Here is a 57,671-nt window from a genome sequence, read left to right on the forward strand (position 1 = left end):
CTAACTCGATTTGTCCTTTTCCGTTTGACATCTTTTCAGTATGAAGACGTCTAAAATTAAAAACTTCTCGCTAATACCGACTTCTTGGTATTACCTCCCTAAGATTCCCATAACTGCTGTTTTTTATTTTCATCCATAGTGTTCCTTAATTTGGCTTTATATCCCTCTCTGTTTACTTTCCTGGCAAATGCTTTACTGATAGGTCTTTCAAGTTCTCTAGGTTCTTCGGTTACTGTATTCTTGATAGATTTAGATAGATCTAAATTTTCCGCACTAGGTTTTTTGAGGAGAGTATTCGCAGCCCTTGGTTTCCTTGCCTTTTACCTTACTAAGTACATTCCATTCTCTGCTTTTTACCTTTCTTTCTTTCTCGTTGCGATTGTTCCTATAGTTCTGTCACAGTTTATTGAAATGAAGCCGGTTGCTGTAAAATACACCCTATCAATTGAATTTGTTAGGAGAAGTTTGAGGGAGTTTTCTTGGTACTTAACCTATATTATAGGCATTTCACTCTTCACCAACATGATACCGATAGTAATTCACTACTACACCGGTTTATCAGTATATGATGAGGTGTTTTATTTCGTCATTGTATTTGTTATCTCTTCGATAGGTGCTTATTTTTCCAAGTTTATCAAAGGCAGATTACTTATCATGAGCTTTATGCTTTCATTGCTGATTTTGGCTCTCATGGGAACTGAATATTATGGCGGTGTCATGTACATCGCTTATTCTTTTCTCTATGCAATCGTATCCCCTAACGTGTCTTACCTTTACGCCAGGACTGTAAATAAGGATATTGATAAAGTGGCTGTAATATCATTAGTCGGCACTATAATTACCGCTCTGGACAACTTTATGGAAGGACTAGTTATAAACCTTGGCTTAACGTCTTTAATCTTTCCCTTAGCATCACTTTTCATGTTCCTCGGAGTGTTCAGTAAACTTAAAGGGTTAAGCTCAGAAAAATAAACCATAACTTTAGTATTCTATGTATCTTTTTCCCCTTTTAACATTGCAAATTACATTTGGGAGATTCAGGAATCCTTTGTGAATTGTAATATCTCAGTTGATTTAGCTTATTCAATGAAGAAATTATTGAATATATTTGATCGTTTGATGAGGAAATAAAGATAGCCAGTTTTTCAATCATTTGGTCTTTTCTAATATCACAAGTACAACCACTAATGATAGCAAGAATAAACTAATGACAACTATCGCCGTTGTTAAGTTTATACTCACATCCGTTACTGACGTGGTAGGTGGTGTTATACTCTGAATTAACGTGAAGTTACTATTAACATCGGTCGAAGTAACGTTAATTTGAGAAATATCTGCAGAATAGTCTATCTTCTCGACATACGGGGTCGACTCCTCTCCTGCGTTAGCGGCAATTACTTTTATCACCAGATATCCGTCGCTTAATGGTATTAATACCGATGTTTTTGTGGTATTTGTCACAAGGGTATTGTTAACATATATCAAGTAGTATTGAGCATACGGTGAGGGTGGCCAACTCACGTTTATGTAATTATTCTCAATCGTCACTGTAACGTCTGGTACTGCGGGTTTTATGTAATACGATACTAATGCACTTGTCGTAGTAATGCCAGCTTGGTTTATAGCCTCCAAAGTTACATTATAGACTCCGAAGGGTATCTTAAGTAGCACTGAGTAATTAGTTAACGTGAGGTTTTCAATGACTTTACCTCCTGAGGTCACAGTAAGGATGAACTTTGAGGGTTGGGTTGAATTCCATGATACTAATAAACCTTCTGCTAATTTACTAACTACGAAAAGTACCGATGCTTTCTCGACAGCAACAAAATCTACCTCGGCTTCGCTGCTGTTCCCTATCTGATTATAGGCTATAACCCCGACAGTGTAAGTCTTACCCGGAGTTAAATTAGTGAAAGTATAAGACGTTATATTCCCTAAGTTTTTAGCAAACGTAATATTTCCTCCCTTCATGAACAGATAATATCCAAGGATGGGAAACCCACCGTTAAAAGTTGTTTTCCATGATACTGTAGCATTTTTATCTCCTAACTTTACGTGAAGTATTGGAGGGTTTGGAACGGAAAATGGAGTCAAGACTATTATCTGTGAGGGTGTACCGTTACCTTGTTGGTTGAAAGGGATTATTTGGAAATAGTATTTTACCCCGTCAGTTAGATTAGTGAATGTATAAGAAGTAGAGTAGGTCATAACAGACCCCTTCTGACCGTCGCTGCTCCAATAATTTATGTAGTAACCAGTAGAAGCGTTATCAGACCATACGATCGTCGCAGTTTCGTTTCCTGCTGAGTAATACACTATTTTAGGGGCTGGAGGTGGTAATATTATTTTCACAGACTGAAACGCGTCTGTAGGTACTTGTGATGGTAATAAAGCTCCTCCTACTATATACAACGTATTGCCTAATTGTACGTAACCGCTGGACTCAGTAGGAACATTTTCAGTATACGTTGTGTAATGCCATGTATTGTTGTACAAATATGCAATAACGCCGAGTTGTATAACGCCGTAACTAAAATAATAACCTCCTACAAAAAATAACGTATCTTCGTAATAACCTACAGCTTCTCCCTCAATACCTGAAGCCAATGAAGGTAATGATACCCATGAATTATTGGAGGGGAAATACTCGTAAACTGATGCAGTAGTTGAGGCATACCCAATATATCCTCCTATTACGAACAATACTGACCCGTTGAAGTAATAACCAAAGTTAGAGAGGGGCTGGGGTGTCTTTCCTATTATTTTCCAACTTCCGTCTGAAAACGAGTAGACTTGTATTAGGTTTGAGGGAGGAGCTAAGTCAAGCCCGGTGAAATTAGCTCCTCCTATTACATAGAGCTGATTATCATAAATAAAGACTCCCTCGTCATAAACCGGTCGTGGCATAGAGTTAGAGACTATTACCCACTGATCTCCCTGAAGTTTCAATATGCCCCCGAATATCCCAGATATGTTAAGCCCTCCTACTACATAAATACTTCCGTTATATACTACAGCCCTAGCACCTATTAAAGGGAAAGGTAGACTAGGTCCTTGAGTCCACCTCCCATGCGAGTAAATAAATACCGCTGAAGAATATGAGGGACCTTGTGCCATTCCTCCTATAACATATATTGAATTGTTGAAGTAAACCACGGCCGGATCTTGAACTGCAATAGGCAAGCTAGGGAGGTCTTGGCACCTAAAGCTCACGTCAGAATGGGTTATAATAACCATATATATTGTTGGTATCAACAGTGAGAGAATTAAAAGAAAGGTTACTTGTCGTTTCCGCATTACTCGTTATATATTACCATGCTAATAATAAAATCACCCGTAAATTACTGAGTTAAAACATGTAATAAAGAGAATTTAGGTCTTACTTAAGCTTAAAAGATTTTAGAAATGATATAGTAAGTTAAGTTCTGCATTACCATTGCTAATTTTAGGAAATATGGATCCATCATCAATTTAGAAGAGACATATATTTCCCTCTTTCCAGTTCTAATAGCTTTAACAACGGCATTTGCTACTTTTTCCGGTTCAACAGCATATTTATCGAATATTGTCTCCTTAACATTCTTAAACGAAGGGTGAGAAGTGAAATTCGTTTTCACGGGCCCAGGGTACACACCACTCACCTTAACGTTATACTTCCTCATGTCAGCCCATAAGGCATTCGTGAAATGGGCTAGAGCCGCTTTAGATGCGGAATAAACTATGAGTTTAGGAGAGGCAACGTAAGCCGCCTCCGACACTATATTTACGATTGCTCCTCCTCTCCTCTTAACCATATCCGGTAGAACTGCCTTTGTAAAATAAAGAGGGGCAAGAAATAAGGTTTTGACCATATATTCCTCTTCCTCTAAAGAGGTCTCTAAGAAAGAACCATAAACCCCAAAACCAGCATTGTTTACTAGAACGTCTATTTTCCCGAACTTCTCTTTTACTTCTTTGACGACCCTAAAGTCTTCATCCTTATTGCTCACATCTATTTGGTATTTCACATCACCTACATCTGGTTGACTTCTAGATACGGAGATAACAGTATATCCTAGTTGTTTTAGTTTAATTGCAGTAGCCTTACCTATTCCCTTACTTGCCCCCGTAACGATCGCTATTTTCCGTTCTTCCACACTGATAATTTGAAGGTTAAGATGAAAAACTTTTACCTAAATTTTCAAGTTGAACGCATTCCTAAAGTTATTCTCTATAATTTTTGATAACTCCTCTACATCTATATCCTTAAGCTGTGCCACGAACGGGATAGTGTTAATTATATCAGTAGGCTCTAGGAGCTTTCCCCTATATTCATAACCGCCATCGCTTTCCGTTAGTAAGATCTCCACTGGAGCTTTTTCTATAAGCCTTCTGTGCTTCTGTTGAAACGTCACCGACGGGTTAACGGTTATGTAAAAACCAGCACCTTCAATGTCTTTTAGTAAGTCCTCGGGTCCTGAATACCAGTGGAAGATTGCCCTCTTGACGCCTCCATCAATTAGTACGTTGAATGCGTCCCTCCATGCGTCTAAAGCATGAACATTAATCAACTTATCATTCTCAGCTGCCTTTCTCACAAAGAAAGTAAAATAGGAGAGCTGTAACTCCTTGTTCGCTTTCGCAAATCTGTAGTCCAACCCTACCTCTCCTATAAAATCTGCTTTACCTATTAATTCTTCTATTTTCTCTAACTTCTCTTCATGGACTTTCCAAGGATGAATACCCACTCCAGTGAGTACGTTTTCTGACTTTAACGACAACGTTTCAACGGAAGACGCATAGTCCATAGATACACCTGCAATCACAAAGCCTTCATAATTTTTCTTTAGGTAGGAGTAGTGGCAATGAGCATCATAAAAACGTACTGCCTTCATAATTTAGATTGCGAAGATAAGGGATAAATACCTAACTTGTGCCAGAAAAAGAATACATTGTAACGTTTAGGTCTAGCTCTGAGGAGATGTTGAATATCTCAATCTTTAACGGTGATGAGATGTTGTATGCTCTAAAGTCCGAAAGCTTTACCCCCATCTTGTTGTAAATTACCTCTCCGTCACTTATGTTTATTATCTCAATAGAGAAAGGCTCCTGAGAGTATGAGCGGATCTCTACGTTATACACTCCTGATAATGGGTTTACTTTGTATACGTATGTGAAATTGGAAGAGTTCGAGTACAACAAGAGGGTCGAACTCTTCTCGAGGAAGTGTGAATACTTGACTTCCGTTAAATTGTTAACAATTGTCATATACGTAGACACCTTTGAAGGTAGTGATATGACTAGTTTATCTCCAATTACTTTTATGAAATGAAAGTATATACCAAAAGCCGTTAGCGAGGTTAAAATAACTAAAGTTATTCCAATTACTTTTCCTATCATGAAAAAATTGGTTAGACATGAACAGTTTATAAGTTAGACTTCACCTTATTACCAGCTTGATGTCATGTAATTAAAGTAAGGAAAACGATTAATAAAGATGCATATCCCATTATCATTCCCCACTGGGACGTAGACCTTATTCCGTATAAAGTGACCAAGTATCCCATAGTAATACTACCTATTCCACCTATTATGCTACCCAGATTGTATGCGAGGCCTGTCATTGCACCTCTGGCTTCGATCGGAACCGACTCAACAATTAGTAACGGTGCCAAAGGCCAAAACCCGGTAGATATCGTGTAAATCATTAAACCTAACGCTACATAGCCGTGAATTATATCTAACATTAAAGGTAAACCTATCATTTCGCCTATAACTCCGACAATAATCAACGACCTTTTACTGATAACGTCCGAAGCCCTACCGAATACTATAAACGAAATACCTAAGGCTATGTTAGAGACAGTCATCAAAACCCCTACTAATTTGTCTGAGATACCAATTGATGAGAGGAACTCGGGATATACGGCGAATATTGAGTAATAAGAGAAGAACATTCCTGCTATAACTATCGTGGACCTTATTATGACACTCAGATAGGGCTTTACGGTAATCTTTCTCTTTTTCGTGAATGTAGTCACGTCGCTTACCTTCGTTATTATATACGGTATAAGTATTAAGGGAAGGGCACCCGTAAGTAGGAATAATCTCCAGTCTTCATGCAAATATAAATAGGCTAATCCAGTTAATGCGTAACCTAATCCGTAACCGGCTTGTACTATCCCGTTAATCAACCCCCTCATCGAAGGTGGGGCGTTTTCATAAGCTATCACAGTACCCGCTGTCCATTGTGCACCCATAAAAAGTCCTTGTAAAGCTCTGGCTAAAAGCAATACATAAACATTGGGAGCAAATGCTAACATTGCCTGAAACGAGGCATATCCCGCAGTTCCTACGTTTAACACTATTTTCCTCCCCCTCATATCGGCTATCCTACCGAAAACGTAACCGCCAATTACCCTGAATATCAGACCTAAGGCAAATAATAAAGTCCCCGTCACAGTATTAACTCCGAGGCATGTGGATAAGTCCGTGTAAACGTAAGTGATTATCAGGAGATCGTATATATTACCAGCCCATGCGAATACCGATGCTATTGTTGAGTGAATCCATTTTTGCATGAGTATGCCTTATATTTATTGAAGTATTTTATTTGTAGAACTATAAAAATTGTAAACCGTGTTTAAATATACAATTACACTTAATCTTTCTATTACCGATTAAAGATATATCTGACGAACATAAAATTCGATTCGTGGAAATTGTAAAAAAAGAACCAGCGATAGCCAATATTGCACAATTACTCTTATTCATCGCGATGGAATTTGACGGAAGTAACGCATACCTTGAGTATTATTACACGATTCCAGCACTTATGCTACTATTCCTAAGCGGTGTACTCCTTATTAGTGATCTTAAAATTGATAATAAGGTAGCATATTACCTAGCCATTTCTGAATTATTTGTAGTTCCAGTACTCTATTTTGTAATAACCAGAAATGTAGTGTTCCTCATTCTTTACATACCGTTGCTCATAGGTTTTTATTACAAGTTATTGAAAAAAGTAACTCTCATTCTGTTCTTCGGAATCCCCCTCTTATTTTTACCTGATAGAACTTTCTTCGGTACTGACGAGATTTTGATAGGTTATTATTCAGCTTATTTGTTTATTCATCATCTAAACCCTTATAATTATTCTCTGACTTCTAACGTATATTCATTCTATAATTTAACGTATACTAAATATTTAATTGGAACCCCTTATACTACAGGAGGTTTCGTCACCAATTTAAATTACCCTTCACTTTTTTTCCTTGTAGAGATTCCGACAGTTATACTAAATATATCACCTAATTATGAAATTCTCATTTTTTACTTGTTAACAGGAGTTTTAATGTATTTAAACACTGATGAACTAACTTTTTTACTTTTTATATCTATATATTTACTAAATTATAACTATCTTTTTTATCCTCTAGGTGGAGTAGATGATATTATCTGGGTATTTTTTGTGTTATTATCTATGACTGTGAAAAACGCGAGGTTGAAAGGAGTTCTTTACGGGTTAGCGATTTCATATAAACAAGATCCATTAATCATACTTCCATTTTACTTGTTACACCTAGGTAAAGAGAGGATTAAATTCCTATGGTTTACAGGACTTACTTTTCTACTAATTAACGCATATTTCATTTACCTATCTCCATTTCTATTCTTAAACGACTTGTTGACCCCCCTAAAGGGAGGATTGATACAAATCGGTTACGGGATAGACGTAATCTCTATAACTGGGTTATATTACCTCTATCCGGCTTTTTTCACAATTGCCTCAATTCTGATACTAATTGTTGGATTATTGACTAATAAAAGATGGTACGGTGTAGTATATTTGTCATTCTCGTTCTTTTATAGGGTTTTATGGAATTACTTAATGTATTGGCCATTATTTTCTTATGTAGACTCTTTCCAAAATAACAAACTCCTTCTCGTAAATCCGAAAAAAGTCAGAAGATTGATCTTTGCTTTGATAATTTTAATTCTTCTCATATCAGGTATCTATTTCCATTTTAATTTTCTCAGTTACCAAAATTCAATTCACATGAAAGTCATCAAAGTTTTTGAGAAAGACGATTACGTATTTGCGTTCCTTATAAACGTATCATTCTACGGTGAGGGATCAGCCCTACCCCACTTCAGGATACTCCAAGACTCTCCTACAATAACTGCCAACGGACTTTTATGGTGTTCTAATTCAACTATTTTGAAGACGGGAGGGTCAGAGATTGTATATGTATATGCCCCATATCATTTTCTCTACATAAACATAAATAATACAAAAATCATTGAAATAAATGCATATTATTCAAATTATCAGGGATACGAACTATTAAACTTTAAAACTTGCTTATAAGTGAAAATTAATTATTGTTATTAATCTACATTTTTATCTTAATTTTTTGCTTAAAATTTCACATTTTATAGCCAGAGAGTGTTGAAAAATCATATATAGTATTATACTATCAACGTTTCATGAGCCGAATTGAACAATAAGACTATGACAACTTTTATGATATTTCTCTCCCTAGGAATGATGGCGCTGAGTGTATTCTTTTACTACAACGTAGGAACATATGCTTACGTAGGAAATTACAATGGTTGGCCGTTATATTGGTACTTCCCGTTCCTGCCTTCAATAGTGTTCTCGATATTAGCATTCTTTATTAGCGTAGCCTTAATTTTCTTGTCTTTAAGGCCTAAAGAAAGCGTGTTTAAACTTTCCATACTCATTACTTTCTTATTTATTCTCTTAAGCTTGATAGTAGCCAGATTCACTTTAGGCTTTACGCCGGAGAAAATTGTGCTAGAACTACCCTCCCCTACAGACGCGCAGTTGATTCAGTTACTTGCAGCTAGGTCATTACTCGAGGGTCATAATCCATATACGCAAGATTATGAACCACAGATGCTTTCCTCCTTAGCCCCTCAACAGTACACGTGGATCTTTAAACAAGGGACTAGTAATTACACACCCTCTACTATAGTCGGTTTTGTCCACAACTTTGACTACCTCCCTTCAGCCGCTCTATATTACCTGCCTGCTGTAGCCTTCGGCATTCCAGCAAACGTGTATAATGCAGGTATCCTAGCCCTTGGTTCCGCTCTAATTTTCCATAAACTGAAAGGAAAAAACAAGATTCTCTTCTCGTTACTAGCCTCATCGTTTATGTTCATGTATTTCGCTCCTCTTCTATTATATAGGAATACTCCAGGCTGGATAGTACCATTTGTGGTAGCAATTCTCTTTCCGGAAAACCCCTTACTCTCTGGGATCATGCTAGCTTGGGCATCAACTTATAGACTTTACGTGTTGATTTTCACCCTATTTTACCTAATCTTGATCTGGAAGGAGGGATATGACGTAAAAAGCGTGGTGAAATATGGTTTAATCACCGCCGTAGTCTTAGATCTTCCTTTTATCCTACTTAATCCTAAGGCATTCTGGAGGGATAACTTACTCCCATTCGTAGCTAATTTTAGGCCTTATGACGGAGGTCCTGGACTAATTTCTTTAACTTATTTAGGAATAGAAGTTACAAAGACATGGTCGTTCGTCGGCTTAATTATGATTATAGTTATTGGCTTAATCTTATCCTTGAGGTATTATGATACGCTGAGATACGGCATTCTGGCCTTTCCTTTGATATCATTTTTCTTTTATTATAGACCTTTACCGTCTTATTATATGTACTTTTTACCGTTGATATTTTTGGTTTACGTATTCATTGTGGAGAGAGGAGAGCTATCTCTGGACATATCAGAATCGGTTCTGACAAGAATCTCTGCATATTCTGTCGTATTAGGGTTATTATCTATAGTATACATGTACGGAGTCTATACCTTCGGGGTGATCTCTAACATACAAACTGCTTTTGCCCTTTTTGCCTTATTCATTGTCACTCCCTTCATGATATATTTCCGAAACCTAGTTTTCAAGATCTCTCCATATTTATTGTTCCTAATCATCCTCTCCTTATCGACCTTAGTCTTATTATTCATACCTTCTGAACTTCACGGTACGAATTTCATAGTAATGGGGCACGGCTACATCGGGGATGCAATGTTACTCCCTGATCTGGCTTCTCAAAGTATAATAAACGGTGTAAATCCGTACATTTGTAATTACTCACAAGTAATGAATTCCTTACCGTATTTCGGTTCACTTTACGAAATATTTCACTACTCTAACGATGTTATTAACATTTCACAATTACATGCATCTAAGGTTTTTACACCCTATTATACACCTAATGGTACTTACTATTATCATGGGCTACCGACAGAAAACATAACTTTTTATGATTACCCTCCGATGAATGCGATATTCTTAGTTCCAGCCCACGTATTTAACATACCTGTAAGGTTGTGGGAACTCTTAGTTTACATAATTATTATTATTTCCTTAATTTTCTTAAAGTTCATGAGGAGAGGAGATTGGGAGAAAGCATTAGCCTTAACTTTAATCCTAATGTCAGGATATTTCGTAACATCTTACGGATTCGTATTTCTACTGGACTCTACTTCGTGGATAGTTTTAATAATTCTGGGCTTGACATTTTACGAGTCCCCTCTAATTTTCGGATTGTTGACGGGGATGGCTGTAGACTCAATGCCCCAAGCTATAATACTCTTTCCTTACCTGCTCATCTACTTAAACACTAAATTCGGGGGGAATTACGTTAAGCGCTTTCTAATTACTTCAATCGTTATCTCAATATTACTACTCTTACCTTTCGTTATAACCTATCCTAAGTCACTCTATCTTATGTTGTTTCCAGTCCTTGCTAAATTACCAATGGTTGGTATAGGTATAGTTACGATAATAGGTATTTTCGTCTTTCATACGATCTGGCCCTTAACTCTATTCAAGCCTATACCTTACATTACGTTAGCTTTAACGTTAATAATCACCTACCTTTTTAGGAAGAGGTTAGAGGAGGTCAGCTTAATGATTCCAATATACGTGATACTAACTTTTACTAGGAGTTACCCAGAATATTTAATATATTATCCCTATATTGCATTCCTTGTTTGGCTAACAACTGAGGAAATAACGAGCAAATACAAAATAGAAGTTGGATAAGAACTTCAGGTAACTAAGGGCTTTACTTTTTCCCTTCTCTCTACACTGAACTTGTAGTTTTTAGCGAACATAGAACCCAACAATGTAAGTAACATCATCATGAAACCAAATAAGGCAATGTAATTAAATGCGGTGGATGACGGTGCGTATCCCATTACTAGTATCTGATTATTAACCATGACGATTATAGGGACTTGATATGCTTGCATTAAAGCAGTACCGACGACAGGACCTGCTGCCCCTCCTATTGTCCTCAGTAGAGTGTTCATGCCCATTCCGGTAGTTCTATACTGGTCGGGTAGTGATAAAGCTACCATATTTACTAATGGAAGTATTACCGCTACAAGTCCTAAAGAGGATAAGAAACCGTCAAGTAAAACCTCTTGTGACGTAGCCCTATAAGTCATTAACAAGATGTAAGCTATCATTGTAAGCAAACTACCTGTGACCAATAGAGGTTTGGGACCTATTTTAGGCATCATCCTGCCAAAAATAGGCCCAAATATGACCATACCTAACGCTACCGGAGACATCAATAGACCTGACTGTATTATTGAAAGACCTAGACCGTAGGGTTGGGGAAGTTGTGCATAATAAACAAGGAATATAAACACAGTGAACATGCCTACACCAGATATCAGGCCCACAATGTTAGCTACAGCGAAATTCCTTATCATAAATAAGTCCAGTCTGAGTAGTGGTTCTTTAGTTCTCCTCTCGTAAAGAATAAAAACTACATAGAGCATGAATGATAATAGAAGAAGTATCAAGTTTTCAGGATTGTCCCATCCCAGTGTAGGTCCCTCAGTTATGTATACGAGTAACATTACCGTTCCAAGTCCTATCAGAGATGCTCCTACATAATCAACTGCTTCTTTAACTCTATGCCCAGTGTGAGGCAAGTACTTTAATGATATTACAAAGATTATTAGTGACAAAATAGCTGCTGTGTGGAACGCATAAGTCCAACCCAGATCCTCTACTACATAAGACCCTATTAGGAGACCTAGGGCAGGTCCTATACCAATAGTTGCACTTAGAATAGCTTGAGCGAATGCTACCTTTTCTTTAGGGAATAAATCAGTCACTATTGCTATAGCAATAGGGAACATAGAAAACCCGACACCTTGTACAGCTCTAGCCCCTATAAGAACCCAAATATTAGGCGAAAACCCTGCAATCAAAACAGCAACTATGTAGAAAACTATTGCTACTACGTACATTTTCTTCTTCCCGTAAGTATCAGCTAATTTGCCCATTAAGGGAGAAGTGGCTGCGGCAACGATCATATAAGCAGACGTTATCCAGCCTGCCAGAGTAGTGGAGATAGAGAAATCATTTTCAATAGTGGGCAATGCGGGTATTACCATCGTCTCGACGTAATTAACAACTAACAGCATACTCGATAGAATAAGAAGTGTCTTAGATCTGATGTCCATAAAAGGAAGTCCGAGTGTCAAGATAAAAAAGTTTCGATATATCTTTTTACCTTAACTCCAAAGGTAGTCTACCCCTACTTTATCAAGTGATTTTAACCAATTGATAAACTTCTTCACATTTTCACCTTCAAAAATAGAACCGTGTTGTGGTGCTATGACTTCTATATCAAGTTTCTCCATAATTTCAATAAGGTGATCTAACGCCTTCTTATTTGCTAAATACCTCCTATGAAATCCCTCCATATATTTCACATGTTCTTCGAAATTCTGGACTATAAGGTACCACTTACCTTCGGGGAATACAGCGGCACCGAGGTCTCCTGAAAAGTAAACTTTAGATTTCACGTCATAATAATGGAAATTTCCGGGGGAGTGAAGAAAGTGAGCTGGAATAGCTCTAATTTCCGAATTGCCTAGCTTAATAGTAGTTCCCTCGTCTGGTATATCAACTATCCTGCCCTTTACATCGACCCCCAGATGAGGTATGAATCTCTCCCACAAAGCCGATACGTATATAGTAGCGTTAGGAGTCATATCCATCCAGAGGTTGAGAGAACCTATTACGTCTGGGTCTTGATGCGAGAATAGTATATACTTTATACTCTCTGGTTTCACAAACTCACTAGCATTTTGGAAGACCCTTTCGAACACGAAGTAGCCTCCAGGGTCTAATAGTGCTCCCTGATTCCCGTCTACAATTAAGTATTGGTTAGTTAGAATACCTTTCTCGTAATCCGATTCATCCAGACCTAGCCAAACAAACTTGTGATCTTTTTCCTCGTAGATGACATAAGGCTTGTGTACCCTTAAATTTTTACTCATTATGAATTAAAGCGTCTAACTTACTATTTAATCTATATGAAACAAACTGTGAATAAATCGCTATGAGTAGTTTCTTTTTAACGTTTAAATTGTATAAACGCGATCATTTTTTGTGTTAAGCACCGTTTATGCTTGCTTATAATTCATAACTTAAATATGTCAAATATTACTAAGCTTAAGATAGAGGCATAACCTTAACTGAACCAAACTCAAAGAGAATCAGAAATTCTTATATAGATTGTGAGAACATTGTTTAATTAATACCAGTCATGATCTCCATAGTAATTCCAGCATACAACGAGGAGAAGAGGATAGATAACGCGCTAAAAGAACTTACGTCGAGATTCCCTAACTCCCAGATCATAGTGGTATTTGAAGGTAACGATGGAACACCGGAGATTGTTAAGAGATATAGAAACGCTATCATAGAAATAAATAGAATGAGGCTAGGTAAAGGAGGGTCCTTAAAGAAAGGAATACAACTCTCGAACACCGAAAAAGTTTTGCTTATAGATGCTGACATACCAATTCCTTTGTCTAAAATAGATGATATGACTAAGATCAACGCAGACCTCGTGATAATAAACAGAGTGTTTAAAAACCAAACTAAACTAAGGAGGTTCCTTCACAATGGTTTCAAATTCCTGGTAAAATTATTCTTCCCCTCTCTTCGAGAAATTAAGGACTTCCAAGCCGGAGTGAAATTAGTAAGAAGAGATACTACGTTGAAAGTTTTGGACGAACTAATTATTAACGACTTCTTATTCGATATTAACTTAATTTATGCCTTTAAGAGAAGGGGATTTAAGATAGTTCAAATAACAGCCGAGTACATTCATGACGAAAATAACAGTAAGATCTCTAAGTCGTTATTAAAAGTCATCATATTTATGTTTCTGTCCCTTATTAAGCTGAGGGTTTATTACTCGCCTTTCCGAAAGGTGATTTACACTGAACCGTTCCTACACATACAATCTAAAATTATCGAGTTACTAAGACCGTAAAGAGTAAGAGTGGTAATAATTTTATTACGTAGTTGAAGTCAAGACTTATGTGTGGATATTAATAAAGTCCGGAAGTTTAAAATTGACACTTATTACTTAATCCTCTTCTTCTGGGATCTATTGTTATCATATATCCTTTTTAGAGGACATGTAATTTACGCTGGGGATCAAGGTTTTATTATCTACCCGCATATCACGTTTAACTACCTAGAATGGGGTGATGTAGTACCCTACACTAACTACCCTTACGGCTTCGTCCCAATAGTCGCTCCAAACTCATGGGTCTATTGGCTCACAGTACCTTTTGAGGTCTTTGGTTCATACGGCGAAGAGATATTTACCCTAGTGCTCATGTATATCGGGACATTGTTTACTTTCAAACTAGCCCAGATCTACTTCTCCAAAAGAGCGTCATTACTGGGTTCTATGATCTTACCGTCCTCGTGGTACCTCTTTTCCTCAGGTTCCATTTCCTCTTCTATTTTTTTCAATGATCTCTTTACTTATTTTTCATTACCAGTTCTCACTTATTTTGTGGTAGCTTATTCCAAGGGTAAGATTCCATTTTACAAATATTTCTTTGTATTCTCACTAATAGCATTCATAAGCCTTACTGCATCTGCTGACGTGATCCCGTTCGAATTCGTATATCTGATAATAATCCTTGTGTACTTTATAAGGAAGTTTAACGCTATAATAGCCTCTATCTTGTCAATGATCCTTGGTCAACTTTACTGGCTTCACTTAGCTGTAGCACCTACAGTATCATATTTTAGTGGAATAGCAAACACTTCCTTGTCTATATATACCGACCTTCAGACGTACACCCCTCTTAGCCTTACGATAAGAAGTCTGGGAGCTGTAAGCATTACTTATATCCCAAGTTACGTTTTACTGTTGTCATTAATTATTCCTCCCGTTTTAACACTACCCCTTCTGAAAAAGAGGAGAGATCTCGCGTTTTTCTACTTTATTTGGATACTAGGGGTTGGACTATTGTCCTCATATACTACCCCATTTAGACCTTTAATAGAATACGGTATACTACACAGCGGTTTGTTTGCCCCTTTTAGAGACTCACCGCTCTTTCTATCACCAATAATTTCACTACCTTATGCACTGTTATTTTCGGCTTTCCTTGAAGAGTTACTTAAGTTCAAAGCCGGGTTAATTGCCTCCCTTATGTTGTTCCTAGTTCTGAGTATAGTAATCCCTTACCCAGTCATAATATCTTATAACACTGGTAGGATTAGCATACCACAACAGTTCATAAAGACAATTACTTACCTTAATGAGCAAGATGGGGACTTCACTGTCCTACTTTTGCCGTTTCCAGTTTGCGGTTGGTACGGGACGAGTTGGTATTACGGTAATAACATATTCTTGTACTTTCTCAAAAACCCCTTACTCGCAGGCGGTACCTATTCGGGAGGAGAGTTTCGTGGACTTTCAACGAAATTAAACTATCTAATATACATTATTCAAGAGGAGAATAACGTTAGCCTTTCCTTACAGTCTATTAAAAATCTCCTCATGTTATTCAACGTGAAATATATTGTAGTTGAGGAAGATGCGCAGAACATCGGAATCGTGAATTTAGTTTATCTCCCACCTCAAAACTACACAGCGTCGCTAGGGATTCTACAAAAATTTGGTATAGTAAATTTAGTAGAAAATTATTCACCTTTCTTAATATACAAAGTTAACTTAAATACATCCTACGTCTACGAGACTAACAGCAGTAACATAACTCTTAACGAGAATTTGAGCTCTATTCTAAAACCAGTTGAATTTACCTTTAACGGTTATCAAATTACTTTCAACGTGAGTAACTCCAGACATATACTTCTGACATTTGCTTATTCTCCTGATTGGAAGATTCAGGGAAAAATGGGTTATAACATATGTGGGTTCATTATGTATAACGTAAGCGGTAACGGAAAAGTAACAATATATAACTCACTTACACCAAAGCTCTATTTGTCTTATGGTATAGCCATAGTATACCTAATAGTACTGTTCTTATACACCTACATCTTACGTAAGTACGGTTCGTCTCGGGTACTTTTCATCAGAGTTTTAAAGGTTTTCAGAGCTTTTCTTATTAAAAAATAAACTTAAAAAAGTTAAAACTTAAATTTCCTCATGGCAAAATTCCTCATAGTAGTCAAGTCCCAAGACCAGCTTAACGTAAATACTGCAGTAAATGTAGCTCAAGGGTTAAAAATGATGGGAGCACAAGACGTAAAAATAGTGTTTCTAGGTCCCGGAATTACAGCCTTATCAAAGAAGAACAACGTATCAGAAATAGTTTCAAAGGCTACCGAAAACTTAAAGAAAATGAACATAACCGTTTACGCATGCGAAATGGCTATGAAGAATTATAACGTGAGTAAAGAAGACTTAGTATACGTTAATGAAATATCGAGAGGAGCTGATGTAATAGTTAAATTTGCTGACAATGGGTATACTGTGTTAACTTTCTGACCTTTTTAATCTCATCTTCTTTTTGTTTATAACTTACGGATTTAACTTCCTCACGGGAAAATCTATTATGGGCTTACCGCTTGACGAAATATTGAAATATTACCCAGATGAGGATACAGTTAACCTTATAATCAATACATCATGCGATAAGGTCGATGACTATGTTAAAGACCCCAAGTTTTTCCATAAGTATTCTAAAGTCTTAAACAAGTTATTACCTTGTATTAGAGACGTAAGTGCCCTTTTAGAAAACTTAGATAAGGAACTGTATTTAGGAGATAAACTATCATCTTGGAGAGTAATTATATCGGCATTCAAAAAGGGCTTAGTCGATAAAGATTTCATAGATTCACGTAAGAATACATTGAGTCAAGTGCTTACGCAAGCTGAGGGGTGGGAAATAATTCTCGAAATCATAGACCTAGTTAGGGATAAAATAGAGGAGAATAAGAAAAAATTATACGAATTACTGCCTTCACATGAAGAGTTATGGGAAGTCGTATACAAAGGAGGAATTGCAATCCCTTCTCTCGTGCTTGAGGATCCTCATGTTAAGTCTGGCTCAATAAAGTCCAAATACTTCTGGAAATTCTTGCTCACAAGAAGAAAAGACGGAACGGTTAAGCAAATAGTTATTAACGGGCTTAAAAGGGGAAATTTAACAGCGTGGTATTACTCTCCAGAGTTCGTACGATCAGGTGTTATCTCAGAAAACGAAATTTACTCTAACTCCGCAGTCCTCCTAAACAAGATAAGGTCTAAGTCTACGTGGATGGTAATCACGAGGATTTCCCCTTTTCTAGAAAAGGATCTCATCTCTCAATACATAAGCATATTTTTCGAGAGACTCTTTGACGGAAAAATTTTCGTAAAACTATTGAAGAGCGGAATACTGACATCCGAGTACAGGGAGTATTACTTAGAGCTCCTTATGTTTGATCACAGAGCGTGGGTTTACGTGGATAAAGCTGTTAAGTATAACCTTGTGAGCAAAGAAGAACTCGAAATATTTAGGGAATATTTCGAATACTTCGTGAAAGTATTTCCAGACCTTAAGAGACATGAGAAAAAGATCAGGCAAGTATTAGGTTGGGCTTGAACGTCATCATCTGACTTCCTCCCCGCCAGCGAGGATTCCCTCCTCATCGTTCTCACCATCGATTCGGGATTACATCTGGTGAGCAGTCGAGTGGCTCAGAGAACTACTCCATTTGAAAGGGGGACTTTCATTGTCGAGCTCTAATCCCTTGAGAGAGATACTGATTGTTCCTCCCAAAGTCCCATTAAACTAGGGAGGAGCTTCATTAGTGTCACTAAGAGAAATTTTGGCAAAGAAGTATTTAAACACGGGGCTATCAATTCCTTAGCGAGGCTTTTCGCCCCAAACCCTCTTTCTTTGTGAAGGTTTCAATATCGCATTTTAATCACATCATTTTTTATAATCGAACCAAGAACCGTCGAGATAGTTCTTTAACCCAACTCGAGCCTCTTGATAGTGCTAGGTACGTAACCGGTGTGGGAAATAAACCCTGAAACGTCTACATCCTTTAATTTCATGACAACGACCTTACCTAACAGTCCTCCTAAGTCCACGTAGGAACCTGGAGGGGAATCTACCGGAATAATCCTCGCCCCGAGAATTTTGTTCAGGGTAATTCCCAAGGCTAGCACGTCTGATATAAGACCTATGACCTTGTCCATCCCTTGGGACTTACTCACTCCTACCATATCGATCCCGCTATTACAAACCGCTGATAAGGCGATGAGAGTATAAAAGTCTATATACCCTTCTAATGCTCTCTCGATCATAACGGAGTCCTCGCTTACCGGTATAAAGGTGCTACTGAGTCCCCCTACTGCCGAGGTAGCCATTGCACCTCCCTTCTTTACCGCATCCATCAATATCGCTAATGCAGCTAGAGATCCGTGACCTCCCATCTTCTCTATGCCCATTGCCTCTATAATCCCAGCAACACTGTCCCCAACTGTCGGAGAGGGAGCTAAGGACAAGTCCACGGTTGTGAAATTTATCCCCATCTTCTCGGCCACGCTCTTTCCTATCAATTCGCCCAGCCTTGTGACCTTAAACGCAGCTCTCTTGATCACGTCATGAAGTTCTTGTAGTGCTTTGGGATTACTCCTCCGTATTGCGCTTTCTATTACACCCGGTCCGCTAACTGCTATGTTAATAGTAGCTTCAGGCATCCCGAGACCGTGATGAGCGGAAGGTACGAATGGGGAATCGGGAGGTACGTTAGCCATTATCGTTGCCCTAGAAGATGAGGTAGGTGGCATGTTAAAGATTTCATTAACATACAGTTTTATTGCCTCCATATTCATCCCAGCAATAGTAGACGCAGCGTTTATCATGCCTGTCAGTCTGTGAGTATTGTTTAACGCTTTTGCAAAGGTCTTTAGGGTCTTTAGGGCCCCTTTAGTAAAACCTCTGTCAGCAAAGGCTGAATATCCACTTATATAGTCTATTTTGTAAATCTCAGCGAGTTTATCTAAAAATTTAGCTATTTCTATTCCTTCTTCTTCTGCTAAACTTTCTAGGAAGAATTGGATAGGAGACACTGCTACCCTCTTGGTCACTACCCTTATACCGTATTTCCCTGATACTTCATCCACGGCATAAGTGAACTTTTCTAAGGTTTGGTTTAGAGTCTCCAATCTCTTTATGGTTGACTCCAAGTTTCCTGTAAGTGCGAATAGTGTGTTCACACTCAATGTGACAGACCTTATGTCTAATTCTTCTTCTCTCAGCATTCTATAGACTTCGACAATTTCCTCAGCACTGTACCGCATTCTTCACACCCTTTCTATATATCTGAAGACCTCTTCATGGTAGGCTTGCACTTCTACTCCTAGTTCCTTACCCTTCTCTTGCAATTGCTTTCTTAACTCCGCTAGGGACACTTTACACTTCGATATGTCTACTACCATTATCATTGCAAATATTCCTCTGACTACGGTCTGTGAAATGTCTATTATGTTGGCGTTATTTTCCGCGAGCTTAGATGCGATCCCTGCTACTATTCCCGGTTTATCAGCACCGACCACAATGATTACAGCGTTCTCCATCTGGATTATGTATGAGTAGAGTAATTTAACTCTTGGGATTTTTTCCGTATATTAGTTCTAGAACTTATTTATAATTGTAGATAAATTGTGATATGTGCAATATATTATTAATTACATTTTAAAATTTGATTAAGGGTTCCTACCACCAACTCTGAGCAAAATATTTATACTATCCTGCTATATATATATAGTAGGAAAACTAAGATGAGGGAGACTATAGAGGTGACCGGAATTGCGATTCCTAAAGTATATAGCTATCAGTTGGACTTTATGGGGAGTATCTCTATATTTGTTTTCTCCATACTTAACTATTCTCCTTGAGAGTTCTATATCTTCTCCTTTTCTTATAGACTTAACATATATAATAAGTTCTATTGCTGGAATACTCTTTATAAATCTACTAAAAGTATTTAGAGACGAAAGCATCACTAAGATGTCAATAGTGGTTTCCGGACTAGGTCTCATCATACTCGGGCTGTCAAACAACGCTGTAAGCGCAATATTAGGGTTATTAACGTACAACACTTACTGGATCGCCGTACCGTTCTTCTATTACAATTTATCCAGAGCAGAGAAAGAGCAGTTCTCAAAGACTTGGGCAATTTCTATGATACCGGCACTGATATTACCTATTGTTGGAGGCTTAATATCCCTCCATATTGGAGTCAGAGCTATCTTCATAATTTCAGGGGTACTGATGATTTTGTCAGCAGTTCCGTTAACGTGGGTAAAGTTTAATATTGAGGGGGAGGGGCGTTCCGAAAATAGGGAGAGTTTAATTCCGCTTATCTTCTCCGTTCTTCCCTTATCTCTAGCCCTCCCCTTCTTATATGAGCTGAGATCCTTTGAGTTATCAACCGTCTGGCTGACGTACGAGATAGGGGAAGTAGTAGGTATATTGTTAACATGGATATCGTGGAGGAATAATAACTCCTTAGCTGTAGCGCTACTAATCTTTTCGACAGTGATCGTAAACTCCTTTGTAGCATTAGGAGGTTTTTACTATGGGCTATCGGAGGCTGTCCTGAGCTCCGGAGTAGGTAGCGTAAACCCCAGAAGCTTCAAGACTGCCATCAGAGTAGCTACTATGGAGGCTTCGCTATGGACAATAGGATACATCATGTCGTCTTTAGCCTACATAGTTAGCTACTCGCTGCCCTTTGTTTATGCAGGTCTTATAGCACTTCTATTTGCTTTACTGATAATGGCTAGAATTGAAAATAGGAGGGTTAGAATGCCTAGCCTAAGGGAAATCTATCTAAGTGTTTCTCGAAGAGTCAAACACGTGAATTATGAAGGAATAGATCCCTATTTTAAGTTTGCATAGTTTTTAAAGTGAAGGACTGTTTGTAAAGATAGATAATTTTTTCTCCTTCTAAATTCTATTCTTTCCTGATTTAAATCCTAGAACCTATTGAGCCTTTAAGTATAAGAAAAAGTCTAAAGCTCTTAATTTCTTAGTTTTATAAATAACGCTTATAAGTGTTGAATGAGATGCTCATTGAGTATGAAACTTCAATATGAGATACCGATAGCTATAGGTCTTTGGTGGATACCCGTCATAGGTCCTGCAATATTTGGAGCTGTTGACGCGTTTATAGAGAGAGACTTCAAAAAGGGCATAATATCTACAGCAGTATCTTCAATTTTGGCTTCATCATTTTACATTTACTTAGCATTTTCCGTAATAAGAGCACCTATATTAGGCAATTTACTACCGGTTATTACGGTTGTTATGTCTGCTGTAGGTGTTATAATATCATTAGCCACTGTATATCTACTATTGTCAAGACTGAGTATTACTTCTGTAAGCGGAAATGGAATTTATACGGAATTTTACTCTTCCAGTGTGGAAGAGGCGAAGAGTAAGGTCGAGAACCTTATATCTAGTTTAGGGATAAATCCCTCAGACTGTCCTAGTCCCTCCCTTGAACTATCGGAAGATAGAATTAGGACTACAATGGCATGCCACGGTTTAAAAATACAGTACGAAGTTACTCAGGAGCTAAGGGGGAAGTATAAAGTAAAGGTGTGGGTAAATAATAGTAATGAAGTGTAACAATTAAATCCGTTTGTCGAAAAATCAATTTATCATGATACTCCCTCATCAAGATATAAGGGAGTTATTAGGAAAAGTGATTATAAACTATTCAGAGCAAAACGTTAGGGAAAATGGTTACGATCTGAGAATCTGCGGAGATAATTACTACGAAGTACTAGGTAATGCAGAGTTACCAGAAAAGAAAAGCGAGATAAGGTCATTTCAATTTGATGAAGTTGCTAGATTGAAACCATTAAAAACGTATCTTTTTGAGACGTGTGAGGAGTTCAGAATGCCGGATAACTTAGCTGCCTTGCTTACGCTAAGGAGCACCATGGCTAGAAACGGTTTTCAAGCCCCACCTACAGTAATAGACGCGGGTTACCAAGGAAAAATCACAGTAGCAATAACCAGCGTGTACGAATCCTCTCTAAGAAAGGGTATGGCCACACATCACGTGATTTTCATGGAGCTAAAAAAACCTACAGAGAAAACTTATCGTGGACAATATCAGTTTGGAAAAATAATTTGATATAGACTAACCGAACCTCTCTAGCCATTTCCTATGATCTTCGTCCTTCTTCATTCTGGCGTGCCTCTTCCAATTACCGAACGTCTTACCCTTAATCTCCGCCTTGCATATCGGGCATACGTCTATTCCGGTCTTCTCAAGATGTATCTTTAAACTCCTCGTGTCCTTGAACTGGTTCCAATCTGGAAAGAATTGACTTGACATTTAGGTCTTTAAGGAAAGCAGAGAGAACCAATAACATCATATTATATTACGAGGAAGGACATTAATAAGTATTTCCTTCTCTTAAAAATTAGGAAAAGACAGATTTTTTATATTAGCTAATTGCGTTAATTGTGGAAAATTAATCTTTAACTAGCTAGAATTAAACTCATCAGATATTAAAATAAGAGATGGTATTATGGACTTTAAAGAAACCTAATATTGAAGTGAATATAGTCATCAGTTAACTTATCATCCCCGGCGAATCACAGAAGTCCTTATAATGAGCTGTAGAAGACGTTTTAAATAGGACTATCCCGGGCAAGATGCTTTTGAGTGGAAAGTAAGATAAAAAAGAGTTGTTACTTTCGATTTAGGTAAAGTCGTGACCTTTTGCGATTTCCTCTAATATTAGCTTCTCGATGATGACATTGAAAGCGTCGTCCAGTGATAACCCTTCGCTTAAAGCGTAAAGCTCAACTTGCCTTAAGATTTCTTCGTCCAAGGTAAGTGTAACTTCTGTCCTCATCAAAATTTCTATCGAATTTCATATATAAGGCGTTATCTATCCCTTACTCCTAAAAAAATAGGAATAGTTTTTCATGGGATAAAACTAAGACAAGCCAAAATCTTCTCATTTAAGTTACCTCTGATCTCTTCCTAAAATCACATATCCGCGGATGATTTTTAAATAATTACTTTGATACATGTATACGTATTACGTCATGTAGTGGTTTGAAATTCGGAAGTATTAGTTTAATTTTCGAACCGTATTCATTACTCTTTTTTACTTGTTTTTCAGATTAAAGAACCACGTAGGTAAACAATTAAAGTGATTTATTTTCATTGTTAATTCTAGATCTTGATAACAACATGGACTCCCTCGGAAACTTGTACGCGATTAAAGGAATTACTAACCTAACTTCCCTTATGAGATTTACACATGTACCGTAAAGACACTTTGTATGACGACTGGATTTATTTTTGAATAAAAAGTTAAGCGTTAAAAAGTAAAATCTTTTCAATAGTTTACCTGCTAACGTTTAATAATTCTACAATAGCTAATCATATTATGACCCTGGCAGCAGTTGATATCGGAGGAACATTTACCGACATAATCATTCTTGAAGATGACGGTAGTCTGAGGTTTTACAAGGGGTTGACAACACCTAAAGAGCCAGAAATAGGTGTCAGAAAAGGTCTAAAAGACCTCGGAGTCAAAAAATTGTCTAAACTCTTCCACGCAACTACTATCGCGACTAACGCACTTTTAGGGCAACTTAACTTAGAGTTACCACGTACTGCCCTTGTTGTAACCAAGGGCTTCAGGGACGTCATAGAAATCGGTAGACAAAACAGACCCGAACTCTACAATCTCTATTTTACCAAACCTAAACCACTAGTATCAAGGGATTCGAGATATGAGGTGGACGAAAGGACAACTCCGGATGGTAAAGTCATGAAGGAACCTAACTTGAGAGATTTGGACGTACTGGTCAAGAAAAATTACGACTCAGTAGCTATTTCTTTTCTCCATTCTTATAGGAATCCTGAAAATGAAAAGAAGGTTAAAGAGTACTTGTCTAAGTTCTTTAAATACGTTATAGCCTCCCATGAAGTGTCACCCGAACAAAGGGAGTACGAGAGGACTTCTACGACATTAATCAACGCGATGCTTATGCCTATAGTGTCGAGATACGTTGAAGGACTCCGAAGTCTTGCCGAAGAGGTTTACATAATGTCCAGTTCTGGAGGACTGATAACCTTAGAGGAAACGGTGAGGAGACCAGTACAAATTATCGAGAGCGGGCCCTCAGCAGGGCTAATAGGGGCTAAAGTGTTCGCGGAGAAATTGGGGTATAAAGACGTAATAAGTTTCGACATGGGCGGTACTACGGCTAAAGCGGGAGCAATAGTTAACGGTGAAGTCGAGATTACCTCTGAGTACGAGGTCGGAGGGAGGACACACTACGGGAGGATTGTAAAAGGCTCTGGCTATCCAGTGAGGTTTCCATTCGTAGATCTTGCCGAAGTCTCAGCGGGTGGAGGCACGATAATATGGGCTGACGAAGGAGGTGCACTTAGAGTTGGTCCCATAAGTGCGGGAGCCGACCCCGGTCCGGTTTGTTATGGTAGGGGAGGCGTATACCCGACACTGACCGACGCTATGGCTATCGAGGGTAAAATAGGAGACTTACTTTCAGGTGAAATGAGGTTAGACGTTAAATCCGCTGAGACTTCACTGTCAAAGCTAGGTGACCCAATGGACGTTGCGGAGGAAGCCATAAAACTCGCAAGTGTGGAAATGGCTAGAGCGATCAGACTTGTTACTGTAGAGAGGGGATTAGACCCGGAAAACTTTACGTTATTTGCCTTCGGAGGAGCGGGTCCCCAATTCGCTCTTGAACTTGCGGATGAAATGGGAATTAGGGAAGTAATTATCCCACCCTATCCCGGATTATTCAGCGCACTATCTCTATTAACGGCAGACCTGCGTTTCGAGGGTAGAAAAGCATTTCCTAATAACGTTGATAAAGCATTCGAAGAACTTGAGAGTAATATCCACGACGTTGATTACTTCGTAAGGTATATTGACGCTAGGTATAGCGGACAAGGTTGGGAACTAACTGTAAGGGTAGAAAAAGGACAAGACTATCGTAAAGCTTTCGAGGAGAAATACCTCTCGACTTACGGTTATACTTTACCCTATCCGATAGAAGTCGTCTTAGTAAGGGTTTTCGGTGTTAAAAGACTTGTCGACCTCAAGCTCACAGAGCAAACTAGTGGTGAAGTAAAAGTAAGTAAAAGGAAAGTGTATTTAGGAGACTGGACTGAGGTTGAAGTATATAAGAGGGAAACCTTACCCAAGGGGTTTAAGGCAAAGGGACCGGCGATAATAGAGGAGTATAGTTCTACTACAGTGGTAAAGGATGGGTGGGAATTCGAAGTTAGTAAGTTGGGGTCTATTATACTCAGGAGGGTCTGACCATGAAGTGGGAAGTAATTGAAAAGGCTACTACTTTCATAACGGAAGAGATGGGCGTCCTCCTCAAAAGAGCTGCCCTCTCTCCGAACATCAGAGAGAGAATGGATCATAGTTGTGCAATAGTGGATAAGGAGGGTAGAATAGTAGCCCAAGCCGAACATATTCCAGTTCATTTGGGCTCATTTAAAGTTGCTGTGAAAAACGTACTCCCTTATGTTAACTCGGAGACTGTTATATTTAACGATCCTTATATTTCAGGCACACATTTAAACGACGTAGGAATAATAACACCAGTGTTTTATAGAGGCGATTTAGTCGCATACGTAGTTAATAAGGCTCACCATGTTGATGTAGGAGGCCCCTCTCCGGGGAGTATTAATCCTAATGCATCTACCTTATATGAAGAAGGAGTAGTTATCCCTCCCCTACCGCTTAATGACGAGGTCTTGAAGATAATAAAAGAGAACTTTAAGACTCCAGAGATATCCTTGGGAGATATAAAGGCTCAAGTTTCTGCAAACAACATGGGAGTAAAAAGACTGAAGGAGCTCTTTGATAAGTATGGTTTAGAGAACGTCCTTAATGCTTGGGACAAGAGTATAGAACACACTAAATCGTTGTTACCGAGATGGAGGGAAGAAATATATGAAGCTGAAGATTACATAGAGTGGAAGGACTCCTTACTCAAAATTAAGCTCTCATTAATCGTAAAGGAGGATAAGGTGATTGCAGACTTCTCAGGGACACACCCACAAATAAGCGGACCGCTTAACGCAGTAATTGGAGTAACTTATTCATCCGTGTCATTTGCAATAAGGTCTGCAATAAATAAGGAAATACCTACTAATGAAGGTTTTTACTCGTTTATAGAAGTGAGGGCTGAGGAGGGTTCTTTAGTAAACCCAAGAAAACCCGCTGCTGTGGGTGGCGGTAACGTGGAAACAGCACAGAGGATAGCAGACGTTACATTCTTAGCCTTGTCAAAATTTTTACCAATTCCAGCCGCGGGATCAGGGACTATGATGAACGTGATGATGGGAGGCATTCACGATAGTAAATATTGGGCCTATTATGAAACAATAGGTGGTGGTAGTGGGGCGAGACCTAATTCTGACGGTGTCTCGGCTGTTCATGTCAATATGACGAACACTATGAATACCCCTATTGAGGTTGCAGAGTCTTCCTATCCGATCCTCTTTACTTCATATAAGATTAGAGAAGGTAGTGGAGGAAAGGGAAAGTATAAGGGAGGGGACGGGATTATGAGGAGTTTTATCGCTCTCGATAGAATTAAGTTGTCAATACTGGCTGATAGATTTAAGATAGGCCCTTGGGGATTATACGGAGGAGAGAACGGAAAGCCAGGTGCAGTGACTATAAGGAGAAAGAACGGAAAAGTAGAGGTTATGCCAAGTAAATTTTATACGGAACTCGAAGCAGGGGATGAGGTTATAATAGAGACTCCGGGTGGAGGGGGGTACGGGAAACCTGAAGGGTGAACGGAGTATTTGTCTCTAAATGCTTTTTAAAGTCAATATCTATTTCTTACACACTAAAAATGATATTTGATGATTATTATTCCTATCGTCGTAAATCTTTCTTGAGATTGTCGATATTAGCGGGTTTTATACCGGTCTTAATACTAGAAATTATAGTCTTTGGTATGTCGTCCTATCTGGTTGATGTTATCCTTATTTTCGTAACTCTCGTAACTTTGTTCGTTCCTTCCAAGTTATTTTATGCTTACAAGATAGAAAAAGGATCCCTTTATGCTCTAGGTGGAAAGATATTAGACTTAACGGATATAAGAAGTGTGATAATAGAGAATAGACGAATAGAAGGAAGAATATATATGGGTGATTTAATAATTTACACGAAGGATGGGAAAAGAATAACTTTACCTAAGATCCTAAATCCTGACCTTCTCTATTCTACTTTGACCGGAGAGAAAATACTCGATGATAATGAAAAGTAAGCTTTCTTAACTGAAAAAGTTTATAAATATTCTTGATGAGAATACACTATGCAACAAGTAATACAACAGGAAAAACAAGAAAGCAATACAATTAGCAAGATAATGAGTAGTAGGAAGAGGAGAGAAGCTGAAATTATAGAAACTCCTAAAGTTGTAGTAGACTAAATTAAATAGAAAAAATAAAAGTTAATTTTTATGTAAGTTTTTTGTTCATTTCTTCTTGGTACTTATGCAATTAGGAATTGCAGTCCACAGTTCAATACCTTCTAAAGAAGCCGAAGAGAAAGCGAAAAGGTTTATCGAATCGCTAACTTGTAAACCCAGAATATTGCTGGGCGGTTATTGGGGACTTATGAAGGTAATTGCTGATGAGGCAATTTCAAGAGGTTTACAAGTTGTAATGTTCCTACCTGTGGAAAGGGAAGACGTAAAAATCCCATCAGAAGTGATTAGAGTAAATACTGGATGTGAATACAGATGCAGGTCGGTTATGCTCGTCCGTTCATCAGATGTCCTAGTATCGTTAGGCGGAGGAGTAGGTACGCTAATAGAAATCGCGATGGCTTATGCCATGGGAAAGCCCACATTCGTTCTGGTCGACACAAGGATGCCTACGGACGAACTACGGAAGGCTTATCCACGTCACTTCGACGATAGGGCAGTAGTCGATATAAAGTACTTTTCAGAGCCTGACAAGCTAGCTAAAGTTGTTTGTTCTGAAGAGTTTACAACTGTGAAGACTGACTTTGGTTAAACAGGGTATTTAGAACAAACAACTTTATGCTTTGTGTGAGAGTTTATACTATGCCTGACGCTTTTTCCATTATATTAGATGAAATAGCTGAAGACGTCTACAGGCGCTTAGGTAAAAGGTCTAATGCTTCCGTCAAGCTGATTCCCTTTAACCCCACAATACTAGGTTACGTTAAAGCTAATGATTATACTATATATTTAAATTCAATACCATTCGGCTTAGTTAAAAATGACCCCATTAGATCGAGAGAGTATTTATACGTAGTTTTACTCCATGAATACTTGCACTTAGTAGGAATTGCCGACGAAAGAGAGGTGAGAAAAATCACTACTGAAATAATAGCCCAAAAGTTCGGCAAGACAAGTTATGCATACTCATTGGCTGAAAAACTGACAGACCCGATAGATTTACACTTAATGAACAAGGGGATCAGGCCGTCAATGTACATGTAGCAAAAAAATTAATTGTTTCCACGTCAGAATAATAATCTTGAATGATGACATCGCCAGTATAAGATTCGGTGACTTCACCTGGCCTTCCTGAGTCATGGTTTCCTTTTCACTTCTTCCCATTTTCCGTTCATAAGTACGTACTTACCCTCCTTGGCTATAATCTCTCCTTCCCTTATTACGTATCTCGGAGGTTCCATGAACCTTAAGAGGTCAATTTCGTCTTCAGCATTAGTGACTAATAAGTTCGCCTTTTTGCCTTCTTCTATACCATATTCCGTTCTCCAGGCTCTAGCTGCGTTATAAGTTATAAAATTTATCGAATTCCTCAACTCGTCAAAACTTGTAAGTTGATCTAGATGAATTGCCATAAACAGTACTTGTAACATATTACCGCTTCCTAAAGGATACCAAGGATCCATAATACAGTCATGCCCCAAAGCTACGTTCACTCCGTGATCAAGCAGTTCCCTAATAGGCGCCATTCCTCTTCTCTTAGGATATTCATCTAGCCTCCCTTGAAGTACAGCATTTATAAGGGGGTTCGGTATTACTGTAACTCTAGCCTTTGAAACAATGGGTAAAATCCTATACCTATATGCCTTATCCCAGCTATGCATTGCCGTAACGTGTCCTGCAGTGACCCTGTTAAACCAATTGCTCTCTATTGTCTTTTTAGCCACAACCTCTAAATACCTTGAGTTGGGGTCGTCAGTTTCGTCAATGTGACCGTCCACATCTTTGTTAAACTCTTTAGCTATGTTAAAGGCTAGATCTATTGACTTTACTCCGTCTTCTCGTGTTATTTCATTGTGAGGGATCAAACCTACGTTGTCCGCACCTAGTTCTACAGCTTTGTAAAGCAGTTCATCGTTACCCTTGTCAGTATATATCCCGTCTTGGGGAAAAGCCGTTATTTGAATGTCCGCTATTTTCTTTAGTTCTTCTCTTACTTTCAATAGAGCTCTTAATATTTTAAACTCCTTTTCCGTTATGTCTGCATGACTCCTGATCCATAAAGTCCCGTAAGCTACCATGAGTTTCACAGCTGTCGTCGCCCTCTTTATCACGTCGTCTTCAGTTAGTTTTCCTTTAATGTCTTTCCATATCCTTATACCCTCCCAAAGAGTCCCGCTAATGTTTTGTACCGGAAGGAAAACACTATCAAGGTGGAAGTGCATGTTAAAGTAAGGAGGTATAACTAGCTTACCTCCAGCGTCAACGAGTTCTTCTCCTTTACATTCCCCTACACATGTGATTATCCCGTTCTCAATTCCTATGCTGACTTTTCTACCGTTAAGAAGTTTAGCATTTTTAACGATATGCATCATGAGACATGAGAAAAACGTATATTATAAACGTTATATCTTATCGAACGGTCAGTTTCTCTTTACACTGATTATCCAAATTCCATCTTCTTTAGCCTTCTCAACTTCATACCCCCTGAACAAGTAGGATATATCTACATCACTCATTAGAATAAGAGTTTCATTTCTCTTCAATTTTTTAAGCAACTCTTTAGACTTATTTTTAACTTCCTCTAAGTCTTTTTGACTCATATCTACTACTATTATAGTCTGCATAGTCATGAATATGATAAGGGGATTATAAACGTTTTTCAGAGAGTCTTTGATCACTATTTAATTAACAGTGTTAATCAGCTTAACAAAATTTAAATTACAATATAAATTATAAAAATTACCTTAATTAAATATAAATTGAAAAAATATCAGAACTTTAAAAAGGGAATTAACTTTTAGCAATTTTTGTATAAAAGCTTAAGTCTATCGCAGTCGATAACGAGGATGGTATAGTACAAGCTATAAGCCTGCATTTATCTCCCTCGCACTCGTATAGTCCATACCCAGTACTGCACCAGTCACTTTTCCTTATCGTGTAGTATTTTGAGATATTTGATTTCATAAAATAAATAATCTTAATAAAGTATATAAGACTTAATCTAATTATTTGGATTAAGAGTATTAAAATGCGGACAGTTGTTTAAGCATTTCGAAACTAAAATAAATAATTAGAGTAAAGTAATTTAACTTATTAAAAAATTCAACGACTACTCTAGTTAAAACCTCCTTATGAAAAGTTAAAAATGTTATATTTCAACCTCTACCTTGAATTTAGACTACTTTATGTCTGTTTCACGTCTCCTTTGTCAATCTTTATAATCAAGTTCGATTGAATAGTTGTTTTTGTTTAAACTAAACTTTTTTAACTAAAAAAAATAATAACTCACTTATGCTTGAGCTCACCTTATTCCAATACGTGCTCTCGGTAATCTCAGGATTTCTAGTGGGCTTCAGTTTAGGGCTAATAGGAGGAGGAGGTTCTATACTAGCAATACCCCTACTCCTCTACTTTGTAGGTCTAGCGTATTTACCCGGGGTTAACTCTAACTATATAGACCACGTAGTGATTGGGACTACAGCACTCGCTGTAGGATTAAACGCATATATAAATGCTTTTATCCACTGGAGAAAGGGAAACGTAAGGATTGTAGAGGGAATAGCGTTTACAATACCGGGAATATTAGGAACTTACACCGGTGCTAAAGTTGGGCTGTTAGTTCACGGAGGGCTCTTGCTTTTCTTATTCGGAATTTTAATGATTGTAATAGCAATAATGGTTTACAAAGGAAAGGATAGATCTAAGAGTGCTAAAGTAATAGAACCTAACGCTAATTCGCAAGGCTTAATTGAATCTTTAAGAAGAGTTAACTTTGCTAGAATTATTCCGGTCGGATTTGCGGTAGGTTTTGCTTCAGGTTTCTTCGGAATAGGCGGAGGATTCTTAATAGTCCCCGGATTACTCTTCAGTACTGGCTTATGCATGATTAAAGCTGTAGGAACTTCACTGATATCTGTAGGAACTTTCGGTGTTACTGGAGCTTTAACTTATGCATTAGCTGGTGAAATAGACCCTGTGATCAGCATACTATATTTGGCTGGAGGTATAGCAGGAGGATTCGTAGGTGCGAAAGTAGCCAGTAGCCTACCAAGGGGGATGTTAAGAAAAGTCTTCGCTGTGATAATAATTATCGTAGCAATTTACTTAATGTACCAAAATGCTTATGCGTTAAAGGCATTTTGAGTTTTTTTATTTAAAACCTTTTGATAATACAAGACCATTCCAGAAAGTATTGCAAGTTCATACAAATAAGGCGTGAAGAACGTAAGGAGTGTTCCTGCGACTAGAATAAGGTAAACTATCCTTAGACCCATCTCTTTAGAGTGGAAAAGTCCTATCAAGCACAGACCTAAGGTTATTGCAATCGTAGAGTATATCCAGTACGGAACAGCAAGCAGGATGGGAGGGAATGTAGTAATTCCTATTAGGGGGAAGAGATCTTTTCTGACGTTCCCGTTTCGTATATAATTTATTATATAAAGGGATAACATTTCAGCCATCATAGGATAGAAGAACCAATAAGAGTTAACAGAATAGTTAAACACGTCCAAGGTATTTTCGAAGTACGACCTTCCTAAGTAGGCTAAATTAAAAGTATAACCCATCAGGAATTCATTGATTACTGCTAAAACGGATATGTATATCTCATGCCCACCTGTGTATTCCTTTGAAGCAAGCTTCTTAGCTACTAAAAAGAACGGGACTAGTAACGATACCATATAAATACTATTGGTGATAAAGGCTAAGGCAAGTGACAAAGACGAGGGATAATATAAATAGTAGATGGCACTAAGAAACATTATTGCCATCATGCCGAGAAGGAAATATACAAGATATAGCCCAGCGTAATTTTTCACCCTCTCTGAGATATATAAAATCGCTACTATAACCACTACCATTACCGATGCTATTCCAGAGTATAGTAGCAGACCCACTACCTATTTTCCCTTCCTATCGTTTAAAAGGTTTCCCACATCTAACGTTAGACTCATTTAAGTATTTAACGTAATATATACTTTTATAAAAATTTATTAAATTAACAGAGTTACTAACTATCATGACAGATAAAGCAAACTATTTGGGAGCCTATTTTTCATGGGTAATGGACTCATATGACCTCGGTGCTGTAGTAATAACGGCCTCTATTTTAGAAAAATTATTTTATCCGACACTGGGGCTTTTGGGAGCTGTTTTACCGATAGTCTTCACCGTAGTATCAAGACCTTTAGGTGGGTTCTTGTTCGGTCTCTTTTCAGACCTTAAGGGGAGGAAGGTAATGCTCATCTTTACAGTGTTGGGGTATTCAGCTACAGTCGGTATAACTGGGATTCTTCCTACATATTATCAAATGGGAATTCTAGCCCCAGTTCTACTTTCTCTATTAAGAATCTTTCAAGGGATATTCATAGGTGGTGATGTATCGAGTAGTTTTACATTAGCAATGGAGAGCGTCAGTATAAGGAGAGGATTATTCTCGGGAATAATGCAATCTGGTACTTTAGTGGGTTTTGTGTTAGTCGATTTACTTTTTACTTTACTCGCGCCTAAGCCCTTCTTCATATCTTATGGATGGAGGATAATTTTCTTGACTGCCATAATCCCAGCTGCTCTAGCTGTGATAATAAGATCTAAAATATCAGAGTCCGAGATTTACATGAAAGTAGAAAAGCCAAAAACTGCAGACGTTATATACGGGTTAAAGCCGTTAATTCAGACAATACCTGTTATGATAGGATTTTGGATCATGATATATGCAGGTCCCCAATTCGTTCCGATATTGCTGGGTACTATAATGAAACTGCCTCCTTCAGTTTACGGTCCTCTAGCACTATACATGAACCTGATTGGGATTCCATCAATGATACTTTCTGGGTTCGCTGCAGATAAAATAGGGAGAAAGTCCATGGGTATATTGGGGACTATCGTTTCTTCAGCCATAGCGTCTATACTGTACTTAGGAGTAAATCATGGTTTTCCGCTATTATATGCAATATTACTCTTCGGGTTCGGAGTCAACCTTCCCTCAGCTATTACTCCAGTGTATCTCTCAGAGAGGTTCAGAACTATAAGTAGAGCTACCGGGGTCGGATTCTCCTATAACGGTGCGTTCCTCGTAGCCGGGTTCTCCTCAATTTACATATCTCTTTTGAGTAGAACTTTATCACCATATATATCTGCACTTATAGTGTTCGGTATAGGAAGCGTAATTTCGATAATAGGTCTCCTGATGGGCCCGGAAACGTTAAGACAGTCGGAACTAACTACAGAATAAGAACTTATGAATTTTTCTTACTAATTCTTTCTCGTCCATATTAGCAGACAACGTCAGAGATCTTGTCCTACCAGAAGTAAGGACTTCAGGTAAGTTAAGACATTCTTCAGTCCTGAACATGTAATCCACGAACTGAGAAAACTTCATCCTTTTCTGTTCCGAGGCCTTGAGCAGTATTTCGTACCATTCCTGAGGTATTTTGACCTTCATTTTTAACCCGTGCTAGTTGTTTTCACTTGGTATCTTATAAAAACGTAACCACAATTAGGACAAACTTTAGTTATCACGTTTCCGTCTCTCACTACTTTTATTTCCACTACGTTACCACAATTAGGGCAAGTCCTCTTGGCCATGAATTAGAGGTTTACGTAAAAAGTTTAAAAGGGTCATTCCTTTATCTTAAATTGTTTTAACACACTGTCTCTCCTGATTAGCTTTGTAATGTACGGTGGAACAGTCACAGTACCATTTCCTTTACCTACGACCCTACCTATTACTTGAGGACTTTCGCCTACCTTTTCTAATTCGTCTAGTAGTTGATCAGCTACCTTCTTATTTACAAACATTACTGTCGCTCCATTAGTCCCTATAGTTGAATTGGGTATTATGAAGTTCTCTGTGGCAAACTCACATATGTCACGGTTTATTACGGGGATCGAGTCCAATTCAACGTTAACCTTTGCCTTTTCCGCAAACTCCTTTATAACAAATATACCGGGACCGGTAACATCCGTGGTCATCGCGATGTGGTCCTCCTTATAAAAGGCTTTTCCGAACTCCGGTAGGTGGTTATAAATTATTTTCGCCACGTGGACATTAGGTCTTGACATTACTCGTAAAGCTTGAATCTTCACCTCCTCAAGTTTCGAGAATGATATCCCCCTGCTTTCCATGAGTTCCACTAGTTCAGGGACTGCCAGAACCCACAAGTGTACGTTTATCGGGGTTAGCTCACCAAAATACCGAGTAGTCACGATGACCATATTTTCGTCTACTTGGTCGTAGAAAGTAGGTAACTCATGATCACTTTTTCCTATTACCGTAGCACCCATCATTAGAGTTTTGGTGGAGGGTTGTACATCGTTCTTAAGTTCCATGTTGTACTTCCGCGTGAAGTTCTCATAGTTCTTTAACAGTTTATCTTTAAGTTCTTCATTAGGTGCGTCTGCAACCGGTATGACCGTGAGGTCTTGGAAGACACCTTTAGCGAAGAGATCATTCAACGAGTTTGATATCGCTACGTCTACTTGAGTCTGAGAGCCAGGATTATCTAAAGGGTCCACTATCTGTATCGTATCATTATTAGCTACCGTATAGGATTTTTCTAACTTGCCCTCGAGTCTAAACAAGTCTAATACCGCTACCTCACCGTCCATCTTTGTAGTTACTATTGAGTGCCCTTTACCGATTGTTAATTTTCGGTTCGTCTTAATCGAGGTATATGCGTTATAGAGGAAATTAGCAAAAGCTTTTGGGTCTCCAGCAGTCTCTTGGTTAACTTGAATTAAGCTAATAGCCCTATCTGCATCAAATTCCCCTCCGTTTATCAGCCTCCTATGTATGATCTTTTCAGTCGAAATGAAGATGTCTGCGTCCTCTCTAGGTAGTATGTAAATGTTTCTCTTTTCCAGATCCTTCCTGAGTTTTTCAAGTGCGGGATAAACTGTCTCTATAAGGTCTACTTTAACAGCACAACCAGTCGCCAGTGATAAGGGATTTAAACCCATGCTTTTATAAATCTCTAAATTCTCTCTAAACTTAACAAAAATGTCCATCTTGCTAACCACTGAAAAAAAGATTATTTTCGTGTCTTTTAAATTCTTCTAAGAAAAAGAAATAATCCTACTATAATAATATAATGTTTTTAAGATAATTCTCACACTCTATAATTCCGTCCAAATATCTTTAGCATGGTAATAAATATACCTAATCCTCTCTGAACGTCTTCGTCCCTCATCGCAGCAATTAACCCACCTAGTGTTATCTTTGGTGGATTAGAGAGCATCTTTTTAGCCTCGTCTGAAGTTAAGGAAGAGACCATGTTATAAAACACTGGATCCATAGCGTGCTCTAAGAACTCTAAACCTTTTGGTAAGAAATCTAGTGTCAAGGATAATGTTGATGCTATATTACCTAAAGCCTCGTCGTTCAACATATCCTTTAACGTTTTCAGTGCATATAAGCTGTTTAGCCCGACGTCAAGAGCTCCAGATTGATCTAACTCCTTTAATTTAACCATCAGTTTATCTACAACATCCCAGTTTTTCAGGGTATTTGCAATCCCCTTATAATTCTCCGCAAATACATTTGAGAACTCAAGTAACGCTGAGAGTGTGTTTCCTAAATTCACCAACGCGTCGTCGTTTACCATGTCTTTAAATGTCTTCAACGAGTAAAGACCGTTAAGTGCTACATCTAAAGTACCACTCTCCTTCAGCTCACGGAGTTTCTTAGAAACATACGCTAGAGAGTCTAAGTTTTCCATAAGTTCTTTAAACTTATCGTAGTTATCGGCGACGCTCTCCGATAGTTCGAGAATTCCAGACAGCATAGTACCTACGTTAGATAAGGCATCATCGTTAAGCATATCCCTTAACATCTTAGCTGAGTAAGATAAGTTAACAAGAGTGTCCAGTGCACCGCTCTCCTTAAGCTGAGTCACTACCTTTAGAGTCTCATTAAGAGCTGGTAGGTGGTCTATTAGTTCTGCAATCTCGTCCACTTTCTTCTCATCTATCTTACTCATTACTTTTTCTAAGTTAATGTCCTGCATGGTTCCCTCTCCTCACCATACAGATATTATCTGGCCATCTTCAACTTCCATTTGAAAGCTCGTAATCCCTACAATGTCATCAACGACGTCGTTATACTGCTCTTTCTCTATCCCGAACAATTTACTGGCGTAAGAGCATGCGTAAACTTTCAATTTACCGCTCTTCTTAGCCTTTCTGTAAAACCCCATCAAATCTTCATTTGATGCTTTCTTTGACGTTTCATCGCTAATTTTTATTTCTGGGTTTTCCTTTACAAACGCTTTTACGGCATCCATTGTTGCAAATATCACTACTTCATCTCCCATACTAGTTGATATGACACTCCACATCCCGGCAAAAAGTACTTTAGAAAGTTCATTACTTCCAAGAACTATTCCCACCTTTGCCATTATGCTCACACTATCGCCTTCGCTGTTACTGTCCAGTATAGCTTATTGTATAATATCTTACCCCACCAGTGGACATATGAAGGTGGTGGTGGAATCGGTGGGTTATTATAGTTAAACCTTATGTATGTCGCTTGATCTAGTCCGGTAGCAATGTAACAGAATACTGAACCATCATACATCTTCTTCTGTTTAATTCCTCTTATGTCATTTACAATGTTTGCTGTTACCACATAGGATTCGAAGTCCGCAGTAGAACCAGCCTTTGATATGGGAATATCTGTAGTATCACCGATAACGTAGACATTTGAATACCCCTTCATTTGCAGAGTGAACTTGTCGGTCGGTACCCAATTCCTCTTGTCACCGATACCGGAGTCACCTATTACTTTAGCACCTACGTGTGGTGGTACTCCTAACAGTAAGTCGAACTTAAGTTTCTCTCCCTCTTGTGACTCTATTATCTTCTCCTTAGGATCGACTCTGGTTACCGTGAATGGAGATATTATTTCAATTCCTCTCTCTTTGAATATCTTTATCATTAGGTCGTTTGTGGACTTTATGCCGAAGACTCCTTGGATTGGGTAAGTATAGATTATTCTAGTCTTGTCCCTTATTCCTATCCGCCTCGTCCAGTCCTCAAACATTAAAGTCATTTCCAGAGGTCCTACGGGACATTTGTGTGGTAGTCTAGCCACATTAATAACCACTGTACCACCTTGGAATTGCTGGACGGCTTCCCTCATTTTCAAAGCGTCATCATAACTCCACGGAGTGTATTCAGCCTCTCTTAAGCCCGGTATTTCGTCCCAATTTAAATGAGAGCCAGTCGCTATAACTAAGTAGTCGTAAGTGTGTTTCACTCCGTCAGCTGTCACTACCGTGTTATTAGCAGGGTCTATCTTGGTTATTTCTCCCTTCTCGCCGTGAAGGAACTTAACCCTATCATCAAGTAAATCCCTTTCGTTCTTTATTATCTCTGTAGGTTCTACCAGACCCATACCTACGAAGACTTGGCCAGGCTGATACACATGCCTATCGGATTTATCTATGACTACTAATTCTACCTCTCCTTTGCCTATTTCCGGTGATAATGCTTTAACCAGTCTATTGGCTACTATTGTCCCAGCTATTCCTCCACCGGCTATAATTATCCTCTTCATGACCCTCACTTCTGAATAATTAGTTTGAACTTGTTTCCCTCTTTCGTTTCACTTACTACCTTGTATCCCTTCTTAGTTACCCATGCAACTACATCTTTCTTTGTTGCTTCATCTCCCAGAATGACTTCTACTGCCTCTCCCACTCCGATTTCATCCATAACTCCAGAAAGTTCCCCTATTGGACCGGCACATGAAGTTCCGGTTAAGTCAAGACTTTTTTGGATTTTGTAGGAAGACATATCCCTCACTATATTGTTAAATATTTTTCGGATATATATGTTTTTATTAAAATTCTTCTTATTTTTAGTAATTTGAAAAGAAACTAACACTTGAATTAACAAAAAGAATGATTAAAAACGGAAAATTTGTGTAAAATTCATTTAGAATAAAAAAATTTAAGCTACTTTAACATAGTTAAAGTGGAGTTAAGATGAGAGTCGATGAGGAGTATTCATCACCGTATTATCCACACATTGTTGATGTATTCCCTTCCGTAGCGAGAAAAATGTGGAAGAAAAACAAAGTGCTAATTCTCGATATAAGGACTCCTATGGAGTATGAAGACCATCACATCCCTGGTGCTTTGCTCGTCCCAATGGATTACCTTGATGTTTTGTTACATAAGATCCCCCACAAAGAGATTGCGGTATTTTGTGAACACGGTAACAGAGCGAGATATGCCACGTACGGAATGCCAGACTTATGGAAAGGTAGAAAGGTATACTACGTCATAGGTGGAATGGCAGGATGGATGGGAATGGGGTACGAGGTTGAAAGCGGAATTGATGAAAATGGAGTCAAGTGGCAGAAATGGCTAGAGGAACTTACAAACTCTTGAATTTTAAGAATGTATTTTTAACAAATATTATTTCCATACCTTCTACCATTTTTTCCCGTGTATTATCAAGATTTATATTAAGCATTTTCACAGCTTAATATATATAGTTATTTTGATAAATTCAGTTATTCATATTGAATGGATGTTCTACAATCAAATTTAGAAGTAAGTGATAAAAGTTTAGCCAATTAATTAGAAATCAGCCGTACTTATACTTTATACCACCATTTGGAAACCTGAACTTAATAGCACCATAAGGACAGATAACTAACGCGCCACCACACTCTAAACATCTCTCGTAATGTACTATGATTCCACCTTCTGGTGACGGTTCATATGTACCAGCTGGACAAGATAAGGTACAAGGTTTATCTTTACAATGGAGACATTTCTCTTGGTCGACCTCTATATGCGGGGTTTTGTCTACATCATAAGTGTTAAGCCCTAAACGCTTCAATAAGGGAATCATAACATCACCTTCCTCAAGTCGTCTACAACTTTACCTAGAGAAACACCCTTCTCTTTCAGCCTAATTAAAGCGTCTGTGATCAACATCCTTCTCTCCTCACTGACAGTAAACATGTCAGATAGAACATTACATAGTATTTCAGGATAGATAGACAACGACGAGTTTATCACGCTAAACCTATTATAACCTAATCTCAGATGCTTTAAGATGAAACTCTCCTCTAACATTTTGTAGTAAATCTCTGTGTCCTCGTAGGTCTTACTCTCGACGATCTTCTTAGAGGCAATACCTGCAATAATACCAGAGCCTATAGCTAGATCCATACCCCTAATAGTAAAGCCGTCATTGATTAGGAAACCTCCGGCATCGCCTACGGCGATTACATTCTTTGTATATAAAGGAGGGAGATTATTATAGCCGTAATAAGGGATCGCATGAGCTGAATACTCTAGTACTTCCCCTTTAATTCCCATTCTTTCTCTAAAAGCCTCTATTAGGTCTTTAGCCTGAACTTCGCCTTTCGGTAGCGAATCGAAAGTCGCTGTGAACCCTATTGATAATGTGTCCTTATTGGTGTATACGAATCCTCCTCCTTTAACCCCTTTTATTGCATTGACGACAGTTATTGCCTCTCCCTCTTGTCCTTCCTGCAAATCAGCTTTTACGATCTCCTTAACTCCTAGCATCCACTTATCCGCTGTAAACCTCCTTAGACCCAGACTCCTGAACACTACTGACGTAACTCCGGATGCGTCAATCACTAGAGGTGCTCTTAATGAACCTTTGTCAGTCTCCAATGTGATTCCTCCCCCTTCCCTATAGGCGTTGTAAACGTTGGTAGAGTAGGAAATTAATAAACCTAGATTTTCAGCCTCACTCGCCAACCATCTATCGAACTTAGCCCTAAGAACGCTGTAACTATTCCTTTTACCTCTTTCCTCAAAACTAAACGTTATCTTTCGGTTATTCTCGCAGAATATGTAGTAAGTTTCCTTAGTTATTGGTCTTTCTAGGGGAGCCCTCTCCAAAGCGTCCGGTATAAGCTTAAGTAATGAGTGAATATACATTCTTCCTCCAGACACGTTCTTAGCCCCGCTGTATTCCCCTCTCTCAAGAAGGATTACGTTGAGTCCCTCCCTTACAGCAGTTATACCGGCAGATAAACCCGAGAGCCCTCCACCCACAATTATCAAGTCGGCGTCAAAGCTCATTTGTTCCTCACCTTTTCAGTGAGTATCTTACAAAATTCTACCGCGTCCGCGACGATTATGTAGTCCGCATTATTTACGATCGGAGCGTTTTTATCTTTATTTACAGCAACAATAACCTTTGCGTCCTTTATACCAGCTAAGTGTTGAGGCTGTCCCGAGATTCCTAAGGCGATGTAAAGTTTAGGCTTTACTTTCTGTCCAGACAAGCCTATTTGTCTGTCTTCGGGGAGCCACCCTAACTCAGCTGTAACAGGTCTGCTTCCGCCTAACGTCCCTCCTAATGCATTCGCTAACTCCTCAGCATATTTAATGTTTTCCTTAGAGCCTATACCTCTTCCCACGCTTACAATGATCTGAGCACTTGACAAATCAACATTGCCACCCTCCTTACGTTTTTCCTCCAAAATTCTGACCTTTTCGGTGCCTGGTAGGTCGGCCTTAAAGACTTTACAATTTTGGTTTACTTTCACTTCCACGTTTTTCTTAATGACCGTTATCACGATAGGTAAGGTGAACTCGAGTTCTGCAATACCCATACCGCTATAAACTATCCTCTTAGCCTTATTATCAAAAAGCTCGATCACCTCCGGAATTATGGGTACTCTTAGAGCACCAGCAACAAGTCCGGCAACAGTCTTATCTCTTTTAGTGCTCCCCGTTATTGTCAATTCCGGTCGTAAACCTACTATGTACTCCGCTATCTTCTCCTCCTTAGCTTCTTGTCCGATAACGTGGTTCTCCTCACCGAGTTTTACCTCGCTCTTAGAGACGACTATTACTTTTTCTCCTACCATACTTAATGCTGTCTTTATAAAGTCTAAGTCCTCCGAATATACTACTGTGGTCATAACGCGTTTTCCTCCTTTAAGTATTGTATGAGTTTCTCCACGGCTTCTTCCATCTTTCCCTCTATGATTACCTTCTTCCTCTGAATCACGTAAGGGGTCAGGGAGACTATTTTGATCTTAGAAGACGAGTTACATTGGACTGTCCTTATCGGTTTTTTCTGAGATTCGAGAATTTGCTTAACGCTAGGGATTCTGGGTGTATTGATCTCTCCTACCACCGAGATTATGGCAGGTAAGTCGCTTTCGACGATTTGAGAAAAAGATGTCAAGTTTCTCTCAGCCCTTACCTTATTTTCGATAAGCGTAAGAGATCTCACGTAAGTAATCGCAGGGTATCCCAAAACTGAAGCCAAGTAAGGTATAAGTACACCTCCACTACTATCGGTCGTGGTTTCTCCTCCGATTACTAACTTGAAGTTAATGCCTTTTATCTGCTCAGCTACATTTTCAGCAACGGACTGTACGTCCATTTCCTTCATTTCCAGTGAGATCACTTCGTCTAGTCCCATAGCTAGGGCTTCCCTTATGCTCTTTCTATCAGTGATCCCTGCAGTAATGCCTATAGCCTTAAATCCGTACTTTTCTTTTATCCTTACGGCTTCTTCGATTGCGTTTTTATCATACGTACTGATCTTAAGGGGTACATTTAAGTCGATACCGTGAGGCGTTATCCTTATCAGGGTGTCGTCTGGCACAATTTTGAAGAGAGCAACTACTGTAGTCATAATTATAAATTAGTTTTAATACTTATACGTTTGACTAATGTTAATAAGTTAATAATTTTGAATATTTAAGAAATTTTTAGAGTCTAAGAAATAGTAGAACTAAAACAAAAAGATGCCATGTAAAATTACTTGGTTTATCTTAAAATCTTTTACTTTCCTTTCTCGGCTTTTGCTAACATGTCTAATAGCTCTTTGGGAGCGTCTTTCTCGCTTACAGCCCCCCTACCAGTCTTTCCGTTGTCGTCATAAGTGAAGGATATCATTTTTCCTACTCTCCAAACCTTCTTTATCTTTGAAGTATCTACTTCTTTCTCTTCTCCCTTATACTTGAACTTTACCTTTGCCATTTTTTCTCGATCCTCTCTATGTAGATTGTCTTTTATTAATATTTTCGTTACATATGAGGTATTACATTTAATCCAAATAGCATTAGTAACACGTTACAATTTATTTCATTATTAGCCTCACTTTTCCATTTAATACCGGCGTTCCTCCATAATCGTTCATATCAGCGGGGACTATAGCGTTTAACAACGCCTTGTCGGAGACTAAAAAGGACTTGTAGGTAAATAGAATACCTTTGGGTAAACTCTCGTCTTTCAACATTTTAACCTCGACCTTCATGTCGTTTCCCTCAAGTATTCCGTAACCTTCATAACAGCAGTTATAGACTTCAAGTTCTCTACCCCCATAAACCTCTTTAAATTGACTGTTTGTGTAGTTGGGGTGGGAGGAGAAGACTAAATAATAACCTTCAGGTGGTCTAACAAGCTCCGGTAATGGTTCGACCTTGACTTTCTTTACCTCCCTTTTGACCTCGACTTTCACTATCTTTTCCCTCTTCAACCTATCCACTGTTACACCAGTATTCCTGAGCGCGTAGTTCAAAGCACTCCACTCGTCCTCCTCTATGAGGGGATGAGAAATACTGAGTTCTTTTGCTATCATCCTCATTAACCTAATTTCGTCGATACCTTTCGCGGGTCTTATCGGTTCGTTATAAACCAGCAAGTTATGCCAATAACTATATACTACATCATGCTTTTCCAGGAACGTGGGCGATGGGATAACTATATCGGCTACTTTTGCCGTATCGCTCAAAAAGGGATCGTGTACGATAAGCTTAACCCTCCCTTCCTTTACGGCTTTAAGAATCTTATGACTCTTAGGCAGTGAGTGTAACGGATTGGAGTTCCAAACATACAAAACCTCTATCTTTCCCTCCTCTACATAATCTCCTACCTTAGCCATTGGCACTATATTCCCCGGTCTAGAATAGTGCAGACCCCTCAAATAGTCAAAGTCAATTCCCAAGCCTTGACTGTTTGAATAGTAAAAACCGTAAGGTATTCCGAGAAGTGCTGGGATTAACGAAATGAGAGCTATAGCGTAACCACCATGATATGTCCTTCCGAGGGCAAAACCGATTATGGTAAGCGGTCTTTTTTCTACATAAATCTCAGCTATTTCCTTGATTTCAACTCTGCTCAATCCAGTTGTTTCTTCGATTTCAGCCCACGTATAGTTGTCAACATACCATCTCAACTTTTCAGGATCGTCTAACAGAGGGTTTAGTGAATTCAAATAGTTCATGAGATGTTTCAGTATACCTACTGCTAAGAAAGAATCGCTAGAGGGCTTTATCACATATCTCTTGTCACTTCTTTTCGCTGTTTCACTTAACCTAACGTCTATAGCAACCTTAAACTTATTCCTCACCAAAGCCCATCCATGAATAAATGAGAAAACCGCTTCACTTCCCCAGAACACGACAGAGTCGAACTTTTCGAAGTCCTCAGGTAGTGCACCTAGTGAAGAACCATAATGAAGCTTTATCGCTTCATGACCTTCCCTAGAGCATATTGAGTAATCGGTTGATAGCGTACCTAAAGCATTCCACAGCCTAGCCGGGAAGTACCAAGTCAACAAACCCTGATTTCCGTCGTAGTCTACGTGGAGTATTTTATCTTTCGGAGTGTTCTTTACAATCTCCGCAACTTTCCTCACTGCCTCTTTCAACTCCACCTCCCTACCTTCAATTAGAGGATGTAAGACCCTATTGATTTCGTTTCTCTTTAGGTCTGTCCTGCCCCTTGAACATGTAAAACCGTTTACGGGAAAAATGTTAAGGGGTTTATAATTTTCACTAGAGAAAACACAAGTGTCATAACAGTCTCTAGTACACGCTATTACCATGAGGACAACTGTGGGAGTAAGTTTAAAAAATTGCCGTTAAACTCTGCTTAACCATTCCTTCACGGTAGTCATGTTCGGTCTTTGCCTCGGGTCTGGATGAACCAACCATAATAAGACCCTCTCTAAAGCATTACAGTTTTGACCCCTCATATTGCAATCGTTCACTAACCCATTGAAGTAATTGTAGTATTTGCTTACCACATCGGGATAGCTTGAGTTGGCTATCTCTGGAGGGTTAAAACCGTGAACTCCTTTGTATAGAGAGTATAAGGATGCTCCTAAGGAGAATACGTCCATCTTTGGGTCTGCAAGCGAATTAACGTTGAATTGTTCTGGAGGAGCGTATAAGGGGGAAATCTCCGTCACCCTCTGCCCTATCTTTTTAGCCGCCCCTAAATCACCCAACTTTACGATTACACTACCGTTTATAAACTGGTTAAGGATATCTTGAGTGGTCGTAAAGTTTATCTTCTTGCTCAAGAAGAAGTTCTCCGGTTTAACGTCTAGGTGTACATAACCTTCTTTGTGGACGACTTCTAAGGCACTAGCTATCTGATAGCCTATTAACGCGACTACTTTATACCACAAGGAAGAATATACCGTACGGTCATTTACAACCGCCCTAATGTCACCTCCTTCCATGTATTCCATCACTATTGCTGGGGGGCTCTGAGTATACTCCCTTAAATTGCCTTGAACAACGTTCCTTAACTTATTGGAGTCTATGTAGATAGCAAATATCTCTACGAGGTGTGGTGACTTCTTTGATAAGTTAATTAGATTAGCGGACTCCGTCTGAAGATCTTGGAATACGTCTAAGGCTATTTGTGTTAAGTCGTTTGGTGTAGTTTGGGAATACGAGATTTTCCTTATTTTCATTGCATAGTACTTCCCACCATAACTGACAAGAAAAACTACGCCGAACCCTCCCTCCCCCAGAATACCCTCTACCTTATAACCGAAAATTTTCCTACCTACCCACTTACTGTAATCAATGTCGTTAGCCTGCCTCTTAGCCTTCTGTTGCCTCGGTCTTGTAGGTTGTTGCAATAATTTCTGTTTAGCCTCTTCGAGCTTCCTGATCGCTTCGAAGAGAGTCGGCTCTAAGGTAACAGCTATATCGAACTCCTCTATAGCTTTTTTATAATTACCCATTGCGAAGTACACCAAGCCCTTATTGTAATGAATAGCGGCGTTCTTAGGATCGAGCTTTAAAGCTTCATTATATTGCCTTATTGCTGCCTCATACTTTCCCATCTTGTAGTATACTTGCCCTTTGAGGTTATGTACCTCAATGGAGTTAGGGTTCTTTCTAGAGACCTTATTCAGCTCCTTGAGAGCCTCGTCGTACTTACCCTTATTTAGGTAAACCACTCCTAAACCCAGATGGGCAACCAAGTTGTGGGGGTCGAGCTTAATCGCGTCCTCGAACACTTTCTGAGCCTCGTCGTACCTGCTGAGACCTATCAAGGATAGACCTTTGTAGTTAAGGGCTTCCACGTTTACTGGATCTACTTTCAACGCCATCTCGAACATTCCAAGGGCATCGTCGTACAACCCTTGGCTATAGTATGTAATTCCCTTATGAAGATAAACATCAGAGTCCTTAATGTTATACCAAAGTGACAATTCTATCACCTTATCGAGAAAGGCTAAAATATGTATTTAGGTGTAAGACCTTAAATACTTGATCACAAAATGAAGAGAGAATGATGAGAGCGACCGTAGCGGAACGATGAAGTAATTCCTTTAAGCTGAGTTCTCTACTAATAATGATAATAGTAGTAGTGATTATAACCTCCTATGTAGTAGGAAGTAAATAACATCAGTATTCCAAACAGAATTGCAATCCAGTTTATTGCAGGGTTGTCGTAAGAGAAGTGGGCTAATGCAAATCTTTTCCACTTCCCGTTCCTCTTTACGTATATTCCTCTTTCAGTAAACACGTCCAATAACATGTGTGATGGGCCGTTCAACAAACTAACTAGAGTTAAAAACACTAGTTCTTTGCTTAGATAGTTATACACGTAATAGTAAAGTAGTGTTAGTACTAGTGCTGGAATAAAACCCCAAACCGCACTCCTCGGCAGAGTGTGAGTTAGGGGAGTCCTCCTGACTATTTCCCTCCCGTAAACACTCCTTATTTCATGACCAAACCTATCTATTAACGTATTACCTAATACAGCAACCGCTCCTGAAAAAAAGAGTGAAGTATAAAAGTGATGAGTCAAGAGAGTGCCAAAAAAAGTAAGTAAACCCGTAGAGAAAACGTAATGTGTCTGGAGTTTCACAAAGGTATAACTTAAAAAGAAGGTATAAAAAATTCTTTCTTTTTTATTGTTTATGATTACCATTTACTACGTATTGCATGTGATATCTTCCTATATGCTTTAAGATCGCTATTACTACTCCAAGTCCCACTCTAACCTCTGGATCTTTAAACATATTTAGTAAGTCCCACCAATGATCTATCTTCATTATCTTCTGCTCCTTTAATGCTTCTCCAGTCTCGTTAACTAGTAACGTGTAATACTTGAAGTTCGTTAAGTCTATTTTCGATAGGTCTTTCACCATCGCGCTCCAATTAGACATCAAGTTAAAAGTAAAGTCATTCGCTATCCCTGACATAACCTTTCCTATAGTCTCCTCATCGTCAAGCATTCCTTTAATCACGTCTATCAACCCTAATTTCTTGATCTTACTATACAACTCTATTACGTCGTTGAGGGTGGTAAGTGTGTCTTCCTTAGTGGCGAACTCCATTAACTTTACTATATTACCCCAATTACTTATGACGTTAAGAGTGCTGTCGTTAACTATAGCTGAAAGTATTTTACCGAGTGTTTCTTCGTCTTGTAATAGTCCCTTTATCGGGTCTAATATACCGGTCTTGTTGAGAATTCCTACCAAATCGAGTACAGCATTTAAATTCTCAATTGTTGATTCATCAGCAAACATATCAGCCAACTTCATTAAATTGTTCCACTTAGTCATCAAGTCCAGGGTCTGATCGTTAATGATAGAAGATAGTACCTTTCCTAACATCTCTTCGTCTGATAAAAATCCTTGAATCGCTGAAAGAAGACCGTACTTATTTTCAGCTGTAGATAAAATATCTACTAATTTTGTAATTGCTGAAAGTTTCTCATCGGATAGAAGAGATTCCATTTGGAGTTCCGCGGACATCATCACCAGCTCGCTAAGAACTTCTCTAGAGCCATATCTCCTTTAGTCCACATGAAGTACTTCGTGAACAACTCCTTCTTTAAATGGTTTGCAGGTGAAGGTATCGCTTCTGAGACTTGGCCGCCATACCAAGTATCATCTTTTACAGCTACAGCAAAGTTCTCATATGGATTATCAGCTACACAAACTATAGTAGGATAGTATTTGTCTACTTTCACGCTAACTCCTAATCTATTAGCCAGATGCTGTGCAGCAATTCTTCCCGTCTGTACAGCTAAATAGCCTAGTTTAGGAACTGTTAGAGAATTTGCATCACCTACTGCATATACATTATCATACTTTAAGGATACCATGTTTAAATCGGTTGGGATAAATCCTTCATCGTCAATCAGATCGGGTGTGGAGTTCTTCAACGCAGGATTTCCGACGTATGGTGGAATTAATATGGTTAAGTCAGAGGGTATGGTCTTACCATCCTCGCTTACTATTTCATGCTCTTTTATCTCCTTTATCTTAAAGTTATGAACTAGCTCGATTCCCATAGATTTGTAGATCTCAGCTACAGCTTTTCTTGAATTTGGTGATAGGTCTGATAAGTACTCGCCCGGTGAGAAAACTGTGATCTTTGTCTTGTTCCATACTCCTCTTTTCTTTAGATATCCCGATAGCATTAATGACATTTCGAAAACTGGCCCTTCACATGCTGCATCTGCATTAGGCACGTAATTCTTAGGAACGTTAGGAGCTGGGTTGTGGCCCTGATAGAAGAAACCGGAACCAATTGCAATATTTCCTCCTTCAAAGGTTAGTAATTTATCTCTAAGCTTTACAGCATATTCTGGTTCACAAACGCTGTATCCGTATTTATCCCAACCCTTAACCAAGTCTGTAGCTAAGTGAGCACCTAATGCAACTATAACGTAGTCATATCCCTCTTCTGTTTCAGCTCCAGATGGAGTTTTATAAATAACTTTGTTACTCTTTGCATCTATCTTAGTTACTGTTCCCTCTTGGAACTGAATACCTTTCTCAGGTAGTGCTTGAGCTAGGTCAATCTTTAATTGTTCGACATCCATATAATTTACTGATACGTGAGGTAACGCAGGTCTAAAGTAGCTAAACCTGCTTTTATTAATCACTTTTATATCAGCCGCTTTACCTACTAATCTCTTTAATGTGTATGCAGCTGTTAATCCACCAAATCTAGCTCCTAACACAAGGACTTTTGGCATAATTAACAATGTGAAACCGTGGGTTAAATATTTTTGTGAGAAAGTTTTTTTAATAAAAATCTTAAAAACTAAATCAATTCTTCCATTCTGACTGGAATTTTTGTAAATTTCTTACCGACAGCTTTTTCTAACGCTCTAATTATTGCTGGGGGTGCACCTATAGTAGCGCCTTCACCTATTCCCTTTGCGGGGAGCGGAGCATTAGACTTACCTTCCTCTGAGTATATCCACTTCATATTATAGGACTCAACTGAACTTGGTATAGCATATTCCGAAAAGTTAGTAGTCAACGGATTACCGTCCTTATTATATACTATTTCCTCCAAGAGAGCCTCCCCGAATCCCTGAATAACTCCCCCGTGTACTTGTCCCTCAGCTAACATCGGATTTACTACTAAACCTATATCGTCGAGGGCAATGTAATTTAACACTTTAACTTTACCGGTTTCATCTACCTCAACCATTGCAATATGACTACCGTATGGGAAAGTATAATTGTCTAAACCGAAAGAAGCAGTAACTTCCAGCGTTGGCTCCGCCTTATACCTCCAGACTCCGCCTAAGTTTGCCGTTGCTTTTCTGGCTATTTCTTTCAGGGTCATTTCCTTGCCGGACTTAGGATTATATACCTTGCCGTCTTTGTATTGTAATTCTTCGATATCACTCTTAAGAAAAGACGCTGCTAACTTCATTATGTTATCTTTCAGCCTCCTAGCTGCTAGCAATGCAGCATTACCTGCTAAAGTTAAACTCCTACTACCGTAAGTTCCGAAAGCGTTGGAGATCTTGTCAGTATCGCCCCAAACAACTTCCACGTCATCTATACTTATTTGAAGTTCATCGGCTACTATCTGAGCTATACCAGTAGCGGTTCCTTGTCCATGGGGAGCGGCCCCAATTATTACCTCCACTTTACCGTCAGCTAATAGTCTAACGGACGCACTTTCCCAAGGACCAAAATTATTCTGCTCGACGTAGAAAGATAGACCTACCCCTACTCTTTTACCTTCTTTTCGTAATTTTTCCGCCTCTTGTTCCATCTCTCTGTAGAACCTCTCCGCCTTTAATATCAAGTTCATATAGTTACCGTTGTCGTATTTCAGTCCGAAGGGGTTAGTATAAGGAGTTGACTGGATAACGTTTTTCTTCCTGATCTCTATAGGGTCTAATCCGAGCTCATCGGACAATATATCCATTATTCTCTCATATACAAAGGCTGCCTCAGGTCTACCAGCACCTCTATACTGGTCTAGAGGTACTTTATTCGTCAGTACTCCATATACGTTGACTAAAGCGTTTTTAATGTCATAAGGACCGGTTACTAACGTCGCAGCAATATCTGCCAAATAAGTACCGTGCCATGCGGCACCTAAATCAATTATTACATCATCAATAACCGTGTTAATTCTACCGTCTTTGTTTGCCCCTACCTTAACTTTATGTATCTGCCCTCTTGCGTGATAAGTTGACAAAACGTCCTCGCTTCTGGTGAGGACTAGCTTTACGGGCTTTCTCGTAATTAGTGAGGCATAGACAGCGATATAATCTTCTGGATACGGGAATAACTTCGATCCGAAAGCTCCTCCTACATCAGCCTGAATTACTCTAATGTCCTTAATCATACTTGAAAAAGAGGCTAGTAAGTACGACCTCATGAAGTGGGGTGATTGTGTTGAGGCATAGACAGTTAGTCTATCCTGCTGATAATCAACTACTAATCCTCTGGGCTCCATTGCTGCGGGATAAACTCTGGATATGTAAATTTTTTCCTCGATCTTAACTTGGCTTTGCTCGTAAGCCTTTTCTGGGTCTCCTCCTTTGTATGTTTTCTTATAAGCAATGTTATCCCTACCTTCAACGGCTTTCACTTCATTTTTCATTGCTTCTTCAGGGTCTACGACAGCAGGTAATTCCTCATAATCGTAAGTAATTGCTTCAAGAGCGTCATACGCCGCGTATCTGTCTGTTGCAATAACGGCAGCTATTGGCTGCCCCACGAAGATAATTTCGTCCTTAGCCATAGGGAAATTTCTGGGCCTGTTATCTACTTGTAGATTCAGCCCGGTAATAACGTTCATTACCCCAGGTAGCTTTAATGCCTCTTGATAATCTACATTCTTCAGTTTTGCGTGAGGTACTGTGCTCCTTAAAACAGCTACGTAGAGTATGCCGTTTAATTGTATGTCGTCAACGTATCTTCCGGTCCCAGTTATTAACTTCAAGTCTTCTTTCCTTTTTATTCTTTGTCCAACGTACACATGCTTACTTAGACTAAAATTTTATTTAAGTTTTGGGTTTTTACTTGACCAAGTAAATTCAAAAAGTAAATGATTCTGAGTTACTTTACATAAATAATGTAAACTTTATTAGATAGTACGCGCAATAGTTCAAAACGGATACTAAATGGAGAAAAGCAACGTTTTTGTAAGGGAGTCTTCTGGTCTAATTAAACAAGTGAATATGTTAGACGTCGTTATGCTAAACGTCGGGAACATGTCTGCGGGTCTAGCCCTTTATAGTTCAATTACACCTTATGTTCAGCCTGGTTCTAACTTGCTCGTGGCTACACTAATCGGTTTTATCCTAGCGATCCCTCAAGCTCTCATATATACTTACTTTATAAGAAAAGTACCAAGGACGGGTGGAGATTACGTATGGATCTCACGAACCCTACACGGAAGTATAGGAGTCATTATGGCGTTGTCTCTAATGATTGAGTCCGTAGCATATTTCGCTCTAACGGCATTTTTTGCATCGTCAGCAATTCAGTCAGTTCTTAACGAAATAGGTAGCTTAAACGGACAGACATCAATGGTAAACCTAGGTAATTACTTAGCCTCGCCAATACCTTCCTTTATACTCGCTTTTGCTGTAATGGCAGTAATAATTGCTATAAATATTATTGAGGCAAAATGGGGTTATTCATTAATAACAATTTTAGGTCTGTTCTCTCTTTTTACTACGATCCTTGCTATGGGAGTTTTAGCTGTGAATGCGGGAGACTTCTCCATAAAGATACAGCCAGTTCTCAAAGCATTAAATATCACTTATGTGACTTATAACGGACCCTCTTTCGACTGGAATGCGACCTTATTCATGTTACCTTTCTTGGCACTTTATACCTTCCCGTGGATGCAAGCAGGTCCAGCTGTAGCTGCTGAAATAAAAGGAAAGGATGCATTAAAATACAACGTGTTCATAAGCCTTATCCTCACTTTCATCATAGTTCAGGCAGGTTACGGGTTAATGTATTATGTGGGTGGTTACGGATTTACAACTGCAGAATATATGCAGAACGGGTTCGTTTATACTTTCTGGAACGTTGCTATAGGTCTTACTAATAACGTAGTTTTAGAATGGATAATAGGACTGGGACTAATAGCTTGGGAGTTCTTCATATTAGCTTACGGTGTAGTAGTCTTCTCTAGATATATGTTCGCAATGGCTTTTGACAGAGTGCTTCCCTCGATATTTGCTTCGGTGAGCAAGAACGGAAGTCCGGTTTACACACACTTACTAGATTTAGGATTAGTCACAATGTTCTTAGCCGTAATATTCTTCTTAGGTTCTTCTAATGCTGTATCTTTATATGGTGCAACTATATTAGGTGCATTATACTTCCTCGTAGTTTCAATAGCTGGGTTAATACACGGTATTAAAAATAAAGTAAGTATATTAATCCCTGCGTCAGTGGTCTCTATAGGCTATTTCGCGTACTTAACCTATGTATCTGGTACAAACCCTGACTTTGGGTTTATGACAAGTACTGGAGTTGACTTCATCACTTTAGTTTTCGTTCTGGGGACTCTTATAGGATCAGCTATAGTATACGCAGTTTCTTACATGCATAACAAGAGTAAAGGAGTGGACTTAAACCTAGTATATAAGGAGATACCTCCCGAGTAAGGAGGTTTAGGTTTTAAAATCACTTTTTTACCCTTTAACCTATTCTCTCCCTTTCTCTTTCCTTTGTTTTTTAGATCTTCTTCTGAAGTTGTAATAAAGCATCATAGTCTCCTAAGGCTGACAATAAAACCCCTACAACACCCTTTCTCTTTAAAGCTTGTATGAAGTCTTGCGCCTTGTCAACATCAACTGTGGGCTGGTTAAGGACTTTAGCCAACTCCTTATTCTTCTCGGTTTTCACTATTACGTAAGGGATTAGGACAGATGTATTAAGCCTATCGAGCTGGTCGGGGTCTTCTAGCCTTAAAACCAAATAGAAATCGGCATTCGTGACCTTTAACCTGTTCTCGATTTCATCTCTGCTCTTTCTCATGCTGATCATCAACCCTGCGTTTACTCCATACTCCTTAGCAATCTTGACCGCTTCTTCAGGTGCAACATAACCGACTTCCCTGCCTATTTTAGGCCTATCTCCTCTAGTGAATGTTATATCGAAGTTCATCATTTTGCTCGTTATAGATAGAGAGTGGAGAAAAAGCTCGTTAGTGTCTAAGGTCCTTTGGTTTATTATAACCCTCTTGTCCTCAAAATTATACCTGATGAGCGTCCCAACTACTGAGGGCAAGGGTGAAGGCATCCCTAAAGGTGAGTCTGGAATGTTAAACCCATCAAAGGACTCCAATTGTGATATTATTTTCATCAACTTTTCCAACTTATGCTTAGGATGAACTTCCACTAGAATTTGCATTAGTTTATGCTTTACAGTCTGGTTTATATGTTTTAATGCTAAAATTAGGATTATGAAATGTGCTAAGTGCGATGAGAAGGCTATTATAAAAATACCTTACGCTAACATAGCTCTATGTAAAATACACTTCTCAGAGTGGCTCGAACACAGATTTGAGAGGATAATCAAAAAATATCACATGTTAGATGGAATAGAAAGAGTAGGAGTAGCTGTATCAGGGGGTAAGGATAGCACTACCCTACTTCATTTAATGTATAAGCTGTCAAAGATTTATGGCTTTGAATTAGTCGGAATAAACATCGATCTCGGAATAGACATGGGAAAGGCATACTCTACCAAAAGTAGTGAGTTTGCAGTGAAAAACTTCGAAATGTTGGGAGTCAAGTATAAAGTGATCAGGATAAAAGACGAATACGGTTTCACCATAGACGAGGCTAAGAAAAAAATTAAGAGACCAGTGTGCAGTACGTGTGGGTTAGTCAAAAGGTACACATTAAACGATATAGCTGAAAGGGAAGGGTTAGACGCAATTGCAACTGGACACAACTTAAACGACATGGCTCAGTTTATACTAACCGGTTATTTTAGTGGAGACGTGCTAGACCTTTCTAGGTTAAAGCCGGTCTCTCAGCCTAAGAAGGGTTACAAAGTGAAAAAGATCAAACCACTTTTTCTAATATATGAAAAGGAAGTACTGACTTACGCCATCATTAATAGAATCCCGTTCCTATACGATTCGTGCCCACATACCTTTAGGGTAGGCGGAGCGACGCAGGACAAGATAAGGAGGAAATTAGAAGAGTTAGAGGACGAAATCCCGGGTTTCATGATGATGTTAGTTCAAAACTTTGTGAACAAGATTCAAGGCCCCCTTGAAAAGGAATACGTAAAAGAAGAAGATATATCAAGGTGTAAAATCTGCGGTAGACCAACCTCTAAAGGAAGGGAGATCTGTTCGTTCTGTGCTGCCAGAATTTCAATGGGGGTACTGAATGAAGCAAGGTGAGGACGAAAAGAGCAAAGTCATAAGATACACGCTGAATTACCCAGATGGTTCTTATGCGGGTTACGTTGTATTTGATGGTAAGTACTCCAAAGTGTACAACGAGAAAGGAGAAATTCTATTTGAAGTAGAGGGTCTCTTTCCTCCGAGAAGGAGGAAGGTGAACTACCAGTGGATAGAAAAAGTCCTGGAAAAAGGTATGCCTGACTGTAGAAAAAGGTTTATACTTTACGTAGCTAGCCGGTATTTGGTAAACGTTAAAGGTCTGGATGAGAACGAAGCTGTAGAACGGTTAGAGGAGTTTTACTCTAAGAGCGGAGGCAAAGTCTATGAATCTTGGTTAAAATCCGTCGTACGGGGAGTAAAGACCAAGAAATTACTCCCATGGTCACTAAAGAGGATCGAGGAAAAAGATAAAGAGATGTACGAAATAATTACAAAAATTTTAAACGAATGAATTTATACTGTGAAGTTAGATGACACTTTTATGAGCAAGAAGTGGAGCGCAATCACTTGGTTTGTAGTTCTTGGTCCCCTTGCAGTATTTCTTGTATTGACTATATGGGTAGCTAATGTACTAGAGAGAGTTCCAGGTTGGCAACTCGTTCCTTACATAGTAGTACCGATAGCTGTAATATTCTTAATAATAGGAGCTCTATTCAGGTATAAATGGGGAAAATTCATATTTGGTTAAGAATTAGTTAAGGGAATTACTTCTCCATGAGGACATTTTTTAGGTTCTCCAAGGTACTTGTGGAGTTTTTCAATAATTTCCTCGGGGACTGCGAAGTCGAACTGCGTAGAGTACTTACAAGCATCATCAGGAGAAAATCCTATCTCCACCAATAAGGACTCTATAACCCTATGTGCTTTTATTAAATTATCTATGGCTTTCCTACCCTCACTTGTTATTTCTATCCCACTTCTAGTCTTCTTTATATAGCCCTTACCTTCTAAATGCTCCAGCTCCTCGTAAGCACTTGCTGGAGATATGCTTAGCTGTTTTGCTATCCAACTTAACTTAGCAAGTTGTCCTTGGTCATTATACTTCTTAATGACAAGGAGGTACGAGAGCTCTCTTCTTGAGATACTCACAATCAATTAATTCCTAACTAAATATTTAAACTATTATACGATTAAACACTTCGTGGAAGGAATTATACCTGCAATAATAACACCATTTGCACAAGATGAAGGACTAGACGAGAACTCATTGAAAAATTACCTAGATTTCCTAAAGAGAAATGGAATACAGACTGTGTTCGCTTTAGGAACTACAGGGGAATTTAACATGTTAAGTATGGAAGAAAAAGAGAAATTTATAAAGGCACTGAGACTATCCACTAACTTGAAGGTTATAATAAATGTAACAGAAAACTCCACTTTAAACGCTCTTAAGTTAGCTAAACTAGCTGTTGAAGTGGGAGCTGATGGGATAGCCTCTTTACCTCCGATATATCATAAACCCTCAGAGAAGGGGATTATAGGTTACTTTGAATCGCTCTCGAAGTTTGGAATACCTCTTTACTTGTACAATTATGATGGAAGGGCATATATAGAGTTAGATTTAGTGAGGAGGTTAGTAAGCGAGGGAATTATAGACGGAGTTAAATTAACTACGGAAAAACTTCCGTTACTACAACGGTATGTAGAGCTAAAGCAAGAAGGAAATCCATTCTACGTAACTATAGGTAACGACGAATTGATATACTATGCAGTGATGTCAGGAGCTGACGGTGCGATATCAGCTACTGCAAACGTCGCACCAGAGTTAGTATTGAAACTATTTAAACTACTAAAGGAAGGTAATTGTAAGGAAGCGTTAGAAGCCCAGAGAGCCGTAACTATGCTTACCAGAGCCATTAGTGATGGAGATTATCCTGCGGGTGTAAAGGTAGCGTTAAAATATAGGGGAATATATGTTGGTACAGTCAGAAAGCCTCTTGAGGAAAAGATGGAACAGAATTCCGTTATTTACGCCACTCTTAAGGAGTTAAACTTGTGATGAAGGTCGATGTGATGATTTGGTGATTTCATATTATCCCCGGCTGAAAGTCATAACTTCTTTTTTCAGCTCACTTTTTTCGGTACGTCCCTTACGGTGAAAGAATATAAGGACATGATCAGGGGTACGACAGTATATAGGAATACGGACATTACAGCGTCCTGAATACTACCTACGGTCAATGGAAATAAATCTAGAGCTTTAATGAAAAGATTAAACTGTGAGTTAGCTAATGGTAGAAATGGTAACTGAGTAGCACCCCAAGACGGCAGTGCTAGGGCAACGGACATATATGTGGTAGTATGTGTGAAGCTGCCTATGAATATGAGTATGTTAGAAACTAGGACAGAACCTATCAGTAGAGAGCTAGAGATTATGAAAGAGAGACTGCTTCTCCTTAATATCTCCCCCATAGAGAAGGCTATAGAGAAGAAGACTAACGATGACACAAGGACTAGGCCCGTTATCTTGGGCAAGTCAATTAGGTCTGTCTGGGCACCGAAAAGCCAAAAAGAGAAGACCAGAGAAAGGACTACCATTAACCCGTAGATCATAGAGAGAAGAGTAAAGGAACCAAGCCACTTTTCGGCGTAAAACCTAATCCTCGTGACGGGCTTTGTTAAGAAGAAATCGATCGTCCCCTGCTCATATTCCTCTGACATTGAACCGGATGCTATAGAGATTGCCAAGAAGTGGAGGAGTAAACTCTGAGGGAGGAGGACTCCCACAGACCACATGTAAGGGTAAAGCGGTATGAGGATTACCCTAACTGCCTTAGACGGGACTAGATATAGTGCTAAATACACTGCTATCTCGAAAAAGAGTGATACTAAGACAAGAACTATCACCTTCTTACGTGCTATAGCCCTCCTCCACTCGTAAAGCAGAATGTTAAACATTGTTTATCGCCCTCTCATATGCCTTCTCTATGTCAAC

The 57,671-nt window shown here is 38.8% G+C and carries 60 protein-coding genes (1 of these 60 running past the window's edge); 23 read left to right on the forward strand and 37 right to left on the reverse strand.

Translation table 11 applies throughout. The annotated features are described in order from the left end of the window. The first annotated feature begins 150 nt into the window (after window positions 1–150). Window positions 151–972 carry a hypothetical protein gene (locus tag WIW72_RS03715; RefSeq protein WP_337700023.1) on the forward strand — a complete coding sequence of 274 codons (822 nt, stop codon included), beginning with the start codon at window positions 151–153 and terminating at the stop codon, window positions 970–972. A gap of 177 nt (window positions 973–1,149) precedes the next feature. Here the strand turns inward: WIW72_RS03715 and WIW72_RS03720 are convergent, their stop codons facing one another. From WIW72_RS03720 to WIW72_RS03740, 5 genes are all read right to left on the reverse strand, one after another. Then, the gene (locus WIW72_RS03720; protein WP_337700021.1) at window positions 1,150–3,213 is read right to left on the reverse strand and encodes a fibronectin type III domain-containing protein; all 2,064 of its coding nucleotides are present in this window, start codon (window positions 3,211–3,213) and stop codon (window positions 1,150–1,152) included. 176 nt (window positions 3,214–3,389) lie between these two features. Further along, on the reverse strand, window positions 3,390–4,136 hold the full coding sequence (locus WIW72_RS03725) for an SDR family NAD(P)-dependent oxidoreductase (RefSeq protein ID WP_337700019.1): 747 nt from the start codon (window positions 4,134–4,136) through the stop codon (window positions 3,390–3,392). Window positions 4,137–4,172: 36 nt separating this feature from the next. After that, entirely contained in the window at window positions 4,173–4,874 is a 702-nt protein-coding gene (locus WIW72_RS03730) for a TatD family hydrolase (RefSeq protein ID WP_337700017.1), read from the reverse strand. 31 nt (window positions 4,875–4,905) lie between these two features. Next, window positions 4,906–5,379: a hypothetical protein gene (locus WIW72_RS03735; RefSeq protein ID WP_337700015.1), complete on the reverse strand. Its 474-nt coding sequence runs from the start codon at window positions 5,377–5,379 to the stop codon at window positions 4,906–4,908. A 62-nt stretch (window positions 5,380–5,441) separates the two neighbouring features. Further along, entirely contained in the window at window positions 5,442–6,560 is a 1,119-nt protein-coding gene (locus WIW72_RS03740; protein WP_337700013.1) for an MFS transporter, read from the reverse strand. A 134-nt stretch (window positions 6,561–6,694) separates the two neighbouring features. On the opposite strand from WIW72_RS03740, the gene WIW72_RS03745 reads away from it, so the two are divergent. Next, window positions 6,695–8,350 (forward strand): hypothetical protein, encoded by a 1,656-nt coding sequence (locus tag WIW72_RS03745; RefSeq protein ID WP_337700011.1) that lies wholly within the window; start codon window positions 6,695–6,697, stop codon window positions 8,348–8,350. A 180-nt stretch (window positions 8,351–8,530) separates the two neighbouring features. Then, window positions 8,531–11,080 (forward strand): hypothetical protein, encoded by a 2,550-nt coding sequence (locus WIW72_RS03750; protein WP_337700009.1) that lies wholly within the window; start codon window positions 8,531–8,533, stop codon window positions 11,078–11,080. A gap of 5 nt (window positions 11,081–11,085) precedes the next feature. On the opposite strand, the gene WIW72_RS03755 is transcribed toward WIW72_RS03750, so the two are convergent. Both WIW72_RS03755 and WIW72_RS03760 read right to left on the reverse strand, forming a co-directional pair. Beyond that, a complete protein-coding gene (locus WIW72_RS03755) occupies window positions 11,086–12,519 on the reverse strand; it encodes an MFS transporter (RefSeq protein WP_337700008.1) in 1,434 nt (477 codons plus the stop codon). A gap of 51 nt (window positions 12,520–12,570) precedes the next feature. Further along, complete coding sequence (locus tag WIW72_RS03760) at window positions 12,571–13,341, reverse strand: MBL fold metallo-hydrolase (protein ID WP_337700007.1); 771 nt, start codon at window positions 13,339–13,341, stop codon at window positions 12,571–12,573. Between the two features lie 269 nt (window positions 13,342–13,610). Here WIW72_RS03760 and WIW72_RS03765 point away from each other — a divergent pair, with 269 nt between their 5' ends. The 4 genes from WIW72_RS03765 to WIW72_RS03780 all read left to right on the forward strand — a co-directional run bounded on the left by WIW72_RS03765 (window position 13,611) and on the right by WIW72_RS03780 (window position 17,931). Further along, window positions 13,611–14,345 (forward strand): glycosyltransferase, encoded by a 735-nt coding sequence (locus WIW72_RS03765; protein ID WP_337700005.1) that lies wholly within the window; start codon window positions 13,611–13,613, stop codon window positions 14,343–14,345. Between the two features lie 51 nt (window positions 14,346–14,396). Continuing rightward, on the forward strand, window positions 14,397–16,460 hold the full coding sequence (locus WIW72_RS03770; protein WP_337700003.1) for a hypothetical protein: 2,064 nt from the start codon (window positions 14,397–14,399) through the stop codon (window positions 16,458–16,460). A 30-nt stretch (window positions 16,461–16,490) separates the two neighbouring features. After that, window positions 16,491–16,832, forward strand: coding sequence for a DsrE family protein (locus tag WIW72_RS03775; protein ID WP_337700000.1), 342 nt, complete (start codon window positions 16,491–16,493; stop codon window positions 16,830–16,832). A gap of 67 nt (window positions 16,833–16,899) precedes the next feature. Then, window positions 16,900–17,931 (forward strand): hypothetical protein, encoded by a 1,032-nt coding sequence (locus tag WIW72_RS03780; protein WP_337699998.1) that lies wholly within the window; start codon window positions 16,900–16,902, stop codon window positions 17,929–17,931. 371 nt (window positions 17,932–18,302) lie between these two features. Here the strand turns inward: WIW72_RS03780 and WIW72_RS03785 are convergent, their stop codons facing one another. Beyond that, complete coding sequence (locus WIW72_RS03785; RefSeq protein ID WP_337699996.1) at window positions 18,303–19,640, reverse strand: DUF711 family protein; 1,338 nt, start codon at window positions 19,638–19,640, stop codon at window positions 18,303–18,305. Between the two features lie 3 nt (window positions 19,641–19,643). Continuing rightward, window positions 19,644–19,916 carry an ACT domain-containing protein gene (locus tag WIW72_RS03790; RefSeq protein WP_337699994.1) on the reverse strand — a complete coding sequence of 91 codons (273 nt, stop codon included), beginning with the start codon at window positions 19,914–19,916 and terminating at the stop codon, window positions 19,644–19,646. Between the two features lie 232 nt (window positions 19,917–20,148). Between WIW72_RS03790 and WIW72_RS03795 the strand changes: the two genes are divergently transcribed. The 3 genes from WIW72_RS03795 to WIW72_RS03805 all read left to right on the forward strand — a co-directional run bounded on the left by WIW72_RS03795 (window position 20,149) and on the right by WIW72_RS03805 (window position 22,489). Next, window positions 20,149–21,243 (forward strand): hypothetical protein, encoded by a 1,095-nt coding sequence (locus WIW72_RS03795; RefSeq protein ID WP_337699992.1) that lies wholly within the window; start codon window positions 20,149–20,151, stop codon window positions 21,241–21,243. Between the two features lie 180 nt (window positions 21,244–21,423). Next, window positions 21,424–21,975 carry a hypothetical protein gene (locus WIW72_RS03800; protein WP_337699991.1) on the forward strand — a complete coding sequence of 184 codons (552 nt, stop codon included), beginning with the start codon at window positions 21,424–21,426 and terminating at the stop codon, window positions 21,973–21,975. A gap of 34 nt (window positions 21,976–22,009) precedes the next feature. Next, complete coding sequence (locus WIW72_RS03805; RefSeq protein ID WP_337699989.1) at window positions 22,010–22,489, forward strand: dCTP deaminase; 480 nt, start codon at window positions 22,010–22,012, stop codon at window positions 22,487–22,489. 6 nt (window positions 22,490–22,495) lie between these two features. Here the strand turns inward: WIW72_RS03805 and WIW72_RS03810 are convergent, their stop codons facing one another. Next, window positions 22,496–22,693 (reverse strand): hypothetical protein, encoded by a 198-nt coding sequence (locus WIW72_RS03810; protein WP_337699987.1) that lies wholly within the window; start codon window positions 22,691–22,693, stop codon window positions 22,496–22,498. 370 nt (window positions 22,694–23,063) lie between these two features. Continuing rightward, window positions 23,064–23,219, reverse strand: a complete 156-nt coding sequence (locus tag WIW72_RS03815; protein WP_337699985.1) for a hypothetical protein — start codon at window positions 23,217–23,219, stop codon at window positions 23,064–23,066. 543 nt (window positions 23,220–23,762) lie between these two features. On the opposite strand from WIW72_RS03815, the gene WIW72_RS03820 reads away from it, so the two are divergent. The 5 genes from WIW72_RS03820 to WIW72_RS03840 all read left to right on the forward strand — a co-directional run bounded on the left by WIW72_RS03820 (window position 23,763) and on the right by WIW72_RS03840 (window position 28,857). Further along, complete coding sequence (locus WIW72_RS03820; RefSeq protein ID WP_337699983.1) at window positions 23,763–25,676, forward strand: hydantoinase/oxoprolinase family protein; 1,914 nt, start codon at window positions 23,763–23,765, stop codon at window positions 25,674–25,676. 2 nt (window positions 25,677–25,678) lie between these two features. Then, window positions 25,679–27,175, forward strand: coding sequence for a hydantoinase B/oxoprolinase family protein (locus WIW72_RS03825; protein ID WP_337699981.1), 1,497 nt, complete (start codon window positions 25,679–25,681; stop codon window positions 27,173–27,175). Between the two features lie 59 nt (window positions 27,176–27,234). Then, window positions 27,235–27,651 (forward strand): hypothetical protein, encoded by a 417-nt coding sequence (locus tag WIW72_RS03830; RefSeq protein ID WP_337699978.1) that lies wholly within the window; start codon window positions 27,235–27,237, stop codon window positions 27,649–27,651. A gap of 229 nt (window positions 27,652–27,880) precedes the next feature. After that, the gene (locus WIW72_RS03835; protein ID WP_337700073.1) at window positions 27,881–28,405 is read left to right on the forward strand and encodes an LOG family protein; all 525 of its coding nucleotides are present in this window, start codon (window positions 27,881–27,883) and stop codon (window positions 28,403–28,405) included. 35 nt (window positions 28,406–28,440) lie between these two features. Then, window positions 28,441–28,857 carry a hypothetical protein gene (locus WIW72_RS03840; protein WP_337699976.1) on the forward strand — a complete coding sequence of 139 codons (417 nt, stop codon included), beginning with the start codon at window positions 28,441–28,443 and terminating at the stop codon, window positions 28,855–28,857. A 92-nt stretch (window positions 28,858–28,949) separates the two neighbouring features. Here the strand turns inward: WIW72_RS03840 and WIW72_RS03845 are convergent, their stop codons facing one another. From WIW72_RS03845 to WIW72_RS03855, 3 genes are all read right to left on the reverse strand, one after another. Next, window positions 28,950–30,182, reverse strand: coding sequence for an amidohydrolase family protein (locus WIW72_RS03845; protein ID WP_337699973.1), 1,233 nt, complete (start codon window positions 30,180–30,182; stop codon window positions 28,950–28,952). A 51-nt stretch (window positions 30,183–30,233) separates the two neighbouring features. After that, window positions 30,234–30,437: a hypothetical protein gene (locus WIW72_RS03850; protein ID WP_337699971.1), complete on the reverse strand. Its 204-nt coding sequence runs from the start codon at window positions 30,435–30,437 to the stop codon at window positions 30,234–30,236. Between the two features lie 166 nt (window positions 30,438–30,603). After that, entirely contained in the window at window positions 30,604–30,777 is a 174-nt protein-coding gene (locus WIW72_RS03855; RefSeq protein ID WP_337699970.1) for a hypothetical protein, read from the reverse strand. A gap of 327 nt (window positions 30,778–31,104) precedes the next feature. Here WIW72_RS03855 and WIW72_RS03860 point away from each other — a divergent pair, with 327 nt between their 5' ends. After that, window positions 31,105–31,956 (forward strand): sulfite exporter TauE/SafE family protein, encoded by an 852-nt coding sequence (locus tag WIW72_RS03860; RefSeq protein WP_337699968.1) that lies wholly within the window; start codon window positions 31,105–31,107, stop codon window positions 31,954–31,956. Here the strand turns inward: WIW72_RS03860 and WIW72_RS03865 are convergent. Beyond that, the gene (locus WIW72_RS03865) at window positions 31,935–32,708 is read right to left on the reverse strand and encodes a hypothetical protein (RefSeq protein WP_337699966.1); all 774 of its coding nucleotides are present in this window, start codon (window positions 32,706–32,708) and stop codon (window positions 31,935–31,937) included. The genes WIW72_RS03860 and WIW72_RS03865 overlap by 22 nt on opposite strands. 122 nt (window positions 32,709–32,830) lie before the next feature. On the opposite strand from WIW72_RS03865, the gene WIW72_RS03870 reads away from it, so the two are divergent. After that, a complete protein-coding gene (locus WIW72_RS03870; protein ID WP_337699964.1) occupies window positions 32,831–34,045 on the forward strand; it encodes an MFS transporter in 1,215 nt (404 codons plus the stop codon). Here WIW72_RS03870 and WIW72_RS03875 read toward each other — a convergent pair. The 7 genes from WIW72_RS03875 to WIW72_RS03905 form a co-directional block, all read right to left on the reverse strand. Continuing rightward, a complete protein-coding gene (locus WIW72_RS03875; protein ID WP_337699962.1) occupies window positions 34,031–34,255 on the reverse strand; it encodes a hypothetical protein in 225 nt (74 codons plus the stop codon). The genes WIW72_RS03870 and WIW72_RS03875 overlap by 15 nt on opposite strands. 2 nt (window positions 34,256–34,257) lie before the next feature. Continuing rightward, window positions 34,258–34,398: a zinc ribbon domain-containing protein gene (locus WIW72_RS03880; protein WP_337699959.1), complete on the reverse strand. Its 141-nt coding sequence runs from the start codon at window positions 34,396–34,398 to the stop codon at window positions 34,258–34,260. A gap of 33 nt (window positions 34,399–34,431) precedes the next feature. After that, a complete protein-coding gene (locus WIW72_RS03885) occupies window positions 34,432–35,820 on the reverse strand; it encodes a SelD-related putative sulfur metabolism protein (protein WP_337721237.1) in 1,389 nt (462 codons plus the stop codon). Between the two features lie 101 nt (window positions 35,821–35,921). Next, a complete protein-coding gene (locus tag WIW72_RS03890; RefSeq protein WP_337699955.1) occupies window positions 35,922–36,818 on the reverse strand; it encodes a DUF1641 domain-containing protein in 897 nt (298 codons plus the stop codon). Between the two features lie 12 nt (window positions 36,819–36,830). Then, complete coding sequence (locus WIW72_RS03895; protein WP_337700071.1) at window positions 36,831–37,208, reverse strand: DsrE family protein; 378 nt, start codon at window positions 37,206–37,208, stop codon at window positions 36,831–36,833. A gap of 5 nt (window positions 37,209–37,213) precedes the next feature. Continuing rightward, window positions 37,214–38,368, reverse strand: coding sequence for an NAD(P)/FAD-dependent oxidoreductase (locus tag WIW72_RS03900; RefSeq protein WP_337699954.1), 1,155 nt, complete (start codon window positions 38,366–38,368; stop codon window positions 37,214–37,216). A gap of 5 nt (window positions 38,369–38,373) precedes the next feature. Next, window positions 38,374–38,607 carry a sulfurtransferase TusA family protein gene (locus WIW72_RS03905; protein ID WP_156004804.1) on the reverse strand — a complete coding sequence of 78 codons (234 nt, stop codon included), beginning with the start codon at window positions 38,605–38,607 and terminating at the stop codon, window positions 38,374–38,376. A gap of 191 nt (window positions 38,608–38,798) precedes the next feature. On the opposite strand from WIW72_RS03905, the gene WIW72_RS03910 reads away from it, so the two are divergent. Continuing rightward, entirely contained in the window at window positions 38,799–39,206 is a 408-nt protein-coding gene (locus tag WIW72_RS03910) for a rhodanese-like domain-containing protein (RefSeq protein ID WP_337699952.1), read from the forward strand. A 199-nt stretch (window positions 39,207–39,405) separates the two neighbouring features. On the opposite strand, the gene WIW72_RS03915 is transcribed toward WIW72_RS03910, so the two are convergent. The 11 genes from WIW72_RS03915 to cutA all read right to left on the reverse strand — a co-directional run bounded on the left by WIW72_RS03915 (window position 39,406) and on the right by cutA (window position 51,331). Further along, window positions 39,406–39,675: a ferredoxin family protein gene (locus WIW72_RS03915; protein WP_337699950.1), complete on the reverse strand. Its 270-nt coding sequence runs from the start codon at window positions 39,673–39,675 to the stop codon at window positions 39,406–39,408. Further along, window positions 39,672–40,886 carry an FAD-dependent oxidoreductase gene (locus WIW72_RS03920; RefSeq protein ID WP_337699949.1) on the reverse strand — a complete coding sequence of 405 codons (1,215 nt, stop codon included), beginning with the start codon at window positions 40,884–40,886 and terminating at the stop codon, window positions 39,672–39,674. The genes WIW72_RS03915 and WIW72_RS03920 overlap by 4 nt, the downstream gene beginning before the upstream one ends. After that, the gene (locus WIW72_RS03925; RefSeq protein WP_337721232.1) at window positions 40,883–41,734 is read right to left on the reverse strand and encodes an electron transfer flavoprotein subunit alpha/FixB family protein; all 852 of its coding nucleotides are present in this window, start codon (window positions 41,732–41,734) and stop codon (window positions 40,883–40,885) included. The genes WIW72_RS03920 and WIW72_RS03925 overlap by 4 nt, the downstream gene beginning before the upstream one ends. After that, a complete protein-coding gene (locus tag WIW72_RS03930) occupies window positions 41,731–42,459 on the reverse strand; it encodes an electron transfer flavoprotein subunit beta/FixA family protein (protein ID WP_337699946.1) in 729 nt (242 codons plus the stop codon). Before WIW72_RS03930 ends, WIW72_RS03925 begins: the two co-directional genes overlap by 4 nt. A gap of 149 nt (window positions 42,460–42,608) precedes the next feature. Beyond that, entirely contained in the window at window positions 42,609–42,806 is a 198-nt protein-coding gene (gene sul7d / locus WIW72_RS03935; RefSeq protein WP_156007647.1) for a Sul7d family chromatin protein, read from the reverse strand. A gap of 100 nt (window positions 42,807–42,906) precedes the next feature. Continuing rightward, window positions 42,907–44,655 carry a molybdopterin-dependent oxidoreductase gene (locus tag WIW72_RS03940; protein WP_337699945.1) on the reverse strand — a complete coding sequence of 583 codons (1,749 nt, stop codon included), beginning with the start codon at window positions 44,653–44,655 and terminating at the stop codon, window positions 42,907–42,909. A gap of 36 nt (window positions 44,656–44,691) precedes the next feature. Further along, entirely contained in the window at window positions 44,692–46,284 is a 1,593-nt protein-coding gene (locus WIW72_RS03945; RefSeq protein WP_337699944.1) for a tetratricopeptide repeat protein, read from the reverse strand. Window positions 46,285–46,421: 137 nt separating this feature from the next. Next, window positions 46,422–46,946, reverse strand: coding sequence for a DUF1286 domain-containing protein (locus tag WIW72_RS03950; protein WP_337699943.1), 525 nt, complete (start codon window positions 46,944–46,946; stop codon window positions 46,422–46,424). Between the two features lie 43 nt (window positions 46,947–46,989). Further along, window positions 46,990–47,841: a DUF1641 domain-containing protein gene (locus WIW72_RS03955; protein ID WP_337699942.1), complete on the reverse strand. Its 852-nt coding sequence runs from the start codon at window positions 47,839–47,841 to the stop codon at window positions 46,990–46,992. A gap of 2 nt (window positions 47,842–47,843) precedes the next feature. After that, the gene (locus WIW72_RS03960; RefSeq protein WP_337699940.1) at window positions 47,844–49,073 is read right to left on the reverse strand and encodes an NAD(P)/FAD-dependent oxidoreductase; all 1,230 of its coding nucleotides are present in this window, start codon (window positions 49,071–49,073) and stop codon (window positions 47,844–47,846) included. 68 nt (window positions 49,074–49,141) lie between these two features. Next, the gene (cutA, locus tag WIW72_RS03965) at window positions 49,142–51,331 is read right to left on the reverse strand and encodes a glyceraldehyde dehydrogenase subunit alpha (protein ID WP_337699938.1); all 2,190 of its coding nucleotides are present in this window, start codon (window positions 51,329–51,331) and stop codon (window positions 49,142–49,144) included. A 145-nt stretch (window positions 51,332–51,476) separates the two neighbouring features. On the opposite strand from cutA, the gene WIW72_RS03970 reads away from it, so the two are divergent. Further along, on the forward strand, window positions 51,477–52,979 hold the full coding sequence (locus tag WIW72_RS03970) for an APC family permease (protein ID WP_337699936.1): 1,503 nt from the start codon (window positions 51,477–51,479) through the stop codon (window positions 52,977–52,979). Between the two features lie 70 nt (window positions 52,980–53,049). Here the strand turns inward: WIW72_RS03970 and WIW72_RS03975 are convergent, their stop codons facing one another. Beyond that, window positions 53,050–53,727, reverse strand: a complete 678-nt coding sequence (locus WIW72_RS03975) for a hypothetical protein (RefSeq protein WP_337699934.1) — start codon at window positions 53,725–53,727, stop codon at window positions 53,050–53,052. A gap of 52 nt (window positions 53,728–53,779) precedes the next feature. Here WIW72_RS03975 and WIW72_RS03980 point away from each other — a divergent pair, with 52 nt between their 5' ends. The 3 genes from WIW72_RS03980 to WIW72_RS03990 are packed head-to-tail and all read left to right on the forward strand — an operon-like array spanning window position 53,780 to window position 55,424. Continuing rightward, complete coding sequence (locus WIW72_RS03980) at window positions 53,780–54,733, forward strand: TIGR00269 family protein (RefSeq protein ID WP_337699932.1); 954 nt, start codon at window positions 53,780–53,782, stop codon at window positions 54,731–54,733. After that, complete coding sequence (priX, locus tag WIW72_RS03985) at window positions 54,720–55,187, forward strand: DNA primase noncatalytic subunit PriX (RefSeq protein WP_337699931.1); 468 nt, start codon at window positions 54,720–54,722, stop codon at window positions 55,185–55,187. The genes WIW72_RS03980 and priX overlap by 14 nt, the downstream gene beginning before the upstream one ends. Window positions 55,188–55,196: 9 nt before the next feature. After that, window positions 55,197–55,424: a hypothetical protein gene (locus tag WIW72_RS03990; protein WP_337709096.1), complete on the forward strand. Its 228-nt coding sequence runs from the start codon at window positions 55,197–55,199 to the stop codon at window positions 55,422–55,424. Here the strand turns inward: WIW72_RS03990 and WIW72_RS03995 are convergent. Then, a complete protein-coding gene (locus tag WIW72_RS03995; RefSeq protein ID WP_337700069.1) occupies window positions 55,421–55,828 on the reverse strand; it encodes a metal-dependent transcriptional regulator in 408 nt (135 codons plus the stop codon). The genes WIW72_RS03990 and WIW72_RS03995 overlap by 4 nt on opposite strands. Window positions 55,829–55,877: 49 nt before the next feature. Between WIW72_RS03995 and WIW72_RS04000 the strand changes: the two genes are divergently transcribed. Further along, complete coding sequence (locus WIW72_RS04000; RefSeq protein WP_337699928.1) at window positions 55,878–56,735, forward strand: dihydrodipicolinate synthase family protein; 858 nt, start codon at window positions 55,878–55,880, stop codon at window positions 56,733–56,735. A 65-nt stretch (window positions 56,736–56,800) separates the two neighbouring features. On the opposite strand, the gene WIW72_RS04005 is transcribed toward WIW72_RS04000, so the two are convergent. Both WIW72_RS04005 and WIW72_RS04010 read right to left on the reverse strand, forming a co-directional pair. Next, on the reverse strand, window positions 56,801–57,634 hold the full coding sequence (locus WIW72_RS04005; protein WP_337699926.1) for an ABC transporter permease: 834 nt from the start codon (window positions 57,632–57,634) through the stop codon (window positions 56,801–56,803). Next, window positions 57,627–57,671 carry the end of an ABC transporter ATP-binding protein gene (locus WIW72_RS04010; protein ID WP_337699924.1) on the reverse strand. 843 nt of this gene lie beyond the right edge of the window, so only the last 45 of its 888 coding nucleotides appear in the window; its start codon lies beyond the right edge, outside the window; its stop codon occupies window positions 57,627–57,629. Before WIW72_RS04010 ends, WIW72_RS04005 begins: the two co-directional genes overlap by 8 nt.

Source organism: Stygiolobus sp. CP859M, assembly GCF_037389975.1.
GTDB lineage: Archaea > Thermoproteota > Thermoprotei_A > Sulfolobales > Sulfolobaceae > Stygiolobus.

Coding starts and splice junctions, on each gene's coding strand:
- WIW72_RS03960 (WP_337699940.1), bottom strand. CDS start 49,073: ATGCCAAAAGTCCTTGTGTTAGGAGCTAGATTTGGTGGATTAACAGCT.
- WIW72_RS03800 (WP_337699991.1), top strand. CDS start 21,424: ATGAAACTTCAATATGAGATACCGATAGCTATAGGTCTTTGGTGGATA.
- WIW72_RS03815 (WP_337699985.1), bottom strand. CDS start 23,219: ATGAGGACAGAAGTTACACTTACCTTGGACGAAGAAATCTTAAGGCAA.
- WIW72_RS03875 (WP_337699962.1), bottom strand. CDS start 34,255: ATGAAGGTCAAAATACCTCAGGAATGGTACGAAATACTGCTCAAGGCC.
- WIW72_RS03785 (WP_337699996.1), bottom strand. CDS start 19,640: ATGCGGTACAGTGCTGAGGAAATTGTCGAAGTCTATAGAATGCTGAGA.
- WIW72_RS03975 (WP_337699934.1), bottom strand. CDS start 53,727: ATGCAAATTCTAGTGGAAGTTCATCCTAAGCATAAGTTGGAAAAGTTG.
- priX (WP_337699931.1), top strand. CDS start 54,720: ATGAAGCAAGGTGAGGACGAAAAGAGCAAAGTCATAAGATACACGCTG.
- WIW72_RS03940 (WP_337699945.1), bottom strand. CDS start 44,655: ATGGTAATAGCGTGTACTAGAGACTGTTATGACACTTGTGTTTTCTCT.
- WIW72_RS03730 (WP_337700017.1), bottom strand. CDS start 4,874: ATGAAGGCAGTACGTTTTTATGATGCTCATTGCCACTACTCCTACCTA.
- WIW72_RS03825 (WP_337699981.1), top strand. CDS start 25,679: ATGAAGTGGGAAGTAATTGAAAAGGCTACTACTTTCATAACGGAAGAG.
- WIW72_RS03955 (WP_337699942.1), bottom strand. CDS start 47,841: ATGTCCGCGGAACTCCAAATGGAATCTCTTCTATCCGATGAGAAACTT.
- WIW72_RS03870 (WP_337699964.1), top strand. CDS start 32,831: ATGACAGATAAAGCAAACTATTTGGGAGCCTATTTTTCATGGGTAATG.
- WIW72_RS03765 (WP_337700005.1), top strand. CDS start 13,611: ATGATCTCCATAGTAATTCCAGCATACAACGAGGAGAAGAGGATAGAT.
- WIW72_RS03910 (WP_337699952.1), top strand. CDS start 38,799: ATGAGAGTCGATGAGGAGTATTCATCACCGTATTATCCACACATTGTT.
- WIW72_RS03810 (WP_337699987.1), bottom strand. CDS start 22,693: ATGTCAAGTCAATTCTTTCCAGATTGGAACCAGTTCAAGGACACGAGG.
- WIW72_RS03860 (WP_337699968.1), top strand. CDS start 31,105: ATGCTTGAGCTCACCTTATTCCAATACGTGCTCTCGGTAATCTCAGGA.
- WIW72_RS03900 (WP_337699954.1), bottom strand. CDS start 38,368: ATGAAGAGGATAATTATAGCCGGTGGAGGAATAGCTGGGACAATAGTA.
- WIW72_RS03755 (WP_337700008.1), bottom strand. CDS start 12,519: ATGGACATCAGATCTAAGACACTTCTTATTCTATCGAGTATGCTGTTA.
- WIW72_RS03905 (WP_156004804.1), bottom strand. CDS start 38,607: ATGTCTTCCTACAAAATCCAAAAAAGTCTTGACTTAACCGGAACTTCA.
- WIW72_RS03920 (WP_337699949.1), bottom strand. CDS start 40,886: ATGAGCTTTGACGCCGACTTGATAATTGTGGGTGGAGGGCTCTCGGGT.
- WIW72_RS03895 (WP_337700071.1), bottom strand. CDS start 37,208: ATGGCAAAGGTGGGAATAGTTCTTGGAAGTAATGAACTTTCTAAAGTA.
- WIW72_RS03835 (WP_337700073.1), top strand. CDS start 27,881: ATGCAATTAGGAATTGCAGTCCACAGTTCAATACCTTCTAAAGAAGCC.
- WIW72_RS03805 (WP_337699989.1), top strand. CDS start 22,010: ATGATACTCCCTCATCAAGATATAAGGGAGTTATTAGGAAAAGTGATT.
- sul7d (WP_156007647.1), bottom strand. CDS start 42,806: ATGGCAAAGGTAAAGTTCAAGTATAAGGGAGAAGAGAAAGAAGTAGAT.
- WIW72_RS03855 (WP_337699970.1), bottom strand. CDS start 30,777: ATGAAATCAAATATCTCAAAATACTACACGATAAGGAAAAGTGACTGG.
- WIW72_RS03970 (WP_337699936.1), top strand. CDS start 51,477: ATGGAGAAAAGCAACGTTTTTGTAAGGGAGTCTTCTGGTCTAATTAAA.
- WIW72_RS03885 (WP_337721237.1), bottom strand. CDS start 35,820: ATGGACATTTTTGTTAAGTTTAGAGAGAATTTAGAGATTTATAAAAGC.
- WIW72_RS03775 (WP_337700000.1), top strand. CDS start 16,491: ATGGCAAAATTCCTCATAGTAGTCAAGTCCCAAGACCAGCTTAACGTA.
- WIW72_RS03830 (WP_337699978.1), top strand. CDS start 27,235: ATGATATTTGATGATTATTATTCCTATCGTCGTAAATCTTTCTTGAGA.
- WIW72_RS03880 (WP_337699959.1), bottom strand. CDS start 34,398: ATGGCCAAGAGGACTTGCCCTAATTGTGGTAACGTAGTGGAAATAAAA.
- WIW72_RS03890 (WP_337699955.1), bottom strand. CDS start 36,818: ATGCAGGACATTAACTTAGAAAAAGTAATGAGTAAGATAGATGAGAAG.
- WIW72_RS03915 (WP_337699950.1), bottom strand. CDS start 39,675: ATGATTCCCTTATTGAAGCGTTTAGGGCTTAACACTTATGATGTAGAC.
- WIW72_RS03820 (WP_337699983.1), top strand. CDS start 23,763: ATGACCCTGGCAGCAGTTGATATCGGAGGAACATTTACCGACATAATC.
- WIW72_RS03850 (WP_337699971.1), bottom strand. CDS start 30,437: ATGCAGACTATAATAGTAGTAGATATGAGTCAAAAAGACTTAGAGGAA.
- WIW72_RS03750 (WP_337700009.1), top strand. CDS start 8,531: ATGGCGCTGAGTGTATTCTTTTACTACAACGTAGGAACATATGCTTAC.
- WIW72_RS03925 (WP_337721232.1), bottom strand. CDS start 41,734: ATGACCACAGTAGTATATTCGGAGGACTTAGACTTTATAAAGACAGCA.
- WIW72_RS03780 (WP_337699998.1), top strand. CDS start 16,900: ATGGGCTTACCGCTTGACGAAATATTGAAATATTACCCAGATGAGGAT.
- WIW72_RS03980 (WP_337699932.1), top strand. CDS start 53,780: ATGAAATGTGCTAAGTGCGATGAGAAGGCTATTATAAAAATACCTTAC.
- WIW72_RS03760 (WP_337700007.1), bottom strand. CDS start 13,341: ATGAGTAAAAATTTAAGGGTACACAAGCCTTATGTCATCTACGAGGAA.
- WIW72_RS03845 (WP_337699973.1), bottom strand. CDS start 30,182: ATGCATATCGTTAAAAATGCTAAACTTCTTAACGGTAGAAAAGTCAGC.
- WIW72_RS03790 (WP_337699994.1), bottom strand. CDS start 19,916: ATGGAGAACGCTGTAATCATTGTGGTCGGTGCTGATAAACCGGGAATA.
- WIW72_RS04005 (WP_337699926.1), bottom strand. CDS start 57,634: ATGTTTAACATTCTGCTTTACGAGTGGAGGAGGGCTATAGCACGTAAG.
- WIW72_RS03735 (WP_337700015.1), bottom strand. CDS start 5,379: ATGATAGGAAAAGTAATTGGAATAACTTTAGTTATTTTAACCTCGCTA.
- WIW72_RS03930 (WP_337699946.1), bottom strand. CDS start 42,459: ATGACTACAGTAGTTGCTCTCTTCAAAATTGTGCCAGACGACACCCTG.
- WIW72_RS03740 (WP_337700013.1), bottom strand. CDS start 6,560: ATGCAAAAATGGATTCACTCAACAATAGCATCGGTATTCGCATGGGCT.